At 64.6% G+C, this 56581-nt stretch carries 50 protein-coding genes (2 of these 50 running past the window's edge); 17 read left to right on the plus strand and 33 right to left on the minus strand.

From position 1 onward, the window contains the following. The 3 genes in view from RB2654_RS07205 to RB2654_RS07215 are tightly spaced (at most 54 nt apart) and all read right to left on the minus strand, a layout consistent with a single transcriptional unit that may run on beyond the window. Positions 1–770 carry the 5' portion of a branched-chain amino acid ABC transporter permease gene (locus tag RB2654_RS07205; protein ID WP_008330037.1) on the minus strand. 184 nt of this gene lie to the left of the window's left edge, so the window shows 770 of its 954 coding nt (coding positions 1–770); it begins with the start codon at positions 768–770; the stop codon falls past the left edge of the window. Beyond that, a complete protein-coding gene (locus tag RB2654_RS07210; RefSeq protein WP_008330038.1) occupies positions 767–1630 on the minus strand; it encodes a branched-chain amino acid ABC transporter permease in 864 nt (287 codons plus the stop codon). Before RB2654_RS07210 ends, RB2654_RS07205 begins: the two co-directional genes overlap by 4 nt. Positions 1631–1684: 54 nt before the next feature. Beyond that, a complete protein-coding gene (locus RB2654_RS07215; RefSeq protein ID WP_008330039.1) occupies positions 1685–2854 on the minus strand; it encodes an ABC transporter substrate-binding protein in 1170 nt (389 codons plus the stop codon). Between the two features lie 529 nt (positions 2855–3383). On the opposite strand from RB2654_RS07215, the gene RB2654_RS07220 reads away from it, so the two are divergent. The 5 genes from RB2654_RS07220 to RB2654_RS07240 all read left to right on the plus strand — a co-directional run bounded on the left by RB2654_RS07220 (position 3384) and on the right by RB2654_RS07240 (position 9326). Continuing rightward, the gene (locus tag RB2654_RS07220) at positions 3384–5003 is read left to right on the plus strand and encodes a thiamine pyrophosphate-binding protein (RefSeq protein WP_008330040.1); all 1620 of its coding nucleotides are present in this window, start codon (positions 3384–3386) and stop codon (positions 5001–5003) included. A 298-nt stretch (positions 5004–5301) separates the two neighbouring features. Then, positions 5302–6510 (plus strand): C4-dicarboxylate TRAP transporter substrate-binding protein, encoded by a 1209-nt coding sequence (locus tag RB2654_RS07225; protein WP_083783350.1) that lies wholly within the window; start codon positions 5302–5304, stop codon positions 6508–6510. A gap of 79 nt (positions 6511–6589) precedes the next feature. Continuing rightward, positions 6590–7165 (plus strand): TRAP transporter small permease subunit, encoded by a 576-nt coding sequence (locus RB2654_RS07230; RefSeq protein WP_008330042.1) that lies wholly within the window; start codon positions 6590–6592, stop codon positions 7163–7165. Further along, positions 7162–8634: a TRAP transporter large permease gene (locus RB2654_RS07235; RefSeq protein ID WP_008330044.1), complete on the plus strand. Its 1473-nt coding sequence runs from the start codon at positions 7162–7164 to the stop codon at positions 8632–8634. Before RB2654_RS07230 ends, RB2654_RS07235 begins: the two co-directional genes overlap by 4 nt. Positions 8635–8699: 65 nt before the next feature. Continuing rightward, on the plus strand, positions 8700–9326 hold the full coding sequence (locus RB2654_RS07240; RefSeq protein ID WP_008330046.1) for a TetR/AcrR family transcriptional regulator: 627 nt from the start codon (positions 8700–8702) through the stop codon (positions 9324–9326). On the opposite strand, the gene RB2654_RS07245 is transcribed toward RB2654_RS07240, so the two are convergent. The 5 genes from RB2654_RS07245 to RB2654_RS07265 form a co-directional block, all read right to left on the minus strand. Then, the gene (locus RB2654_RS07245; RefSeq protein WP_008330047.1) at positions 9323–10102 is read right to left on the minus strand and encodes an IclR family transcriptional regulator; all 780 of its coding nucleotides are present in this window, start codon (positions 10100–10102) and stop codon (positions 9323–9325) included. The two genes, RB2654_RS07240 and RB2654_RS07245, sit on opposite strands and share 4 nt — an antisense overlap. A gap of 68 nt (positions 10103–10170) precedes the next feature. After that, a complete protein-coding gene (locus tag RB2654_RS07250; protein ID WP_008330049.1) occupies positions 10171–11727 on the minus strand; it encodes an AMP-binding protein in 1557 nt (518 codons plus the stop codon). Further along, positions 11724–12515 (minus strand): enoyl-CoA hydratase/isomerase family protein, encoded by a 792-nt coding sequence (locus RB2654_RS07255; RefSeq protein WP_040885527.1) that lies wholly within the window; start codon positions 12513–12515, stop codon positions 11724–11726. The genes RB2654_RS07250 and RB2654_RS07255 overlap by 4 nt, the downstream gene beginning before the upstream one ends. Further along, positions 12512–13432, minus strand: a complete 921-nt coding sequence (locus RB2654_RS07260; protein ID WP_008330054.1) for an acyl-CoA dehydrogenase family protein — start codon at positions 13430–13432, stop codon at positions 12512–12514. Before RB2654_RS07260 ends, RB2654_RS07255 begins: the two co-directional genes overlap by 4 nt. 2 nt (positions 13433–13434) lie before the next feature. Beyond that, positions 13435–14586: an acyl-CoA dehydrogenase family protein gene (locus RB2654_RS07265; protein WP_040884537.1), complete on the minus strand. Its 1152-nt coding sequence runs from the start codon at positions 14584–14586 to the stop codon at positions 13435–13437. A gap of 209 nt (positions 14587–14795) precedes the next feature. Here RB2654_RS07265 and RB2654_RS07270 point away from each other — a divergent pair, with 209 nt between their 5' ends. From RB2654_RS07270 to RB2654_RS07280, 3 genes are read left to right on the plus strand one after another with little or no spacing between them, the layout of a single operon-like run. Further along, positions 14796–15926, plus strand: coding sequence for an acyl-CoA dehydrogenase family protein (locus RB2654_RS07270; RefSeq protein ID WP_040884540.1), 1131 nt, complete (start codon positions 14796–14798; stop codon positions 15924–15926). After that, positions 15923–16840, plus strand: a complete 918-nt coding sequence (locus RB2654_RS22330) for an acyl-CoA dehydrogenase family protein (protein ID WP_008330057.1) — start codon at positions 15923–15925, stop codon at positions 16838–16840. The genes RB2654_RS07270 and RB2654_RS22330 overlap by 4 nt, the downstream gene beginning before the upstream one ends. Further along, positions 16837–17673 carry an SDR family NAD(P)-dependent oxidoreductase gene (locus RB2654_RS07280; protein ID WP_008330058.1) on the plus strand — a complete coding sequence of 279 codons (837 nt, stop codon included), beginning with the start codon at positions 16837–16839 and terminating at the stop codon, positions 17671–17673. The genes RB2654_RS22330 and RB2654_RS07280 overlap by 4 nt, the downstream gene beginning before the upstream one ends. Positions 17674–18073: 400 nt before the next feature. Here the strand turns inward: RB2654_RS07280 and RB2654_RS07285 are convergent, their stop codons facing one another. The 5 genes from RB2654_RS07285 to RB2654_RS07305 all read right to left on the minus strand — a co-directional run bounded on the left by RB2654_RS07285 (position 18074) and on the right by RB2654_RS07305 (position 22615). Then, the gene (locus tag RB2654_RS07285; protein WP_008330059.1) at positions 18074–18898 is read right to left on the minus strand and encodes an SDR family NAD(P)-dependent oxidoreductase; all 825 of its coding nucleotides are present in this window, start codon (positions 18896–18898) and stop codon (positions 18074–18076) included. Positions 18899–18944: 46 nt separating this feature from the next. Next, positions 18945–19772 (minus strand): ABC transporter permease, encoded by an 828-nt coding sequence (locus tag RB2654_RS07290; RefSeq protein ID WP_040884542.1) that lies wholly within the window; start codon positions 19770–19772, stop codon positions 18945–18947. Continuing rightward, positions 19772–20599 carry an ABC transporter permease gene (locus tag RB2654_RS07295; protein ID WP_008330061.1) on the minus strand — a complete coding sequence of 276 codons (828 nt, stop codon included), beginning with the start codon at positions 20597–20599 and terminating at the stop codon, positions 19772–19774. Before RB2654_RS07295 ends, RB2654_RS07290 begins: the two co-directional genes overlap by 1 nt. A gap of 9 nt (positions 20600–20608) precedes the next feature. After that, positions 20609–21676 carry a quaternary amine ABC transporter ATP-binding protein gene (locus tag RB2654_RS07300; protein ID WP_008330063.1) on the minus strand — a complete coding sequence of 356 codons (1068 nt, stop codon included), beginning with the start codon at positions 21674–21676 and terminating at the stop codon, positions 20609–20611. 84 nt (positions 21677–21760) lie between these two features. After that, positions 21761–22615, minus strand: a complete 855-nt coding sequence (locus RB2654_RS07305; RefSeq protein ID WP_008330065.1) for a glycine betaine ABC transporter substrate-binding protein — start codon at positions 22613–22615, stop codon at positions 21761–21763. Between the two features lie 216 nt (positions 22616–22831). On the opposite strand from RB2654_RS07305, the gene RB2654_RS07310 reads away from it, so the two are divergent. After that, a complete protein-coding gene (locus tag RB2654_RS07310) occupies positions 22832–23776 on the plus strand; it encodes a LysR substrate-binding domain-containing protein (protein WP_161600683.1) in 945 nt (314 codons plus the stop codon). Here the strand turns inward: RB2654_RS07310 and RB2654_RS07315 are convergent. From RB2654_RS07315 to RB2654_RS07335, 5 genes are all read right to left on the minus strand, one after another. After that, complete coding sequence (locus RB2654_RS07315; protein ID WP_008330068.1) at positions 23773–24795, minus strand: MDR/zinc-dependent alcohol dehydrogenase-like family protein; 1023 nt, start codon at positions 24793–24795, stop codon at positions 23773–23775. The genes RB2654_RS07310 and RB2654_RS07315 overlap by 4 nt on opposite strands. Beyond that, positions 24792–26264, minus strand: a complete 1473-nt coding sequence (locus RB2654_RS07320; protein WP_008330070.1) for an aldehyde dehydrogenase — start codon at positions 26262–26264, stop codon at positions 24792–24794. The genes RB2654_RS07315 and RB2654_RS07320 overlap by 4 nt, the downstream gene beginning before the upstream one ends. Before the next feature lie 8 nt (positions 26265–26272). Further along, positions 26273–27142, minus strand: coding sequence for a dihydrodipicolinate synthase family protein (locus RB2654_RS07325; protein WP_040884546.1), 870 nt, complete (start codon positions 27140–27142; stop codon positions 26273–26275). 11 nt (positions 27143–27153) lie between these two features. Next, the gene (locus RB2654_RS07330) at positions 27154–28473 is read right to left on the minus strand and encodes an NAD(P)/FAD-dependent oxidoreductase (RefSeq protein WP_008330074.1); all 1320 of its coding nucleotides are present in this window, start codon (positions 28471–28473) and stop codon (positions 27154–27156) included. 164 nt (positions 28474–28637) lie between these two features. Next, complete coding sequence (locus RB2654_RS07335) at positions 28638–29192, minus strand: helix-turn-helix domain-containing protein (protein WP_040885530.1); 555 nt, start codon at positions 29190–29192, stop codon at positions 28638–28640. Between the two features lie 208 nt (positions 29193–29400). Between RB2654_RS07335 and RB2654_RS07340 the strand changes: the two genes are divergently transcribed. The 3 genes from RB2654_RS07340 (at position 29401) to RB2654_RS07350 (ending at position 34739) form a co-directional block, all read left to right on the plus strand. Next, positions 29401–31848 carry a GcvT family protein gene (locus tag RB2654_RS07340; protein WP_008330078.1) on the plus strand — a complete coding sequence of 816 codons (2448 nt, stop codon included), beginning with the start codon at positions 29401–29403 and terminating at the stop codon, positions 31846–31848. Between the two features lie 37 nt (positions 31849–31885). After that, positions 31886–33265, plus strand: coding sequence for a hypotaurine--pyruvate aminotransferase Tpa (tpa, locus tag RB2654_RS07345; RefSeq protein ID WP_040884548.1), 1380 nt, complete (start codon positions 31886–31888; stop codon positions 33263–33265). A 277-nt stretch (positions 33266–33542) separates the two neighbouring features. Next, positions 33543–34739 carry a thiolase family protein gene (locus RB2654_RS07350; protein WP_008330082.1) on the plus strand — a complete coding sequence of 399 codons (1197 nt, stop codon included), beginning with the start codon at positions 33543–33545 and terminating at the stop codon, positions 34737–34739. A 223-nt stretch (positions 34740–34962) separates the two neighbouring features. Here RB2654_RS07350 and RB2654_RS07355 read toward each other — a convergent pair whose 3' ends face one another. The 3 genes from RB2654_RS07355 to ribB form a co-directional block, all read right to left on the minus strand. After that, positions 34963–35340 carry a glutathione S-transferase N-terminal domain-containing protein gene (locus tag RB2654_RS07355; RefSeq protein WP_008330084.1) on the minus strand — a complete coding sequence of 126 codons (378 nt, stop codon included), beginning with the start codon at positions 35338–35340 and terminating at the stop codon, positions 34963–34965. 184 nt (positions 35341–35524) lie between these two features. After that, on the minus strand, positions 35525–37360 hold the full coding sequence (locus tag RB2654_RS07360; protein WP_008330086.1) for a feruloyl-CoA synthase: 1836 nt from the start codon (positions 37358–37360) through the stop codon (positions 35525–35527). Then, entirely contained in the window at positions 37357–38508 is a 1152-nt protein-coding gene (gene ribB, locus RB2654_RS07365; protein WP_008330087.1) for a 3,4-dihydroxy-2-butanone-4-phosphate synthase, read from the minus strand. Before ribB ends, RB2654_RS07360 begins: the two co-directional genes overlap by 4 nt. 544 nt (positions 38509–39052) lie before the next feature. Here ribB and RB2654_RS07370 point away from each other — a divergent pair. The 4 genes from RB2654_RS07370 to RB2654_RS22335 all read left to right on the plus strand — a co-directional run bounded on the left by RB2654_RS07370 (position 39053) and on the right by RB2654_RS22335 (position 42448). Next, positions 39053–40306: an acyl-CoA dehydrogenase family protein gene (locus RB2654_RS07370; protein WP_008330089.1), complete on the plus strand. Its 1254-nt coding sequence runs from the start codon at positions 39053–39055 to the stop codon at positions 40304–40306. Positions 40307–40329: 23 nt separating this feature from the next. After that, the gene (locus RB2654_RS07375) at positions 40330–41121 is read left to right on the plus strand and encodes an alpha/beta fold hydrolase (protein WP_008330090.1); all 792 of its coding nucleotides are present in this window, start codon (positions 40330–40332) and stop codon (positions 41119–41121) included. Positions 41122–41212: 91 nt separating this feature from the next. Further along, positions 41213–41707: a flavin reductase gene (locus tag RB2654_RS07380; protein WP_008330092.1), complete on the plus strand. Its 495-nt coding sequence runs from the start codon at positions 41213–41215 to the stop codon at positions 41705–41707. Between the two features lie 69 nt (positions 41708–41776). Beyond that, the gene (locus RB2654_RS22335; RefSeq protein WP_008330093.1) at positions 41777–42448 is read left to right on the plus strand and encodes a GntR family transcriptional regulator; all 672 of its coding nucleotides are present in this window, start codon (positions 41777–41779) and stop codon (positions 42446–42448) included. A gap of 10 nt (positions 42449–42458) precedes the next feature. Here RB2654_RS22335 and RB2654_RS07390 read toward each other — a convergent pair whose 3' ends face one another. From RB2654_RS07390 to RB2654_RS07435, 10 genes are all read right to left on the minus strand, one after another. Next, positions 42459–43163, minus strand: a complete 705-nt coding sequence (locus RB2654_RS07390) for an ABC transporter ATP-binding protein (RefSeq protein ID WP_008330094.1) — start codon at positions 43161–43163, stop codon at positions 42459–42461. After that, complete coding sequence (locus RB2654_RS07395; RefSeq protein ID WP_008330096.1) at positions 43160–43909, minus strand: ABC transporter ATP-binding protein; 750 nt, start codon at positions 43907–43909, stop codon at positions 43160–43162. The genes RB2654_RS07390 and RB2654_RS07395 overlap by 4 nt, the downstream gene beginning before the upstream one ends. After that, a complete protein-coding gene (locus tag RB2654_RS07400) occupies positions 43906–44865 on the minus strand; it encodes a branched-chain amino acid ABC transporter permease (protein ID WP_008330098.1) in 960 nt (319 codons plus the stop codon). Before RB2654_RS07400 ends, RB2654_RS07395 begins: the two co-directional genes overlap by 4 nt. Positions 44866–44872: 7 nt before the next feature. Beyond that, positions 44873–45745, minus strand: coding sequence for a branched-chain amino acid ABC transporter permease (locus RB2654_RS07405; RefSeq protein WP_008330099.1), 873 nt, complete (start codon positions 45743–45745; stop codon positions 44873–44875). Positions 45746–45759: 14 nt separating this feature from the next. Next, entirely contained in the window at positions 45760–46929 is a 1170-nt protein-coding gene (locus RB2654_RS07410; protein ID WP_040884551.1) for an ABC transporter substrate-binding protein, read from the minus strand. An 88-nt stretch (positions 46930–47017) separates the two neighbouring features. Further along, positions 47018–48286, minus strand: coding sequence for an aminomethyltransferase family protein (locus RB2654_RS07415; RefSeq protein WP_008330104.1), 1269 nt, complete (start codon positions 48284–48286; stop codon positions 47018–47020). An 88-nt stretch (positions 48287–48374) separates the two neighbouring features. Beyond that, entirely contained in the window at positions 48375–49118 is a 744-nt protein-coding gene (locus RB2654_RS07420) for a GntR family transcriptional regulator (protein ID WP_008330105.1), read from the minus strand. Between the two features lie 583 nt (positions 49119–49701). After that, on the minus strand, positions 49702–50703 hold the full coding sequence (locus RB2654_RS07425) for an ABC transporter permease (RefSeq protein WP_008330106.1): 1002 nt from the start codon (positions 50701–50703) through the stop codon (positions 49702–49704). Then, on the minus strand, positions 50700–52298 hold the full coding sequence (locus RB2654_RS07430; RefSeq protein WP_246146523.1) for a sugar ABC transporter ATP-binding protein: 1599 nt from the start codon (positions 52296–52298) through the stop codon (positions 50700–50702). Before RB2654_RS07430 ends, RB2654_RS07425 begins: the two co-directional genes overlap by 4 nt. Positions 52299–52339: 41 nt before the next feature. Beyond that, positions 52340–53458 (minus strand): sugar ABC transporter substrate-binding protein, encoded by a 1119-nt coding sequence (locus tag RB2654_RS07435; RefSeq protein WP_148912477.1) that lies wholly within the window; start codon positions 53456–53458, stop codon positions 52340–52342. 281 nt (positions 53459–53739) lie between these two features. Here RB2654_RS07435 and RB2654_RS07440 point away from each other — a divergent pair, with 281 nt between their 5' ends. Further along, positions 53740–54774, plus strand: coding sequence for a LacI family DNA-binding transcriptional regulator (locus RB2654_RS07440; RefSeq protein WP_008330109.1), 1035 nt, complete (start codon positions 53740–53742; stop codon positions 54772–54774). 21 nt (positions 54775–54795) lie between these two features. Here RB2654_RS07440 and RB2654_RS07445 read toward each other — a convergent pair whose 3' ends face one another. Then, positions 54796–56574: a hydantoinase B/oxoprolinase family protein gene (locus tag RB2654_RS07445; protein WP_008330110.1), complete on the minus strand. Its 1779-nt coding sequence runs from the start codon at positions 56572–56574 to the stop codon at positions 54796–54798. A 4-nt stretch (positions 56575–56578) separates the two neighbouring features. Beyond that, positions 56579–56581: the end of a hydantoinase/oxoprolinase family protein gene (locus RB2654_RS07450; RefSeq protein ID WP_008330111.1), read on the minus strand. The gene runs 2055 nt beyond the window's last position; only the last 3 of its 2058 coding nucleotides appear in the window; its start codon lies off the right edge, out of view; it ends in the stop codon at positions 56579–56581.

Genomic DNA, 56581 nt, shown 5'->3' on the forward strand with positions numbered 1-56581 from the left:
CCGGTCCCCCCGAGGATCAGCATGATGAGCGCCTCGGCGGACAGCGTGAAGGAATAGACTTCGAGACTGACGAGTTGGGTGACCTGCGCCGCCAGCGCCCCGGCGATTCCGGCAATCCCGCCACCCAGGGTGTAGGCGAGCACCTGACGGCGGTAGACCGGCGCGCCGATGGCGGTCATGCGTTCGGGGCTTTCGTGAATGCCGCGCAGCGACAGGCCAAGCGGCGCGGCGGCCAGCCTGCGCAGTGCGAGAAAGACCACGAACACCACGACCGCCACATACCAATATGCCGTGCGGCCGATGAAATCGAACTCGAACAGGCCCAGCACCGGCTCCATCCGGATACCGCGCAGGCCATCCGCCCCGCCCGTCACGTCGCGCGCCTTGTTCGCGATTTCATGGCAGATCTGCGCGACCGCGATGGTGAGCATGATAAGCGTCAGGCCCTTGGTCCGCATGAGCACCAGACCCGACACGACCGCGAGGATCGCACCTGCCACCATCCCGACCACCAGACCGGGAAGCGGCGCGGCCGTCACGTGCACCGCGAACAGCCCCGCCGCATATGCCCCGGTGCCGTACATCGCCGCCTGACCCAGTGTCGCGATCCCCGCGAACCCGAGCACGAGGTCGATCGACAGCACGAAGAGCACCATGATGAGGATGCGCGTCACGAACGCGAGGTTGTAGGGGAAGGCGAAGAAGGCCGCGATCACGACGAGGACCAGAAGCGCCTCGGCGGCGAAGGGGATACGGGCGAGACGTGTCATGCGAGCCGCCCCCACAAACCCTTGGGCCTGACCGCGAGGAACACGATGATGCAGGCGAAATAGAAGATCGTCCCGTATTCAGGCACGAGGTAGCGCGATGCGGTCTCGATCAGTCCAAGGCCCAGCGCGGCCGCGAAGCTTCCCGCGAAGGACCCCATGCCGCCGACGGCGACCACGACCAGAAAGAGCACCATGTAGCGCAGCGGATAATAGGCCTCGATGGGCAGCATCTCGGCCCCGAGGATACCGCCGAGGGCTGCGAGACCCGCACCAAGGCAGAAGGTCGCGGAATAGATCAGGCCGGTGTTGATCCCGATGGCCCCGGCCGTCGCACGGTTGTCCACGGCGGCGCGCAGTCGGATTCCGAACCGGGTCCGGTCGATCAGCAGCCACAGCCCGATGATGACCGCGACGCCGACCCCGATCACGACGATGCGGTGCAGTGGCAGCGTGCGAAACCCAAGGTCCACCGACTGCGCAAGCCCGCCGGGCAACGGCAGCGCAAGCAGCGTGGAGCCTTGGAGGCGGTTCACGGTCGCAATCATCAGGAACGTAAGTCCGATGGTCGCCAGCACCTGCTGCAAGTCGCCGAATCCATAGATGCGGCGATAGATCAGCCGCTCCAGCGGCCAGGCGAGCGCGACGGTGGCCGCGATGCCCAGAAGCGCGGCGGGAACGTATCCGACGCCCGCCTCGCTCATCAGAACGTGGGCGACGACACCGCCCAGCATGGCGAACCCGCCGTGGGCAAGGTTGATGACCCGCATCAGCCCCATCGTCACCGACAGGCCGACCGAGATCATGAACAGGATCATGCCATAGGCGACCCCGTCGATCAGGATGTTGAGAATGAGCGACATCGCCTGCCCTGCTGCCGGTCAGGCAAGGCGCCCGAAGGCGCCCTGCCCCGTCCTTTACTTGCCCCAGCCGAGATCGCCCACGGTGGCGATCACGCCCTTTTCGCGGTTGACCAGAAGGCCGCTTTCCGCGTCTCGCTCGACTTCGCGGATATAGACGTTCTGCACGACGGTCCGCGTTTCCGGGTCCATGACCAGCGGGCCACGCGGGCTTTCCCATTCCAGCCCCTTCGCCGCTTCGATCGCTGCGGGCCCGTCGGATCCTGCCGCCTCGACCATTTCATAGATCAGGTGCGTGCCGTCATAGGCCCCGATGGTCGCCCAGTTGGTCACCGAGTCCGGGTGCAACTCGAGATTCTTTGCGATGAAGGCCCGGTTCATGTCGCTGTCGTGGTCGGCGGAGTAGTGGTAGGCGGTGGTGAGGCCGATGGCGGCATCCCCGAACGCCTGAAGGTTCGATTCCTCCGTCTCGGCCGTGCCCAAGAACATGATCCCCTCGTCGCGCAGACCGTTCTCGTTATAGGTCTTGGTGAACCCGAAGGTGGGCGGGCCGCCGGGCAGGAAGGTGAACAGCGCATCCGGCGACTGGTCGCGGATCGACTGGATGAACGGCGTGAAGTCGGTGGTCGACAGCGGCATCCGGATCGAATCCAGCACCTCGCCCCCGGCCTCGGTGAAGGCCGCGACGAAGGCATTCTCGGCGTCGATCCCGGGGCCGTAATCCGTCACCGTCGTCACGACCGAGCGGATGCCCTGTTCATAGGCCCATTCCGCCAGCGGCATCGAAACCTGCCAGAGCGTGTAGCTGGTGCGCAGATAGAATTCGGACTGCGCGTTGATCGCACTGGTGGCGGCGTTGAAGATCACCAGCGGCGTCTCGGACTGGTCGAGAAGCGGGGCGACGGCCATCGCGTTCGGCGTGAACACGTAGCCTGCAAGGTAATCCACCTGCTCCTTGATCAGAAGCTCTTGGGTCAGGCTGCGGGCCTGATCCGGGTTCGGGCCACCTGAGTCCTTGTAGATGAACTCGATCTCGTGCTCGCCGGCGGTGGTGCCGTGCTCGGCCTGATAGACTTCGATCGCTTCCTGAAACTGTTTGCCGTAGAGCGCGAACGGCCCCGAAAACGGCGCGACGACGCCGACCTTGATCGTGTCGGCCTGCGCACCGAGGCTGGTTCCGAGCAACAGAAGAGCGGCGGCCGAAAGGCCGGTAAAACTGACTTTCATGATGTCCTCCCTTGGCCGGTTTCCCTCTCCGGCACGTTCATCACGTTCGTCAGGATTTGTTGCGATGTCAACAGGAATTTCGAAACGGACCTTGTGGGGTGCCGGTGGCGGGGCTTCTCGAATGGGTCCGGGCAAGAGCAGGTTCACCCGCTTTCGTCGCGCCGAAGTTGTGTCCCTCACCGGACGTTTTGCGGGGGCAGCGCGTCGAGGTTGCGCCTTGGCTGGCTCGCCCTCGCATCTGAGAAACTTCGCTTTCACGGCTCGGCGGTGAGATACCCGTCCGAACCTGTGGCAACGGTTTCAAGGCGCTACAACTGTAGCGGATAAGCCTTTGATCTTACATCACGTTACGGCTGGCAAAGTAAGCGTCGCGGATGGTTCAAACCGAAGAGACAACCGCTACGCCCTCTCTCGTTCCACCAAGATCGGACAGACCTCCCGAACGTCTCCATTGCCCGACCCTGCGAATTTCGCTAATCCGTGAGTTAGCGAAATCAAGACGCCAGCTCAGCCGGCCACGGGAGTCGACATGCCCAATCACCTGTTCGCGGGTCTCGCCCGCAGTCTCGCGGCACATGGCGTGACACATCTTTTCGGCGTCGTGGGCGATGCCAACGCCTATTTCGTCGATGCCTACGCGCGGCTGGACGGCACGCATTACGTCACCGCCGCGAACGAAAACGGTGCCGTGCTCATGGCCATCGGCGCTGCGATGCTGACAGGCGACGTCGGCTTTTGCACCGTCACCCACGGCCCGGCTTTGACCAATTGCGTCACGGCGCTTGCCGAGGGGGCGCGGTCGAATACGCCGATCGTGCTCCTGTGTGGCGACACGCCGGTGCACGACCGCGAGAACCTTCAGAACATCGACCAGAAGGCGGTGGTCCTGTCGTCGGGCGCGGGGTTCGAGCAAATGCGCAGCCCGCAAACGGCCCTCGACGATCTGGCGCGCGCCGTGCGACGTGCCAAGGCCGAGCGGCGGCCCATCGCCTTCAACATGCCCGCCGATTTCCAATGGTCCGATGTCGACGACCATGACGTAAGCTGGGACGTGCCCGCCCTGCCCAAGACCGAGATCGAGGGCGACGCGCTGGACAACGCGGTCGGCATGATCGCCGCCGCGCGCAGGCCCGTTGTGCTGGCCGGGCGTGGTGCTATCGACGCGCGCGACGCATTGCTCGCGCTCGCCCGCCGTATCGAGGCGCCGGTGGCCACGACGATGCGCGCCAAGAATCTGTTTCGGGGCGAGGCCCACGCGCTTGGCGTTTGCGGCACCGTCAGCACGCCGCAGGCGACCGATGCAATCATGGGCGCGGACTGCATCATCGCGTTCGGCGCATCGCTCAATTTCCACACGACGGCGCAGGGCGCATTCGTCAAGGACAAGCGCGTGATCCAGATTGCGGACCGGGCCTGCGACCTCGGCACCGGCGCGGTTGCGGACGTGTCGATTCTGGGCGACCCGGCGAGCGTGGCCGACACCTTTCGGTATTGGATCGACGAGGCGGACATCCCCGGCTCGGGCTTCACCAACGATCTGCCCGCTCAGGGGTTGGACATGCCCCCGCCCGCGACCGCAACGACCCCGCGCGACGGCTCGGTGGATTTCCTGACCACGCTGGCGCGGCTGAACGACATTCTGCCCTCGGATCGCACATTGGTCACGGACGCGGGCCGCTGGATGGTCAAAAGCTATGGCCTGCTGACGGCCCCCGGCCCCCGCGACCACGTGACCTCGGCAAGTTTCGGGGCCATCGGGCTTGGCCTTGCCACCGCCGTCGGCGCTGGCGTGATGCGGCCGGACCGCCCGACCGTGCTGTTCTGCGGTGACGGCGGCTTCATGCTCGGCAATCTGGCCGAGTTCCATTCGGCGGTGCGCGCGGGCCTCGACCTGATCGTGGTGCTGTTCAATGACGGGAGCTACGGGGCCGAGCATATCCAGTTTCGCGACAAGCAGCTCGACCCCTCAATCACCTTGTTCGACTGGCCGGAGTTCACGACCGTCGCCCGCGCATTGGGCGGCGACGGGGTGGCGATCCGCTGCGCGGGTGATCTGGATGCTCTCCCGGAGGCTCTTGAAAACAGGCCCCGCACGGCGCCGTTTCTGATCGACGTCCACCTCGACCCCGACTTCGTCGCGATGTGGTGACCCGTCCCGTATTTTGCGACGGCGCAGGCCTCCGTCTCATAAAGCGGGACAAAATCGGCGTCATCTCACTTTTCGGGACACGAGTTGTCACAGGATGGAGTGAATTTTCCCGCACGAATAAGCCATGAAATCATAGGGATATGTCGCGTCACCCCACCTTCACGCAAAATTTTTCGCTTACCAGCGAATTAGCCAAGCATGAAATCTTGTCCCACAAAGTAGGAGGTGCTAGCGTTCCTGACATCGCGGCCCACGCCGCGACAAGGACAAGCGCCGGAGACGGCACAGGGAGGAACTGATGACATTCAAGACTTGGACAAGTGTGTCCGCCGTCGCGCTGATCGCGATGTCGGTCACGTCGCAGGCCACAGCGCAGGAATGGCTCGACAATCTCGAGCCCATGACCCTGAAACTCGCCGATTTCTCGGGCGACCAGAACGCCAACTTCGGCAAGGCAATGGTCGCGTGGGAGGAGTCGATCACCGAATTCACCGACGGCAAGATCACGTTCGAGAACTACTGGTCCTCGTCCCTGCTGGGTGCGCTCGACACGCTGTCGGGCGTGGGCGACGGGGTGGCCGACATCGGCCTTATCATCCCGTCCTACATGCCGCAGGAACTGCCCGTGGGATCGTGGCTTTTCGGCATGGGTGCCGCCCTGTCCGGCTCGACCGTGCACGACGTGGCGGCGGGCGGTGCAGCCGCGCTGGAAACCGTGCTGACCTTCGAGCCGCTGACGCAGGAATATGCCAGCCACAACGTGAAGGTGCTGCAAGCCACGGCGACGCCCGCTTACAACTTGCTGTGCAACACGCCGATCTCGACCCCCGAAGACGCGCAGGGCAAACGCGCCCGCGCCATCGGTGCCGTCTGGTCGCAGACCGCCGAGGCGCTCGGCATGACGCCCGTGTCGATCGCTTGGGGCGAGGCCTATGAGGGCCTGCAACGCGGCGTGTTCGACTGCATGGTCATCAACCCGAACCAATATGCGGACGGGCTGGTGCTGAAAGACGTCGCGCCGGAATACGTGCCGGTGACGATGGCGCAGCTTCAGGCCTCGACCTGGGTGATGAATCTCGACGTCTGGAACGACTTTCCGAAAGAGCTTCAGGACTTCATCACGCAGGCCAACGTGAAGGCCGCCTATGACATCTGGGAAGGCTACATGGACATCGAGGCCAAGGCGGGCGAGTTGATCGCCGCTGGCGACGTGATCCACACGAACGACGTCTCGGCACTGGAGCCCATCGCCAAGGAACAGCGCGCGGCCTATGTCGCGGGTCTGGCCGACACGGCACCGGACAGCGTGAGCGATCCGCAGGCCTTCGTCGACGACTATCAAGCGCGCATCGCCTACTGGACCGAGGCGCTGGTCGCCGATGGTTACGAAGTGGCCGAGCGCACGCCTGAGGCCATCGTGGACGCCTTCGCCGGACTGTCCGAGGTGGACCTGTCGAACTTCTACGAGAAGTTCAATTCCGAGGTCACGCCCGGCCTTATGAACTGAACCTCTCCGGCCCGCCCCCCAAAGCCGGGGCGGGCCGCCCTTGCTTCGCCGCCGTTTCGGGTGAAGGATTTCAAACATCATGACCGACGTGAACCGACCCGCTGACCCGACCGGCCCCGGGCCGACCGACCCCGCGCTGTTGCGGCTTGTCGACGGCTTGGCATTGGCCCTCGCCCTGATCGCAGGTGTCGCGCTGGTACTTCTCGCCGTGAACGTGCTGGTCGACGTGACGGGGCGCGCGGCGATGAACCGGCCCTTCCCCGGCACGCTGGAATACACCCAGAACTGGTGGATGCCGACGCTCACGCTGATGGCCTTCGCCTTCACCGAATGGAAGCAGGAACATATCAAGGTGACGATCCTGCTCGACACGCTTCCGGCAACGATGCGCCGGATGGTCGAAGGGGTCTTCGGTCTGATCGCCACCGTTCTGCTTCTGGTGCTGGCGTATCATGCGTTCAACGAGGCGATGGATGCGGCCGCTTTCGGCAAGACCACGTCGTCCAGCCCGCCGGTCGCCGTCTGGCCCACCATGTTCATGGCCCCCGCGGGGGTTCTGGCCCTTGCCCTGCAAACCGCGGCCACCAGCTTTCGCTATTTCTCGGGGCGCTATCCGCTGCCCGACACGGTCCATGCCGAAGGGGAAGCCGTATGAGCGCCGAGGCCGCCACCCTGTCCCGCCCCGCCTCGCGCGTCGGCGTCGTGATCTTCGTCATCGCGCTCATCGTCGCGGGCGGGTCGCTTTACCTGATGCTCGCAGGCGATCTTCCGAAACAGATCGTGGGGCTTCTGATCGTGCTTCTGTCCATCGTGCTTCTGCTCATGGGCATCCCTGTCGGGGTCGCGATGCTGGGCGCTGCCGTGATCGGGCTTTACAGCCTGTCGGGCGCGCGGGTTGTGCGCTCGACCATGGAGAGCGTGGCCTTCGACGCGACCGCGTCGTGGTCCCTGTCCGTCATTCCGATGTTCATCCTGATGGGCATGATCCTGTGGAAATCCGGCCTCACGACCTCGGCCTTCGGCGCGGCGCGCGTGTGGCTGGGCTGGATGCCTGGCGGGCTGGCGGTCGCCACGAATTTCGCGGGCGCGGCGCTGGCAGCCAGTTCCGGCAGCACCATCGGCATCACCTATGCGCTGGGGCGCGTGTCGATCCCCGAAATGCTGAAATCCGGCTACAGCCCGCAACTGGCGGTGGGCAGCGTCGCCGCAGCGGGCACGCTGGGGCAGATCATCCCGCCCAGTCTTTTGCTCGTCGTCTATGCCGGGGCCGCGTCCTTGCCGGTCGGACAACAGCTTCTGGCCGGCGTCATTCCGGGCCTGCTCCTCGCCTTTGCCTTCGCCGCGATGATCGTGGTCAGCGCCAAGCTGCGCCCCGGCCTTGCCCCGCGTGTCGATATGTCGGACGTGACATGGGGGATGCGCTGGCGCTCGGCGCTCGACGTCATCCCCATCGCCATCGTCATCACCATCGTGATCGGCGGGCTGTTCGCGGGCATCTTCACCGCGACCGAGGCCGGGGTCTGCGGCATGTTCGCCGCCTTGATCCTTGGCGCCATCCATCTGTTTCGCACCGGAGGCGGGTTTCGCGCGGTGGTCCGAATGCTGCGCGAGTCCCTGATCGGCACGCTGACCGGCACCGCCTCGGTCTTTCTGCTGATCGTCGGCGTCGCCGTCCTGACCCGCGCCATGGCGCTCAGTCAGGTGCCCAACTTCATCGCGACCGAAATCGCGGAACTCGGGCTCGGACGCATTGAGCTTCTGTTCATCCTGATCGTCGCCTACCTGATCCTCGGCATGTTCATGGACACGCTGGCGATGATGCTACTCACCATCCCCGTTCTGCTCTCGCCGCTTATCTCGGTCGGCGTCGATCCGCTCTGGTTCGGCGTGTTTCTTGTCGTGATGGCCGAAGTCGGGCTGCTGACCCCGCCCCTTGGTATCCTGACGTTCATCGTCCACCGGATCGCGTCGGACCCCGAGGCGAACCTCGGCAAGCCCATTTCCCTCGGCACCGTGTTTCTGGGCGTACTGCCCTTCGCCCTCACCGCCATCGCGGTGGTGATCCTTCTGATCCTCGTGCCGGGCATCGTGACGTGGTTGCCCGGCGCCAGCACGATGCGATGAGCGGCGCGGCTTGCGAACCCTGCGCGCCCGGTGGCAAAAGGCGCGACGCGTGAAAGGACACTTCGATGAACGCGAGCGTTGAACTGGGCCCCAAGAAAGAGCGGCGCGAGGAATCCGACCGCCGGATGCTGCGCGCGGCCATGGCGCTTATCCGCAAAAAGGGCATCTCCGGCGCGAACCTCGCACAGATCGGACTCGATGCGGGTTACAGCAAGGGCCTCCCGGTGCAGCGGTTCGGCACCAAGCTCGCCCTCCTGATCGCCGTGCTCGACGCGATCGAGGACCGCTTCCTGCGCCATGTCGAAAAGCGTGTGGGCGACCGCCGGGGCTGCGCGGCGCTGGCCGAACGCATCCGCCTGCAACTCGACGCCGTGCGCGACATGCCCGACAGCGCCATCGCCCTGTATCACCTGATCGTCGAATCCATGGGCGCGAGCCCGGACCTGCAACCACGTGTCGCGTCGCTTCAGGCGGCCTATCACGCCAACCTGCGCAGCTACCTGAAACAGGCGCAGGACATGGGCGAGTTGCTTCCCGATATCGACATCGACCAGAGCGCGCGCATGATCTCAGGTACGATCAGCGGTATGAGCATTCAGGCCATCGTGGACGGTCATACGGACAGGCTGGCCGACGATGCCACATACCTTGCCGAAATGTTCATTCGGCACGTCGCACGCGGCCCGACCTAACCGACGGGCCCGATCCGGTCCTCGGTCGCGTCGATCTCTTCCGAAATGATCCGCTTCCAGTCCTCGATACGGGTGTCGTTCACATCCTGTGCGTGGACGGCAATGGAAATGGCAAGGTCCGGCTGGTCCGAGAAGGCCCTGATGCCCCGCCCCAACCCGAAGATCGAGCGATAGGCCCGCCCCCGGCTTTCCGCAAATCCGGTGCGGCGGGCGCGTTCCATCGCGTCGCGCACGCTGTCGGCGCTCAGGCTTTCGAAGGCGTCGAACTCCGGCGCGATGGCCGCGATCACCCGTTCGGCGGTCGCGTCCGGCAGCCCGGCGAGAAGTGCGGTGGCCCCCGCCCCGACGCCCAGATAGCGCCGCTGGCCGACTTCGACCGGGATCACGCGGATCACGGTGCGGCCTTCGGCCTTGTGAATGCACACCGCCTCGAACCCCGAGCGGCGCATCAGGTAGGTGGTCACGTTCGCGCGTTCGGCCACCCGGTCGACGCAGGCCGTCCACGGGGCGAGGCCCAGCACGCGGTCGCTGACGGCGAGGCCGAGCTCGTAGCTGAGCATCCCCACCTCGTAACGGCGGGTGTCGGCGTTGTAGGCGGCCAGCCCGGTATCGGTGAGGCTCTTCAGGATGCGGTGGGTGGTCGAGCGCGGCAGACCCACGGCTTCGGAAATCGTGCGCAGGGTCTTGGGCGCGTCGCCAGACACATGCGCGATCTGCTTCAGGATCGCCGCCGCGCGCCGGATCGCCTGGGTTCCGTCCTGATTGCCGTCTTTCATTCTGGTCTTGCCTTCCGTTCGCCCAGCGCGATCGGCACCGAACATCGCCTGCACGCGCCGAACCGCACCTACGCCTTCGCGACCAGCGCCGCCGCCTTGGCCCGCAGGTCAGGTTTCTGCACCTTTCCCACCGCGTTCATCGGCAGCGCCTCGAGCCGTTCGAGACGTTCGGGAAACTTCTGCCGTGCAAATCCGGCGGCCAAAAGGTGATCGGTCATTGCCGCGAAATCGAAGCCGTCGCGCGCCACGACGAAGGCCACGACCATTTCACCGCGTTCCGGGTCCGGTGCGCCGACGATGGCGACCTGATCGACCAGAGGATGCGCGAGCAGCGCGTTCTCGATTTCCAGCGGGCTGATGTTTTCGCCCTTGCGGATGATGATGTCTTTCTTGCGCCCGGTGATGACGATGAAACGGTCGTCCACGAACCGGCCCAGATCGCCCATGCGGAAAAAGCCGTCTTGGGTAAAGGCGCCCGCGTCATCTTCGGGGTCGAGGTAGCCCACGAACATCTGCGGTCCGCGCACGCAGATCTCGCCCTCGTCCAGCATGATGTCGAGGGCCATTTCGCCGTCGGTTTCGGCATGAGCCTCGGCGGAGGCCCGGTCGCGGATGCCGGGGCACGCCAGCGGCACTTCGGTCGAGCCATAGGCGCGCGAGACGACGGATCGCGGCCATGCGGCAAGAGCGCGGCGCACCAGTTCGGGCGGCACGCTGGCCCCCCCGCAGACGAAGCGGCGCAGGCTTGGCAGGTCGGACCCCGCCTGCCCCGCCGCATCCAGAAGCCCGGTCAGGAACGGCGTCGCCCCGGCCATGAACGTGGCACCCTCGGCGTCGATCCGGGCCACGGCGCGCGCAGGCTCCCACCGATCCTCAAGCACCGTGCGGCAGCCGGTGATCCAAGGGAACTCGAAGGCATAGATCGACCCGCCGATATGGCCGATGGGCGATGGGACATACATGACGTCCTCGGCCCCGAGCGACCAGAACCCGGCGGTGTTACGAACCACGGCGTCGAGGCTGTCATGGGTGTGGATCACGCCCTTGGGCCGCCCGGTGCTGCCCGACGTGAAAATGACGATCTTGGCGTCCCGGCTGTCCGGCAGACGCGACTTGGCTGGCGGACCTGCGATCAGATTGTCGAACCGGGCCGCGCCGGGCGCGTCGCCGCGCACGTTCACGACATGGGCGGGCGGCGTATCGAGCGCGGCCACGATGGCCGGGTGATCGACCTTGTCCGAGGCGGGCGGCAGAAAGATCGCCTCGACCCCGCAGGCGGGCAAGATCACCTGCAACTCGGCCTTTCGGTAGATCGGCAAGAGCGGCACGATCCGATAGCCGAACAGTGCGCAGGCGAGGTTGATGACCGCCGCCTCCCACCAATTCGGAAGCTGGAACGCGATGGGCGCGCCGGGGGTCAGGCCCATTCGCTCGAAGGCCCCGCCGAGGCGCAGCGCCATGTCCAGCATGTCGCCACGTGTGAGGCGGCGTTCGCCGTCGCGGATCACTTCGCGGTCGGGGTCTTGTGCCGTGAGGTCCAGCGCGATCTCGCCCAGACCGGGACGACGCGGTGCGCGGTGACGGCCGGGGGAGAGCCCCGCCATCCGCTCGTCGATCTTGCTCATTTCCGTTTCTCGCGGGCTTTGGCGAGGAAGGCATCGACGCGGGCCTTGTGTTCCTCGGTACGCACGGAGAGGGATTCATAAGCGATGCCGGGGTCCATCAACGCATGGGCCACCCGCTTCAGCTCCATATTCATGACGGTCTTGGTCCAGCGGATCGCAGGCTGCGCCCCGGCGATCAGCCTGTCGCAGAACGCGTCCACGGCGGCGTCGAGCGCTTCGTCGGCGACCACGTGATTGACCAGCCCGATCTCGCCCGCCTTGGCCGCAGTCAGGGTTTCGCCGGTCAGCAGAAATTCCTTTGCGCGGTGAAGGCCGATGAGCGCGGGCCAGATGATCGCGCCACCGTCGCCCGCCACCAGACCGATGGCCACATGCGGGTCGCCGATCTTGGCGCTTTCACCGGCAAAGGTCACATCGCAAAACAACGCGATGGTCGCGCCCAGCCCGATGGCCGCGCCGTTGACCCGCGCCACCACGGGCTTGTCGATGTCGAGCAGCGTGAAGATGAGCGCCTTGGCCTCGGCGGCTTCCTTGTCGAAGAGGGTCGGCTCGTCGATGACGCGGCGCATCCCCTCGATGTCGCCGCCTGCCGAGAAGGCACGACCCGCTCCGGTGATGACCACAACGTCGCTGCCGGTGTCGTCGCGGGCGAAGGCCAGAGCGTCGATGATCTCGGCATGCATCGGGCCACCGAAGGCGTTGAGCACCTCGGGCCGGTTCATCGTGATCGTCAGCCGCCGCCCGGTGCGGGTCAGCAGCAGGGTTTCGAACTTTGGCAGGTCGCTCATGCCGCCCTCCATCTCGCTTCAGCATAGTCGAGGAAGGCCATCGGCGCGCCACCCATTTCGGCCCGCAGCGCGCGGGCGCGGTAGGTCCAGCGGTGCAGCGGGTGTTCCAGTGTCAGGCCCATCGCCCCCATGAACTGGTGCAGGTCATAACCGATCCGCGTGGCGTGGTTCTGGACATGAGCAAGCGCGAGGCTCGCATCCTGGGGTGCGCGGCTGGACGCGGCCTTGAGCATGAGGAGCCGCGCGCCTTCGAGCCAGACCGCATCGGTCGCGAGGCGATGCTGCACACCTTGAAAACTGCCAAGGGCTTGGCCGAACTGGGTCCGCTCGCGCACGTGGGCGAGGACCGAGGACAGGCCTCCGGCCAGGACACCGGACAGCTCGGCGGCCAGCGCGATCTGCCAGAGTGTGCGGATTGTGGCCGGGTCGACGTCGAGCGTCTGCCAGTCCAGCTTGTCCCGCGCCATCTCGCCCATCGGATAAGCAAAAAGGCTATCCACCTCGCGCGCCTGACCGTCGAGCCTCGCCAGCCGCACCGCCCCGTCGGTGATCGACAGGAGCGCCCCCGCCTGCGGCAGGAACCGGATCGCGCCGGGGGCTTCATCGTCCACGACGGCCAGCGGGCGCGGCACGTCATCGCCGAGGAAGGGGCGCAGCAGCGCCGAGGCCGCGCATTCGACCGTCACCGGGACTTGCGCCACCTCGTGCACCATCGCTGCGGCGGCCACGGTGCCGAGGTCCGGCTCTGCGGCGGCGTCATAGAACCCGGCCTCTTCGAGCCGCGCATCCAGCGCCGTGCCATAATCGAACCGCCCCCAATCCGCGACGGTGTGAAAGCCGGTCTCGGCCTCATCCCCCAACATCTGGGCGAGCACGGTGACGAAAGTCGCCTGATCTTCGTTGAACGCAAGGTGCATGGTCAGGCCCCTTTCGGCAGGTCGAGGTGGCGGCGGGCCACGAGGTTCAGCTGGATCTCCGCCGCCCCCGCCGCGATGCCGGTGACGATGGCGCGTTCGTGGTGGGCGAGCATGCCCGCGTGGCCGTCGCCCGAGAAACAGTCGGGCAGGAAATCCATCCCGAAATCCGTCACCGCATGGTCGGCTTCGACCACCGCGACGCGGGCGAGGTTTGCGGCGGTGCCCGGCGGCACGCCCCGCGCGCGCTCGTCCACCACACGGTAGACCAGAAGCCGCGCGGCTTCGCAGGCCGCCGCCGCCTCGGCCGCCTTGGCGCGCACGATTGCATTGCCGAACGCACCCCGCGCCTTGAGTTCGCCGACCATCAGGTCCAGCACCTGAGACGACATTTCATAGCGCGGGATGCCGACGCGTTCGTTGGCCAGCGCGTAGGAGATGATCGTCCACCCCTCGCCCTCTTCGCCAAGACGGCAGGAGGCGGGAACGCGCACGTCCGTGAAAAAGACCTCGTGAATGTCGCCGTGGCCGATGAGGCTGGGGATCGCGCGGACCTCGATGCCGGGCGTGTCCATCGGGACGAGGAAGATCGCGATGGCCGAGCGCCCTTGATCGGCCCCACCGGTGCGCGCGAGCAAAAAACAGGTGTCGGCCATGCCCGCATAGGAAGTCCAGATTTTCTGACCATTGATGACGTAGTCGTCCCCATCGCGGATTGCCTTGGTCCTGAGCGAGGCGAGGTCTGACCCCGCACCGGGCTCGGAAAACCCCTGACACCAGATCGCGCGGCCCGCCGCCATTTCGGGAAGGTACTGCGCCTTCTGCGCGTCCGAGCCGTAGCGCATCAGGACCGGGCCGATCCAGTTGACGTTCATGTATTGCCCGCCGCGCGGCTCGCCCACCGCCCACATCTCTTCCCCCATGATGAAATGTTCCCACGTCGGGCGGTCCGCGCCGCCCCATTCGGCGGGCCAGTGGGGGACGAGCAATCCGGCCTCGGCGAGTTTGGGGCAGAATTCGAGCGAGAACTCGGTCTGTTCCCGCGAACCCGGCCCGTGCCGCGCGATTTCGTCCCAGTTCGTGGGCAACTCACGGTCGAGGAAGTCACGCACCCGCGCGCGGAAGGCGTCGTTTTCCTCTGTCCATGTGAAGTCCATCGAAAGCCCTCCCATTATGCGGGACAGTTTCTGGCCCGCGCGGCGGAATTGAAAATGCCGCCCGACCCGCCCCATGTCAACAGTCCCCGGCTTGACCAAGATGTTTTCAGGCGTATAGCCTATGGCCGAGCCGGGAAGCCGGGCAGAGGGAGGAAACAGCCACATGCAATTCTTCGATCCCATGATATGGAATTTTGTGGATGAATGCGATGCAGCTTGACATGACGGCCGAGGACGAGGCGTTTCGCGCGCAAGCGCGGGACTGGCTCATCCACAACCGCCCGACCGCACCTGCGCCGCGCGAAGGGCAGGCCTCGCGCACATACGCGACCGACTGGTTGGCGAAATGCGCCGCTGCGGGGTGGTCCGGGCTGGCGTGGCCCAAGGAATACGGGGGGCACGGTCTGTCGCCTGCGCGGCTTTTGATCTGGTACGAGGAATACGCCCGTGCCCGCGCGCCCTCACCGCTCGACTGCACCTTCGTCGCGCTGAACCACGCCGGGCCGACCGTGTTCGCACGTGGCACCGAAGCCCAGAAGGCATTTCACCTGCCCCGCATCCTCGATGGTCGTTCGATCTGGTGTCAGGGGTTTTCGGAACCCGGCGCGGGTTCGGACCTCGCCTCACTCAAGACGACGGGGCGGATCGAGGGCGACCATCTTGTCGTCAACGGCCAAAAGATCTGGTCAAGCTACGCCGACATCGCGGATTATCAGGAGCTTCTGATCCGCACCGATCCGGGATCGAAGCGCCACAAGGGGCTGAGTTGGGTGATCTGCGACATGACGCTCCCCGGCATCACGGTGCGTCCGATCCGCAACATGGCGGGCGTGACGCATTTCGCCGAGGTGTTCTATGACGACGTGCGCATCCCTTTGGACGCCGTGGTGGGCGAGGTGAACGACGGCTGGTCGGTCGCCATGACGACGCTCGCCTTCGAACGGCGCACGGCAGCGATGGCCCTGCAACTCGACCTGTCGGTCAAGGTCGAAGAGCTGATCGCACTTGCCCGACCCACTCCCGGCACCGCGACCGCAGAACGCCTTGCCGACCTGCGGGCCGAGGCGGCGGGGGTGCGGGCCATGACCTACCGCACGGCGCTGCGTGACCCGGACACGCCCTTCGACGGCTCGCTCGTGCGGCTGACCTTCGCGGAACTCGCCCAGCGGATCGAGCGTGCGGCGATGGACGTGCTCGGCCCCGACGGTCTGACCGACAGCCATTGGACGCATGGCTACCTTGAAAGCTATTCCGAGACGATCGCGGGCGGCACCGCGGAAATTCAGCGCAACATCATCGCCGAGCGCATCCTCGGCCTGCCGCGGGAGGCCCGGTTATGAGTTTCGATCTGACCCCCGGCGAAGACCTGCGCCAGATCCTCGACGCCGCGCAGGCGATGCTCGACAGCCACTATCCGGTGGCGCGTCTGCAAGAGGGCATGGGCGGCGATGACCTTGACCCGCTGGAGGACTTCGGGGCCTTCGCCCTTGCCCTGCCTGAGGATGCGGGGGGCGCGGGCTTCAGCATCGTGGAAGAGGCGCATCTGCACGTGGCTTTGGGCCGTCACCTCGTCGGCCCCGGCGCGCTCGCCTCCGCCATCGCACGGCGGCTGGACGCGGGCGTGACCGCCTGTATCGGCGTCGCGAGCAACGGAACATGGACACTCGTCGACCCGGAGGGCGCGGATCACGCGGTGATACGGGTGGACGGCGGTTTCGGCCTTTCGCCCGTCACCGACCCGAAGACGACCGCCCCGCTCGGCGCGGGTCTGCCCGTCGCCAAGATGGCGCGCACCGGCACCAATCGGCCCGTGGACGCGGACCTCGCCCGCCTGCTTGCCGCCGCGCAACTGCTGGGCGTCGCCACCGGCGCGCGGGATCTGGCGGTCGACTATGCCAAGATCCGCGAGCAGTTCGGTCAACCCATCGGCACGTTTCAGGCGATCAAGCACCATACCGCCAACATGACGCTGGGGATCGAGATGGTGTCGGCCCTGCTCGACATGGCGGCGATTGCGCTCTGCGACGGTCACCCGGACGCGGGCTTTCAGGTCGCCGCCCTTACCCGCCTCGCCCCGCGCGTCGCGCTCGACAACGCGCGCACCGGCATCCAGATTCACGGCGGCATCGGCTTTTCCGCCGAGGCGAACGCCCATCTCTTTCTCAAACAGGCCCATGTGCTTGCTCAGTTCATCGGACCAGCCGATCTTCTGAGCCTGCCCGCACCGCTCGCGCCCTATGGAGACAACGCATGAAATCAGCCATCGTCACCGGCGCCTCGAGCGGTATCGGCCTCGCCACCGCGCGCGCATTCCTCGAAAACGGCGTCGCCGTGGTCGGCGTGGGCCGGGACGCGACGAAACTCGATGCCGCGCGGGCCAGTCTGGCCGACCTCCCCGCCCCGATGGTGACGCTCGCCGCCGACATCACCGACGACGACGCGCCGAAACGGGCCGTGGCGCTGGCGATGGACGAATTCGGGCGCCTCGACCACCTCGTCAACAACGCGGGCGTCGGCAGCCCGGAGCCGGTGCATTCCACCGATGACGCCACGCTCGACCGGTTTCTCGACCTCATGCTGCGCGCACCGTTCCGCCTGTGTCGGGAGGCGCTCACGGCGTTCGGCGACACGGCGACCATCGTCAATGTGTCTTCGACCTATTCCCTTGTCGGCGGATTGCGCGGTGGGGCCTATTCGGCGGCCAAGGGCGGGCTGAACGCGCTTACGCTGCATATGGCGGCGCAATACGGGTCGTCCGGCGTGCGCTCGAACGCGGTCGCGCCGGGGGTGATCCCGACCCCGATGACCGAGGCGCGGCTGGAGGTCGAAGCCTTTCGGCGCATGAACACCGACATGACCCCCGCCGCCGGATGGGGCACGGTCGAGGACATCGCGAACGCGATCTGGTTTCTGTCCTCACCGCAGTCGGCCTGGATCAATGGTCAGATCTTAGCGGTCGACGGCGGCTGGTCTTCGACCAAATACCTGAGCGAAACCGCGCTTTCGGCACCCCGCGAGGCGGTCGAACCCGACTGGACGCATTCGGGGCGCAAGCGGGCTGAGGGGACGCCCGACAGGGAATCCTGATGGATTTGCCTCGAAAGAGGAGTGAGCACCAATCGAGGGGTCATGGATTCGGAAGACGTACTCGCACGGCTTTCAGGTAGGGCGACTTCGGTATCCCCGTTTTCCACAGAGGCCGAGTTACGCCTCATAGGGTCAGCGCAATGGACCCGGAGTTCATGGCTGCATGATTGGCCGCAACGCTCAAGCGGCGGAACCGGAGCATGACTTGCTCGCACCGTCGAAATGGCGGAAGCGCGATCCCTCAGGATAATCGCCACACGGGACGCGGGCATCGTTTCGCCGTGCCGACAAGGGTTCGGTTCGGGATTGCTCGAATGGCGGACGAACGCCGCCCTTTTTCGTGCCCTGATCCCGACGATCTCTTGGGTTTCCATGTCATGTATTCCGCCCCAAGAGCGGTTCAGTCGTCGAAGTCTGTGCTGCGCGTCTGCGCCTCCCACGCCGTCATCTCGGCGTCCATCTGATCGCGCTTTTGCCGCACACGGGTCAGCGCGTCGGTGCCCAAAAGCAAATGTGTGGGCGGATGCGCAGCCTGCGCTAGCTCGACGATCACCGCTGCGGCGCGGGCGGGGTCGCCCAGTTGCCGTTGGTTGACTTGGCGCAGGGACGACAGCGCCTTGGCCGCGGCGCCCCCGTTCTGTGCACTTGTCTGTCCATCCTTGGGCATCGTCGCGTTTTCCAGAAAATCGGTGCGGAATTGGCCGGGCGCGATGGCGGTCACGTGGATGTCCGTGCCGGTAAGCTCGGCGGCAAGGGCGGCGGAAAACCCCTCGACCGCGGCTTTCGCGGCGGCGTAGGCGGCGGTGGCGGCACCGGGTGCGCGGCCCGCGACGGATGTGATGTTCAGAATGCGGCCAGCCCCCTGCACACGTATGTGAGGCAAAAGCGTGCGGCAGATCCGGATGCCCGCGAACACGTCGACCTCGAAAAGCGTTTCAAGCTGGTCGTCGGTCAGATCATCCAGCGCACCGATGACGCCGAACCCGGCGTTGTTCACGACGATGTCGATCCGGCCATGGACCGACAGCGCCTGACGGGCCGCCGCTTCGGCCGCCCCCGGCTTGGCAAGATCGACGGTCAGAAGATGCAGCCGATCCCCGGCATTCTCGACGTGTGCGGTGCCGTTGCGCACGGTGCCGATCACCCGGTCGCCAGCGGCCAGCGCGGCGGCCGCGATGGCTTGGCCCAGACCGCGCGAGACACCCGTGATGAACCAGACTTTCATGTGCGCCCTTTCGCGTCGTGTCGTTGGCCCGAGCGGCGACGTGGCCTTACGCCTTGCGCCGGCCCTGAAGCGCGCCGCGCGACAGGCGGTCGAGCAGAAGGGCAACCGCGACGATAGCCAGTCCGGCGCGCAGGCCAAGGCCCATCTCCATTCGGGTCAGGCCCCGCGTCACCTCGGCGCCCAGCCCCCCTGCCCCGACCAGACCGGCCAGAACGACCATGGCCAGCGACAGAAGGATGCACTGGTTCAGCCCGACGACAAGCGTGGGGGTCGCGGCGGGAAGTTCGATCTTGAACAGGATCGTGCGCGGCTTGGCCCCGATCGCCTGCCCCAGTTCCTTCAGATCCGTCGGCACGCCGCGAAACGCGAGTGTCGTCAGGCGCAGCATCGGCGGCACCCCATAGACGATGGTCGCGATGACGGCGGGCACGGTTCCGAGACTGAAGATGATCACAGCCGGGATCAGATAGACCCAGGGCGGCACGGTCTGCATCGCGTCGAGTATGGGGCGAACCACCGCCTCGAGCCGGCGGTGACGCGCCGCGTAAATTCCAAGCGGAAACGCGATGCCGACGGCGATGGTCACGGCCACCAGCACCAGCGCGATGGTCTGCATCGAGGCGTCCCACAGGTCCATGACCCAGCAATAGGCAAGGCAGAGCGCCGCCAGAATGGCCGTTTTCACGCCGCCCAGGGCATAGCCCGCGACCGCGACCAGCGCGATCAGAACGAAGGGCGGCGGCAGCAGGAACAGCCATTCGATCCCGCCCAGCACTGCCTCGATCACATCGGTAATGACAGCGAAAAGCGGGTGGAAGTTGGCGTTCAGCCAGTCGACGGCGGGGGCGAGAAAGGCACCGGGATCGAGACGCATCATCTTTTCCTCGCGGCCGATTGCGTTATGCGGTCCAGCACCATGGTCAGCACGACGATGGCGATTGAGGCGTTGATCGAAGTCGCGATGTCCAGCGTGCGGATCGCGCCATAGATCGTTTCGCCCAAGCCGCCCGATCCGACGATCCCGGCGATCACGACCATGCCGAAGGCCATCATCAGGCTCTGGTTGATCCCCGCCATGATCGACGGAACCGCGAAGGGAAGCCGGATCTTGAAGAACATCTGGCGCGTGGTGACGCCGGACGCCTGCCCCAGCTCGATGAACTCGTGCGGCGTCTCGCGAATGCCCAGCGATGTCAGCCGGATCGCCGGAGGCATCGCGACGATGACGGTTGCGGCCAGCGCGGTCGCGGGGCCGTAGCCCAGAAGCGCAATCGCGGGAAGAAGGTAGATATAGGGCGGCATCGTCTGGATCAGGTCCAGCGTCGGCATGAGCGCCCGGTCGAGCCGCGGAAAGAGACCCGCGAGGATCCCCACCGGAAGGCTGATGGCCAGCGCGATCACGCTTGCGGCGAAGACGAGTGCCAGCGTCTCCATCGTTTCGGCCCAAAGCCCCATGGCATAGCAGGCCGCAAGGGCAAGTGCGGTGACGATCCCCGGCACAAGGCCGATCATCCGCCACGCGGCAAGGCCAAGAACCACCGCGACCGCATAGAACGGCGCGGAGATCAAAGCCCAGAGCACACCGTCATAAAGACCCTCGAGCGCGTAGCGGGCCGCGTCGAACAGAAATGCCGCGTTGTCGGTAAGCCAGTACAGGATGTCGTCCACCTGCCTGTCGAAGCTATCAACGAAATCTTCCATGATGGCCGCTCAAGCCTCCGCGCCGATGGGGTCCGTGCCCGCCTCGCCGCGCACACCCAAAAGCAGGTTGCGCACCGACACCACGCCGACCACGCGCCCGTCCTCTTGGACGGCAAGCGCGTCGGCGGACGTTTCGGTGATCTGGGCGATCAGGGCGTCGATGTCGGCTTCGGGGTCGCAGCGCGGCAGATCGTCGACGGGTCCGTCCCAATCGACCACCGGCACCATCACCGAATGGGCCTTGATCAGATGCAGGCGGGAAATGCCGGCGACGAAATCAGCGACGTACTGATCCGCCGGGTTCATCACGATGTCCTCGGCGGTGCCGACCTGAATAAGCGCGCCGTCCTTCATGATCGCGATCCGGTCACCGATGCGGATGGCTTCGTCCAGATCGTGGGTGATGAAGACGGCGGATTTACCAAGCTCTTTGGTCAGCTGGCGGAACTCGTCCTGCAACTGCCGCCGGATCAGCGGATCGAGCGCCGAGAAGGGTTCGTCCATCAGAATGATCTCGGGGTCGGCGGCCAGCGCACGGGCCAGCCCGACGCGCTGCTGCATCCCGCCCGAAAGCTCGGACGGATAGTGCTTGGTCCAGTCCGACAGCCCGACCTTGGCAAGGGCGGCGGCGGCGGCGCGGTTGCGCTCGTTGCGGGGGATGCCCTGCACCTCAAGCCCGAACGCCGCGTTCTCAAGCACATTGCGCTGGGGCAGCAGGGCGACGCTTTGGAACACCATGCCGATATGCTCGGCGCGGGTCCGGCGCAGCGCGGCGGCGTCCATCTTGGAGATGTCCTGCCCCTTGACCAGAACCGTGCCGAGGCTGGGTTCGATCAGGCGGTTGAGAAGCCGGATCAGGGTCGATTTGCCGCTTCCCGACAAGCCCATGATGCAGAAAATCTCGCCCCGGTGAACCTGAAGGCTCGCGTCCGAAACCCCGACCACACAGCCGAAATCACGCAGGATGTCACGCTTGGACAGACCTTGCGCGGTGATCGCCTCGATCGCTTCGGCGTTGCGTTCACCGAACACTTTCCACACCGATTGGCAATCGATCAGAACTTCCGCATTTTCCATGTGTGCCCCTGTCATGTCTTGTCGCCCGAACGCAGGCCCGATTGGAAAAAGGGCCGCAGACACGCGGCCCTTTTCATGTGTCGATCAGTCGTGCGACTTGATGTTTTCCCAGCGCGACAGAAGGTCGGCGTGGGCGTCAAGCCAGTCGGACACGGCCTGATCCATGGTCTGCCCATCCTTGACGGCGGCGTTCATGGCGGTGATGTCCTGAAGCGGCAGATAGACCGAGGCGATGGCTTCACGCGCGCCGGGCTTGGCGGCCGAGAACACGTCCTGCGCGATCCAGTAGTAGGTCTGGGGCGGGGCGAAGATGCCTTTGGGGTCGGCCAGGAACTTGGTGTTATACTTCTGCACCATCCAAGACGGCTCCCACAGCGTGACGGCGATCCATTCTTCGCGGTCCACGGCGGCCTTGAGCGCAGCGGTCATGCCCGCGGTGCTGCCCTCGATCAGTTTCAGGTCGAGCTCGTACGCGTCGACCACCTCGGCGGCTTCGCGCATCAGGCCCGAACCCGGCTCGAGCCCCACGATCTTGCCGTCGAATTTGTCGGCGTTCTCGTTCAGCTCTTCGATTGAGTCGATGGTCACGTATTTCGGCACGGCGATCGCCTGATACAGCCCGTGCGACACCGGCGAGATCTTTTCGAGCCGGTTCTTGTTGCGGCTCCAGTAGTCGTGCGCGACGTAGTCTACGTGCGAGGTCAGAACCTCGATGTCGCCCTTGGCGAGCGCGGCATAGGCGATGCCCCATTCCGAGAACTCGGTCACTTCGACCGTATATCCGTGATCTTCCAGAACACGTTTGGTGACCCCGGTGATCGGCGTCAGGTCTTCCCACGCCAGAGTGCCCATCTTGATGACATCGTCTTGGGCGACCAGCGGCGTCGCCAGTCCCAAAGCCATCGCGCTGGCCGTCAGGGTTTTCAACAATCCACGCATTTTCAACCTCCATGCTGTTTGCGGCGCTTTTGTTCTTGGCCTGCAAGGTATCACGCGGGGGCGTTTGACCGGCGTCGAAAAAAGGCGGCAATTCATAAATTGAGCTTATGGGTATTGTGCGGATCGTTCTGATCTGTATCGTTTTGAATGAGAAAAATGGGCAGAACGCCGTTTCGCTTCATTGATGAAATCTATGTAAAGACCAAGGGGGACCGCATGTCCGAAACACTGAGGCGTCAGATTTCGTCACCCGGCGCCCTGATCGCCTTCGAGGCTGCGGCGAGGCTGGGAAGCTTCGGAAATGCGGCGACGGAACTGAACGTCACGCAGCCGTCGATTTCCTATCAGGTCAAGAACCTTGAAAAGCACATCGGCACCCAGCTGTTCGAGCGGCGGGGGCGCGCCGTGGCCCTGACCGAGGAGGGCAAGATCCTGTTCCGCGCGGTCGAGCGCGGGTTTGCCGAAATACAGGTGGGGCTTGCCCAGATCGCGCAGCGCGCGAACGAGCATCTGGTGACGCTGTGCGTTTCGTCCTCGGCGGCCGCGCATTTCCTTTTGCCGCGTCACCCCGTGCTTTCGGCGGCGCTGCCGGACGTGGACCTCAGCCTCAAGATCATGAGCCGGGACATCAACCCCGCCGCCGAGAATGCCGACTTCGCGATCCGGCTGGGTCACGGGGACTGGGAGGATCTGACGGCGTGGCGGCTGTTCGACGAAGTGTATTTTCCGCTCTGCGCGCCAGACTTTTTTGAGGGCCGCACGTCGGGCGTGTCGCTGGACGAGCTGAAGGGGCGCAACCTTCTGTTCCTGCGCGAACGGTTCCGGTCGCGCGACGACTGGAAAACCTTTTTTGCCGAGGCCGGGGCGCCTGCACTGAACGTCCATGCGCGGATGACCTTCTCGGACCAGCAGACGCTGCTTCAGGCGGCGGTGGCCGGACAGGGGATCGGTCTGGGGTGGATGGGGATGACCGACGGGTTTCTGAACGATGGCTCGCTCATCAACCCGACGGGCATTCAGATCAGAACCGACCGCGCGTTCTACCTTGTCACGCCCAAGTCGACCACGCTCACCGCGACGGCGGAGCGGTTCCGCGATTGGATCGTGGCGCAGGGGGCCGAGATTCAGGCGCGGATGGCCGAGGGGGACGGCCCGGCCTAGGGGACGAGCGCGGTGTGCACGAGGCCCCCGGCCTGTGTGGCGGCGTGGTCGATGGCCTGCGCCACGTCGCCGAGCGCGAAGCACCGCGCGGTAAAGACCGACATGTCCAGAACCCCGCTGTCGATCATGGCGATCACCTGTTCCAGATCCGCCTTCGTGAACCAGTAAGATCCGATCACCGCGTTGCTGTTGCGCATGAGCGCCCCGGCGTCGAGCATGAGCGGCGACGACAACCCCCCGACGAAGGCCGCTTTCGCGAACCGGCGCAGGCGACCGATCAGGGCCGCGCTGATGGCCCCGGCCTCCCCCGAGGCGCAGTCGAGAACAAGGTCGAGAGCCGGGCCGTTGCCATCGGTGCTGGACGCGATCCGCGCAGGGTCCAGCGCCACGAGCGCGCCAAGCCGGTCAGTGCTTCGACCGACCACTTCGATGCGCGCGGCCCCCATCGCAAGGGCGAGGACCGCAGCGCTCGCCCCGACCACGCCGCTGGCGCCATTGATCGCGATCCGCATCCCGGGCCGGAAGCCCGCTTCGCGCAGACCCCGCAGCGCGGTGCCGAGCCAGCCGATCCGGCACAAAAGCGTAGGCGCGATGGACCAATTCGGCAGGGGCGTGAAACAGGTGGCGGGGGCGTGGATGAATTCAGCAAAGCTGCCGTTGGGCCAGTCGGCCATCGGCCCCTTTGCCCCCTCGCCCAGCCCGAAACACCCGAGAAAACCGTGGTCCGGCGAGGGATCGTCCGCCGAGCGGCTTCCGGTGAAGGCGTCGAAATACACGCGCTGGCCCGGTTCAAGATCGCCCTGCGCCGCATCGACGATGCCGATGGCGCATTGACCGGGCGTGAAGGGGCGCGGGGGCGTGGTCCAGGCGCCCCAAGGCAGCGCCCCCATGTAAGAAGCGACCATGGCCGCCTCCATCCGCACGACGGCAGCCCCCGGCGCACAGTCGGGTTTCGCAACCTCGCAGACGGCGAAATCGGCGTCGCCTTCGCGGATCTGAACGGCGGTCATCCGGGTCATGCGAGATCGAACCAGATCGTCTTGAGCTCGGTATACTGTTCATGCGCGTGGATGCCGTTGTCACGGCCTCCGAACCCGGATTCCTTCATCCCGCCGAACGGCGTCGAAATCTCGCCCTCGCTGTAGCTGTTCACCGAGACCGTTCCCGCGTGAAGGCGGCGTGCGACCCGGTGCGCGGTCCGCACGTCCGAGGAGTAAAGCGTCGCCGCCAGCCCATAGGCGCTGTCGTTCGCAAGCTCGACCGCGTGATCGTCGCTGTCGGCGCGGGTGACGGTCACCACGGGTCCGAAAATCTCTTCGCGGAAGATGGTCATGTCCGGCGTCACCTCGGCAAAGATCGTTGGCTGGAACGACAGCCCCTCGCCCGGCTCGCCCCCGGTGACCAGCCGCGCGCCTTGCGCCTTTCCGGTCTCGACCAGCCCGGACACCTTGGCGAAATGGGCGTCGCTGACCAGCGGGCCGTTCTGGGTTTTCGGGTCGAGCGGATCCCCGATCACCCACGTCTTCGCCTGTTTCGCAAGCTCGTCGATCAGCGCGTCATAGACCGAATGATGCGCGATGATCCGGCTGTTCGCGGTGCAGTTTTCGCCCATGTTCCAGAAAATCGCGCCCGCCTGAATTTCCGCGATCTTGGGAATGTCGCGGGCATCTTCCAGCACGACCGCCGCGCTTTTCCCGCCCATCTCAAGGCAGACTTCCTTCATGTTCGACTGGGCCGCGTAGGTCAGGAAGCGCCGCCCCGTTTCGGTCGATCCGGTGAAGGTCAGCGCATCGACATCGGGATGACGGCCCAAGGGCTCGCCCACGTCCGGGCCTATCCCGGTCACGATGTTCAGAACGCCGGGCGGCACCCCGGCCTGAAGCGCAAGCTCGCCCAGCCGCAGCGCGGTCAGGCTGGTTTCTTCGGCGGGCTTCACGATCACGCTGTTGCCGGTGGCCAGCGCGGGGCCGATCTTCCACGCCATCATCATCAGCGGGAAGTTCCACGGCAGAACGGCGGCGACCACCCCGATCGGTTCACGCACGATCAGGCCAAGCGCGTCGGGCGCGCTGGGGGCGATCTGGTCGTAAAGCTTGTCCTGCGCTTCGCCGTGCCAGCGGATGCAGTTCGCGGTTTCCGGCACGTCGATTGTGAGGCAGTCGGTGATCGGCTTGCCGGCGTCCAGCGCCTCCATCACGGCGAGTTCGGTCACGTTGTCTTCGATCAGGTCGGCAAGCCGGGCGAGCACGGCCTTGCGCGCGCTCGGATGCAGGTCCGACCACACGCCCGCGCGAAACGCCGCGCGGGCCGAGGCGACCGCCGCATCCACGTCTTCGGCGGCGCAGGCGGGCAGTTGGGCCAGCGTGCGCCCGGTGGCCGGGTCGAGGGTGGCGAAGGTCGCGCCCGAGGCGGCACCGCGCCACTCCCCGCCGATCAGGATCTTGGACGGCAGGGACAGCTTTTCGGCAATCTTGTGATACTCGGACATGGCGCGGCTCACGACAGCGGGGCGAGCGTGGCCAGCATCTCGGCGCGCATCTCGTCGCTGATCTGTTGCAGCGGCGCGCGCACGTAACCGTGGCCGAACCCCCGATGTTGGGCGGCGGCCAGCACGCATTGCACATAGCGATGCGACCAGACGTACAGAAGCGAGGGCAGCATCTTGCCCCACAGCTCGAGCGCGGCGTCGTACTCCTTGGCGGTCACGAGGTCGTAAAGGCGCACCGCTTCGTGCGGCATATAGTTCGCGGCGCCCCAGATCGTGCCGACGGTGCCCGCCATCATGGCGTAGACCGTCGTGGGATCGGCGCCGTTCAGAACCTTGCAGTCGGTTTGCAGGTAGGCCTGATGAACGGAAAGATCCCCGCCGCTGTCCTTGATGTAATTGTAGTTTTCAAGCTGCGACAGACGCTTGAGCAGTTCGGGCGATACCGAAAGGCCGGTGGCCTGCGGGATGTTGTAGCCCACGATATCAACCCCGACCGCCGCATCGATGGTGCGGTAGAATTCGAAGATGCCGTCGTCGTCGTCCGGCCCTTCGAGGTAGGGCGGCAGGATCATGAGCGCATCGGCCCCGATGCTTTCGGCATGGCGCGAGCGGCGCACGACCTCGTCCATGTTCAGCGCCGAAGTCTGGCAGATCACGTTGCACCGGCCACCCACGCGCTTGATCCCCTTTTCGTAAAGCTCGTTGGCTTCCGCTTCCGTCAGATACGGATGCTGCCCGGTGCCCGCGCCCAGCACCAGCCCGTGGATACCGGCGTCGATGTAGGCGTCGATCAGGCGATCCCATTCCGCGAAATCAATCGAGCCGTCCGCGCGGAACGGGGTCTGCATCGCAAGGTTGATGCCAGCGAGATTAGCCATGTGAAGCTCCTTCAGGTTTCTTTGCCGGCCCGCAAGAACCGCCATTTGGTTGTGGCCCGCACGCCGATTTCGGTCAGCCACGCGGGGTAGCCACGGTTGGGTTTGGTACGGGCATTCAGAATGTCGATGGAGCGCGAGCTTTGGCCCAGCCCTAGCTCGGCCAGCGCCTTGCCGAAGCCCGTGCCGCGCGCGACCCCGGTGCCGTTGCAGAAGGCGGCGCCATAGACCCGGTCGGCCAACTGGCCGAACACCATCCCGCCGTTCTCGGCCATGGTCAGAAGCCCGCCCCAGCTGTTCTCGTAGCCAATTGGGGCAAGGTCGGGATACCGGCGGCGGAACGCCTCTTCGTGATGCGTCTTGGCGTAATCCACGTCGCTCTGGCGCGAGCGGAACCCGCGGGCATAGGAATAGACGTTGCGCAGGAAAAGCCGGTTGTCGTTCGTCAGCCGCATCGTCGTGCCGAAGCTTTCCGCCGGGATCACGCCGAACGGGCCGCTCGCCCCGACCTGCGCCAGTTCCGAGGGCGTCAGCTGCCGGGTCATCGAGGCATAGGTGTATACCGGGATCGCCGTCTTGTCGTAAAAGCCGCTCTTGGTCAGGTACGCCGCGTTGCAAAGGAACACTTTGCGCGCCCGAATCTCGCCGCCGGAGGTCTGGCAGACGTGCTGCTGTGGGCGGTAGTCGATGTCGGTCACTTGCGTCTTTTCGTAAACGGTGACGTTCTCGGGCAGCGCCGCGACCATGTTGACCAGATACTTCGCGGGTTGCATCAGCACGGTGCCGGGGGTGTGGATCGCCGCAAAGTAATGCTTGGACCCGGTGCGCGCCTGAATCTCATCGCGGTCCAGCCAGGTGTGCGGCTTTCCGATCTGGGTCAGCGCGGTCGACATTTCCTTGAGGCAGTCGTTGCCGCGCGGCGTGGCGGCGGCGTGGTATTTCCCCGACGGATCCCAGTCGCAGTCCACGCCCAGACGTTCGACCGCGTCGCGCAAATAGTCGATGCCTTCGACGTTGACGTGATACTCTTCCTCGTTGCCCTTCTGGTCCTCCGCGAAGTGCTTGTTGCGGGGGTTGTGGGCAAGGTCGATGGCGAACCCGGCGCAGCGTCCGGCCGCTCCGTCCCCGATGCGGCCCGCGTCCACCAGCACCACCCGCGCCTCGGGGTCGAGTTCGCCAAGCCGGCGCGCGCAGTGCAGGCCCATCCAGCCGCCACCGATGACAAGGTGATCGCAGTCAAGATCGGCGCGAAGGGTGTTTGCGGGCGGGCGTGGACCAAGGGCGGCGAACCATCCCGATTTGGTCGGCTCCATATGGACAGGCATGATTTTCATGGGCGCACCAGGCTTTCGTTACGCCGCTGACACTACATCGGCCCGGCCCGTCGCCCCATGCTGGAAAAATCACCTCACCCATAAATACAGCTTATGGATATTCCGCCTATTAAGGCGTTTTGGCCGCCAAAAGATCAGGTTTATCTATGAAATGTTCCGGCAGGTCAGTAGATCGGCGGTGATACGACCCAGATCACCACGGCAGGCTCGGACCCGTCGTTGCGCCAGGCATAGGGTGCGCCCGCGAACTGGAAACTGTCGCCGGGGTACAGGTGAACTTCGGTCCCCCCGATCCACATCGTCAGCGCGCCCGAGATCAGCACGCCGCCGTCCTCGGTTGGCCGGGCCTTGCGCGGATCGCCGCTGGACGCGCCCGGCGCGAACACCGAGCGGATCATCTCGAAACTTCCGGAGAGGGTCGGAGACAACAGCTCCTCGACCAGCCCGCTTTCGTCCGAACCGATGGTGGGCCGATCCGCCGCCCTCAGGACAAGGCCCTGTTCCTCGGGGGCGCGCCGGGACGAGCGGAAGAAGAAGCTGATGTTGACGCCCAACAGGTCGGCAAGCTGTTCCAGATCGCGCACCGAAGGCGTCGTTCGCCCGCGCTCGACCTGACTGAGCCAGCCGACCGACCGCCCCGCCGCGCCCGCAAGCTGGGCCAGCGTCATCGCGCGGGTCTTGCGCAACGACCGGATGTCTTCGCCAACGTGATGTGCCACGGCGTTACCCCATTTTTCGCCCAAGCTGCCGATCTTGCCGGAAAAATTCAACGTGGAATGACGACTCAAGACATAAATTAGCTGCGCGGTTCATTCAAAAATGAAAAAATCATTAGATTTTTCATTTTCGTATAGCTAGCACTGTGAAAGTTGCGCGAGTCGCCCTGCGCTTGCCAGCCTGACCACACCTGCCCGAGAGGACGTGACCATGACCGAAGTTCCCAGCAAAGCCCGCGTCGTCATTATCGGCGGTGGTATCTCGGGCTGTTCCGTTGCCTATCACCTTGCCAAGCTTGGCTGGACGGACATCGTTCTGTTGGAACGCAAACAGTTGACCTCCGGCACCACATGGCACGCCGCCGGGCTTGTCGGCCAGTTGCGGGCGAGCCAGAACATGACGCGGCTCGCCAAGTATTCGACCGATCTTTACGGCAAGCTGGAAGAGGAAACCGGGCTGGCCACCGGGTTTCGTCAGTGCGGCTCGATCACTGTCGCCTTGACTGAAGAGCGGCGTGAAGAGATTTTCCGGCAGGCCGCACTGGCCCGCGCCTTCGGCATCGACGTGAACGAAATGTCGCCCGCCGAGGTGCTTGAGCGGTTTCCGCATCTTGAGATTTCCGATGTCGTTGCCGGGGTGCACCTGCCCAACGACGGTCAGGCCGACCCCGGCAACATCGCCCTGGCGCTGGCCAAGGGTGCGCGGATGCTGGGCGCGAAGATCATCGAGAACGTCAAGGTGTCCAAGGTCGTCACCAAGGATGGCCGTGTCACCGGCGTGGAATGGGAAGCAGGCGACGACACGGGCCAGATCGCGACCGAGAACGTCGTGAACTGCGGCGGCATGTGGGGCCGCGACTTCGCCGCCCAGAACGGCGTGACCCTGCCGCTTCATGCCTGCGAGCATTTCTATATCGTGACGGAAAACATCCCCGGCCTCGCCCAGCTTCCGGTTCTGCGCGTGCCGGACGAGTGTGCCTATTACAAAGAGGACGCGGGCAAGCTGCTGCTTGGCGCGTTTGAGCCCAAGGCGAAGCCGTGGGGCATGAACGGGATTCCCGAGGATTTCTGCTTCGACCAGCTTCCCGAAGATTTCGACCACTTCGAGCCGATCCTTGAAAAGGCCGTGTCGCGGATGCCGCTTTTGGGCGAGGTCGGTATTCACACCTTCTTCAACGGACCCGAAAGCTTCACGCCGGACGACCGTTATTATCTGGGCGAAGCGCCCAATATTGCCGGGTATTGGATGGCCGCCGGGTACAACTCGATCGGGATCGTCTCGTCGGGGGGTGCCGGCATGGCGCTGGCGCAGTGGATGCACGACGGCGAACCGCCCTTCGATTTGTGGGAGGTCGATATTCGCCGGGCGCAGCCGTTCCAGATGAACCGCCGCTATCTGAAGGAACGGGTCAGCGAGACGCTGGGCCTGCTTTATGCCGACCATTTCCCCTATCGTCAGATGGCCACCTCGCGCGGGATCCGGCGCTCGCCGCTGCATAACCACCTCAAGGCACGGGGCGCGGTCTTCGGTGAGGTCGCGGGATGGGAGCGGGCGAACTGGTTCGCAAACGAGGGCCAGACGCCAGAGTACGAATACAGTTGGAAGCGGCAGAACTGGTTCGACAACCAGCGGGCCGAGCACATGGCCATGCGCGAAGGTGTCGGGCTGCTCGACATGACCAGTTTCGGCAAGATCCGGGTCGAGGGGCGCGATGCGCTCGCCTTCCTGCAACGGCTTTGCGCCAACGATATGGACGTCGCGGTGGGGCGGATCGTCTATACCCAGATGCTCAATGGCCGGGGCGGGATCGAGTGCGACCTGACCGTCACGCGTCTGTCGGAAACCGTGTTCTTCCTTGTCGTGCCCGGTGCCACGCTGCAACGCGATCTGGTCTGGTTGCGGCGTCATCTGGGCGATGAATGGGTGACGATCACGGACGTCACCGCGAGCGAAGCGGTGATCCCGATCATGGGGCCGCGGGCGCGCGACCTGCTCGCGCGGGTGTCCCCGAACGATCTGTCGAACGACGCGCATCCTTTTGGCATGGCCCGCGAGATCGAGATCGGCATGGGTCTGGCCCGTGCCCACCGCGTGACCTACGTGGGCGAACTGGGGTGGGAGCTTTACGTTTCGACCGATCAGGCCGCGCATGTGTTCGAAGCGATCGCGGAGGCGGGGGCCGATGTCGGCCTGAAACTGTGCGGGCTTCATGCCATGGACAGCTGCCGGATCGAAAAGGGCTTTCGTCACTTCGGCCACGACATCACCGATGAGGATCACGTGCTCGAAGCCGGGCTTGGGTTCGCGGTCAAGACGGACAAGGGCGATTTTATCGGCCGGGACGCGGTTCTGAGCAAACGCGAGGCGGGGCTGGACCGCCGGATGCTGCAATTCAAGCTGACCGATCCCGAACCGCTTCTGTTCCATAACGAGCCGATCCTGCGCGACGGCAAGATCGTGAGCTTCCTGACCTCGGGCAACTACGGTCACGCGCTTGGCGGGGCGATCGGGCTGGGCTACGTGCCCTGCGCGCCGGGAGAGACGGGGGCCGACATGCTCGCCTCGTCCTACAGCATCGACGTGGCGGGGCGCACCGTTGCCGCCGAGGTCAGCCTTGCGCCCATGTATGACCCGAAATCAACCCGCGTGCGGGCCTGACGCCCGCCCCTCGCCCCTTTCAGACGTGGAGACGACCATGACACAGACCGACACACGCAACGATCTTTCCGCCGTCGTCGCCGCCGACCGCGCGCATGTCTGGCACCACCTGAGCCAGCACAAGCCGTTTGAGACGACCGATCCCCGCGTTTATGTCGAGGGCAAGGGGCTGACCCTGTGGGACGCGACGGGGCGCGAATTTCTGGATGCCGTTTCGGGCGGGGTCTGGACCGTGAACGTGGGCTACGGGCGCGAAAGCATCGCGGATGCGGTGCGCGATCAGCTGGTGAAGCTGAACTATTTCGCAGGCGCCGCCGGGACCGTGCCGGGCGCGCTTTTCGCCGAGCGGCTGATCGAAAAGATGCCGGGTCTCAGCCGGGTCTACTATTCCAACTCCGGGTCCGAGGCGAACGAGAAGGTCTATAAGATGGTGCGCCAGATCTCGCACCGTCATCACGGGGGCAAGAAGTCCAAGATCCTCTACCGCGAACGCGACTATCACGGCACCACCATCGGCACGCTGGCCACATCGGGCCAGAAGCAACGTGCCGAGCAGTACGGCCCGTTCCCCGAAGGCTTCGTCGAGGTGCCGCATTGCCTTGAATACCGCGCCCAGTGGGATACGGCAGGGTACGGACGCCGCGCGGCGGATGCCATCGAAGAGGTCATCCTGCGCGAAGGGCCCGAGACGGTCGGGTGCCTCGTGCTCGAACCCGTCACCGCAGGCGGCGGCGTGATCGTGCCGCCCGAAGGTTACTGGCCGCGCGTGCAGGAGATTTGCCGCACGTATGACATTCTTCTGCATATCGACGAGGTGGTCTGCGGCCTTGGCCGGACCGGAACCTGGTTCGGGTATCAGAACTTCGGGATCGAGCCGGATTTCGTGACCATGGCGAAAGGCGTGGCCTCCGGGTACGCCGCCATCGCCTGTACGGTCACGACGGAAGCCGTGTTCGATCTGTTCAAGGACGACGCCGCCGATCCGCTTGGGCATTTCCGCGATATTTCAACCTTCGGCGGCTGCACGTCCGGCCCTGTCGCCGCGCTGGAAAACATGCGGATCATCGAAGACGAAGGTCTGCTTGAGAACACGAAAGCGATGGGCGCGCGGTGTCTGGCCAACCTTCGCGATCTTATGGACCGCCATCCGGTCATAGGCGACGTGCGCGGCATGGGTCTGTTCTGCGGGGCCGAGCTTGTGGTGGATCGCGCAACGAAAGAGCCGATGGACGAAGCGCGGGTTCAGGCCGTCGTGGCGCATTGCCTGTCGCAGGGCGTCATCATCGGGGCGACCAACCGTTCGCTTCCGGGCTACAACAACACGCTGTGCCTGTCTCCGGCCCTGACCGTGACCGCCGCCGAGATCGACCGCATCACCGGCGCGATCGACGCGGCCCTGACGGCTGTCTTTGGGTAATGTGCGCCGTTGGCCTCGCCAGAAAGATCGCCCTACGAGAAAACCAAACATGCGCCATCGACCTGCCCTCGGTCACAAATTATTGCAAGATATTGCATAAATGGCATTATAGCGCAGGAATCGATTCTCTCCACATTGCGACGATTGAGCTTCGTTGTCGGCGGGAAAAGATGACTGACGCGCCCGGCCCTTGAGTCCGGCGCTTTCTTCGTCCTGTCGAGCCGAGCGTCATGCGCGCTCGATTTGCGGGACGGCCGAGGACGCAAAGGAAACGCTCATGACCGCTTTCATCCCCTACGGTGCCTATTGGTCCACCCCCTTCGCCCGTTGGCAGGGCTCTTTCGCCCATCTCCATTCCATCGAGTTCGCGGCTCATGTAACCAAGTCGGCGCTTGCAGAACGTGACATCGGCGTCGAAGCGTTCGATTTCGCAGCCTATGGCCTTACGGTGCCGCAATACCGCAGTTTCTACGGCACGCCGTGGTTCACGGCGATGATCGGGGCGACCCACCTTGCAGGACCGACGGTGAACCAGGCCTGTGCGACCGGCGCCCGCCTTCTATCGACAGCGATGGGTGAAATGGCGACATCTGGGGTTCAGACCGCTTTGATCGCCAGTGGTGATCGGACATCGAACGGACCCCATGCCTATTACCCGGCCCCGGACAAGCCGGGCGGCACCGGCATCGGCGAAAACATCGTGATGGAAAGCTTCAATCGCGATCCCTTTGCCAAATGCGCGATGGTGGACACGGCCGACAACGTCGCACGGAAGGTCGGGATCACAACCGAGGAACAGCATGAGGTGGCCGCCTATCGGGCGGCCCAATACGAAGATGCGCTCAAGGACGACCGCGCGTTCCAGAAACGCTACATGGCGGCCGCGTTCGCCGTGCCCGACGCCGGGTTTCGTAAGACGATCAAGACTTTGAACGGTGACGAAGGCATATATCCCTCGTCGCCCGAAAAGATGGCTTCGCTCAAGCCGGTGATGCCTGACGGGTCGGTGACGTTCGCCGGACAAACGCATCCGGCCGACGGCTCGGCGGCCCTCGTCGTCTGCGCGACCGAGGACCGTGCGCGCGCTCTGGGCAAGCCGGGCGGGCCGATCATCGAAGTGCTGGCGGTGGCGCAAGGTCGCGACGACGTGGCCCATATGCCAGCAGCCCCGATCCGCGCCGCGCATCGGGCATTGGATCTGGCTGCACTCACCATCGACGACATCGACGTAATCAAGTCGCACAATCCGTTTGCCGTGAACGACATCGCCTTCGCACGTGCCTTCGACCTCGACTGGAAGAAGATGAACAACTTCGGTTCGTCCCTCGTCTGGGGCCATCCGCAGGGCCCGACCGGCCTGCGCGCCCTGATCGAAATGATAGAAGAGCTTGAGATCCGCGGCGGAGGATCCGGGTTGTTCCAAGGCTGCGCTGCCGGAGACAGCGCAATGGCCGTGATCCTGAAGGTTCGCTGATGCAAGTGTGGTCCGCCGGTTCCTGAGGGATCCGGCGGCAAAAAAGACGACGGGAAAGGCCGTCCGGTCGCGCCGCTTCGGTGCCAGAGAGAGCGTCGGACGCGAATTTTGCGTTTATTTGTTCAGGGCAATTTCGGACCTCACATTTCGGGATGCTCGACAGCGTGAGCCGCTGTTCGCGGCCCGTCTGAGGCCGCGTCCCTGCTGACGCACAGGCGCCGGGTCAGGCCGAAGCGGCGGCCTGTTTCAGCGCGGCGTTCTCGCGCCACAGGGTCATGGCCAGACTGAAGGCCCCGTTCACGTAGTTCTGGTAAACCGCCATCTGGCCAGCCTGCTTGCCCGAAAGCGTCTCGAGCTTGGCGATGATGTCGTCCGATTCATTGATGAAGCTGCCCGGGGCCATCTGCGCGGCGGGGAAGGACACCTTATCGAGGTGGCCGGACAACTCGGATTTGACCTGCGTCTCGCCCTCGGTGCCTTCGCTGAAATCCCGAACCGTCACCTGATCCGCGCTGCCCGATTCCAGCACGAAGATGCGGACCTTCAGGCAGAAGGGGCAGTCTTCTTTCAGATAAAGAACAGGTTTGAAATCGTCGCTCATCTTTTCGTTTCCTTTTAGGGCGCAGCCGCACGAGGCCACGGTCAGGGCTATGCGGTGCGCGGTGCGGCCTTGTGGGGCGCGCACCGCGCGGGGAACGGGCGACGCGAGGAAGGACGGCGGCCCGCTCGTTCGGTGCCGCACCATCGGGTGCGGCGGTGTTTCGGTGATGATCCAGCGCGGCAGGTCAGGCCGCCGGGTAGATATTCCCCTCGTCCTCGCCAAACAAATGCTCGACCTCGCCCTCGCGGTTCTCAAGGATCTGCCGCTGGTTGAGATAGGCTTTGTCCGTGATCTCGCCCGTGTCCGGGTTGGGCGGCGCGACAAGGAACCGGGCGCGTTTGGCGTGCATCGAAGACCCGGATTGCGCCGCTTTCAGCGCCTTCAGCCCCTCGCGCACCTGCGCGCGCACGGCATCCGTGGCAAGCACATCGGCCAGCGGCGCGCCCTCGGCCAGACCGGCGATGCGGCGGCAGGCAGGTTCGTTCGGGATCAGAAGAAACCCGACCTCGTCGCGGTTGTGACCGGCCACCACGATGTCCTGCACGCAGGGGCTGAGATGGTCGATCGCCGTCACCCGCAGACTGCCAACCGACACCCATGTTCCCGTCGTCAGCTTGAAATCCTCGACGACGCGGCCATCGAAGAACAGACCCTTGGACGGATCATCCGGGTCGGCCAGCCGCAGCGCGTCGCCCATCATGTAAAAGCCTTCCTCGTCGAACGCCTCGCGCGTCTTTTCCGGGTTCTTGAAATACCCCGGCGTGATGTTCGGCCCCTTGACCCGCACTTCGAGCTTGGTGCCGTTCGGCACCAGTTTCAGTGTCACGCCCGGCACCGGCAGGCCGATGTTGGCAACGCTGTCCACGGGGAAATGGCAGTGCGTCGCAAGCGGCGCAGTTTCGGTCGATCCCCAGGCGGTTGCGACCGGCAATTCGCGCCCCGTCGTCTCGGCCGATTGGCGGCGCAGCTTGGTCCAGGTCGACGCCGGCAGAGCCGCCGCCGCGCACAGGCACACGTCCATCGCATAAAAGGCTTCGCGCAGTTCGGCATCTTCGTCCATCGCTTCGGTCAGGATCTCAAATCCGCGCGGCACGTTCAGCGCCATGTTGGGGCGCACGTCTTTGATGTTCGCGATGGTGCGCGCGATGATCCCCGGCGCGGGCTTGCCGTCGTCGATGTAAAGCGAGCCGCCGTTGCGCAGCACCATGTTGAAGGCGAAGTTTGCGCCGAAGGTATGGCTCCACGGCAGCCAGTCGACGATCACGGGCGGTTTGTCGCGCTGGTAGACCCAGATTTCCCGGTGCGCTTCCTGGTTCGAGGTCAGCATCCCATGCGTATTGATCACCGCCTTGGGCGTCCCGGTCGAGCCTGACGTGAACAGCAGCCGGGCAAGCGTATCCGGCCCGATCGCCGCGTTCGCACGGGCCACCGCGTCCTCGTCGTCGCGGCTGGCATTCTCGAACAGCGTGGCGTCCAGATCAACGTCGGTGTTTGAGGCAAGAAGAACGCCGGAATGGTGCGGTGCGATGGCGGCAAGCGCTTTGGCGTAAGCGGCGGTCGAGGATACGAACACCACCGCCGGGTCCAATAGCGTGACCATCGCTTTCAGCTTCGCGTGGTCGGACGAGATCAGCGAATAAGCGGTCGAAATGGTGGCGATGGGGATGCCGACGTGAAAGCTGGCCAGGGTCAGAAGCCCCAGATCGACCGCGTTTTCGGACAGGGCCAGAACCGGGCCAGCTTTGCCCTTGGTCTGTTCCAGCAGCCACGCGCCAAGCGTTTCGGCACGGGCGAGCGCCTGCGCATAGGTCAAGCTGCGCCAGCCGTCGCCCATGCGCTCGGCCAGAAACACGCGGTCGGGGTACGCTTCGGCCCCATCGACGAGCCAGTCGGTCACCCTCCCCGATGCGACCGGAAGCGAATAGCCGCTGCTCAGGTAGATCGTGCCGTCCTCGGCGGTGTGCGAGACCACGTTCGGCCCGGCAAACAGGCCGCCCTCGGCCGCTGTCATGTCGTTCATTGCTCTCTCCCCCAAATGCGCGGTCGCGCCGAAGCGCCGTGACCCGCTGTGAGTTTCACGTCTTCAAGGATTGTAAGTCCATAGCCCTGGATACCCGGCACGTCGTGATGCGTGTTGGTCAGAAGCCGCATGTCCCGCACCCCGAGCGCCGCCAGAATCTGCGCGCCGGTGCCATAGGCCCGCGCGTCCATCGCGACCGGGTGACCCAGCCGAACCTCGGCTTCGACCTCGTCCGGCCCGCCGGGGACAAGCAGGACCACGACGCCGGACCCGGCCTGTGAAATCTGCTCCATCGCGCGGCGCAGAACCGCCGAACCGGTGTCGCCCTGTCCGAGCAGATCCCTGACGATGGACAGGTGGTGCATCCGCACCAGCGTCGGCACACTATCGCGCACATGCCCCTTCTGAAGCGCAACGTGCGTCAGCCCCGATGCCGCGTCGCGGAAGCTCTTGACGGCCCATGTGCCGCCCACCTCAAGCTGCATCTCGGTCTCGGCGGTGCAGGTCACAAGGTGATCGTTCCGAAGCCGGTATTCGATCAGGTCGCGAATTGTGCCGATCTTCAGCCCGTGTTTGCGGGCGAACGGGATCAGGTCGTCCAGCCGCGCCATCGTTCCGTCGTCGTTCATGATCTCGCAGATCACGCCCGACGGCTCCAGCCCGGCAAGCTTCGCGATGTCGACAGAGGCTTCGGTATGCCCGGCCCGCACCAGAACGCCGCCGTCGCGCGCGCGCAGCGGAAAGACGTGACCGGGCGACGATATGGCCTCGGCCCCGTTCTGCGGGTCGATGGCGGCCCGAATGGTGCAGGCACGGTCGGCGGCGGAAATGCCCGTGGTCACGCCATGCCGAGCCTCGATCGACACGGTGAACGCGGTTTCGAACGGCGAGGCGTGGGTTTGCGGCATCGGAGCCAGCCCCAGCGCGTCGCACCGCGCCGCCGTCATGGCGAGGCAGATGAGGCCCCGGCCATGGGTGGCCATGAAATTGATCGCCTCCGGGGTCGCTTTCGCAGCCGGGATGACAAGGTCGCCCTCGTTTTCGCGGTCCTCGTCATCGACAAGAATGAACATCCGGCCATTGCGCGCCTCTTCGATGATGTCCTCAGCCGAGGCGAGCGGGGAAAAGGTGTCGGTGCCCATATACATGTCAGGCGCCCAGAGTCACGGGGCGGCCCGGCTTACCGGCCACGGATATGGGCCGCGCCGCGCGACCTTTTTCACACGTTGTCTGTTGGTGGTTCATCGCAATCCGCCCCTCCCCGAGCACAATTCGATCAGCGTCCTCCGGAGTCACTGATATATCTTTTGCTGCATTTCGTCCAGAATGAACTTCGCCCTCGCCGCACCGGAGGGCCTTGGCGTGATCTGTCACTTGCCAGCCTTCAGCCCTCAGCTCGACCCCGCTCGCGATGTGGGGCCCAGCCTGAAGCTGGGGCGAAACTTCTTAATTTCACCAATATTATATGGCTTTAAGGCCACCATTGCACCCGTCGACAAAACAGTCATCCGGCTCAACCCCGCCAAATCCGCCCAACACATTTCGCCGCCCTCAGAGGCGCGGCCCGCGCATCCCAGATGATCCTCACAAAAATTCCCTTTGCCGGAATCACCTTTATGATATATCAGTTTCGAAGTCCGGCACCGATGAGGAGTTCGCGCCGCCGGACAGAACAACTGGGAGGAATACCAAATGAATATTTCCGTTAGCGCAGACGCGCTGTCGGCCGATCTCGCACGCGAAAAGCAGGACCATCAGAAGATCGTCGATGACATCCTTGCGAAGGTCGAAGAGATCAGCGGCGCTCTGGAAGAAGAAGCCGCACCCTCGGAAGAACTTGGGAAACTGACGGACAAAGCCGTCGATCTTCTGTTCTCGACCGGGATGCCGCAGGCCTACATCCCCAAGGAACTGGGCGGCAAAGGACTTTTCCCCGGCGAAGCGCAATCGTTCCTGAGCCGCGTCGCCTATTACGACGGCTCGCTCGCCTGGGTGAACACGATCTTCGCCTGCGCCGGTCTGATGGTGTCCTACCTGCCCGAAGACGTGTCCGAAGAGCTGTTCTCGGGCGGCAAGCGGATTTCCTTCAGCGCCGTCAGCAACGGTCAGGGCACGGCGGTCAAGACGGATGACGGCTGGGTCGTGTCGGGTCGCTACCGCTATGCCAGTGCGATCAAGCACGCGACGCACGTCTTCATGCCCGCGATGAAGATCATCGACGGCAACCCGGTCCCGCCGCCCTTCGGCATGGGCTTTTTCCTGATCCCGATCGAGGCGGTCACGGATCGCGGCAACTGGGACACCATCGGTCTGCAAGCGACCGGCAGCGTGGACATCGAGGTCAAGGATCACCTGATCCCGCTCACCCATGAGGTCGACGTGATGTCGCCGCCAAAACGCGGTGGCCGCGCCGTGTCGGGCGGTATGAACGTTCTGATCCCGACCATGCATCTGGGCTTCGCCATCGGCACCGCCGAGCGTCTGCTGGACGAAATGAAGACCGTGGGCAACAAGAAGCCGCCGGTGCCGGGCGCGAAATCCATCGGCGAGAAAGACCCGTTCCGCATCGAATACGCCCACCATGCGATGAAAGCGGCAGCGGCCCGTGCGCTGGTCGACGACGTGATGGAAAGCGTGGACAACACCCTGCGCAAGGGCGAGCAGCTTTCGACCCGTCAAAGCACCATGCTGCGCGCGGTCAACATCCACGCCCACGACGTGGCCCGTGACATCGCCGAATGGGCGTTCCAGCGCGGCGGCGGCGATGCTCTGCGTGAAGGCCGGCTTCAGCGGATCATCCGCGACACGCTTGCCGGGTGTCAGCATTTCTTTGCGAACGACCAGAACTACGTGAACGTCGGCTTCGAACTGATGGGCGCGCCGGACGACCACATGTGGCTTGGCCTGTTCGACTTCGGTCCCATGCCGTCGGCGCCCGCAGCCTGATCGCCCACGAAAGGATACATGACATGAGTTTGGGTGAAAATTTCACGCGCGGCGTGGTCGAAGCTTTCGGCTACAAGATCCCCTATATCGAAGCTGGCGAAGGCGAGGTTCTGATCAGCCTTCCGGGCTCAGCGGGGCTTGAGCTGTCGACAGCCAAGGACGAGCTTGCCAAGTCCTATCGCGTCATCGAACTGGACCCGCCGGGCTGGGGCGAAACGACCCCGCTGGAGGGCCGGATGCGCCAACGCGACGTGGCCATCGTTCTGGCAACAGCCATTCAGGAGATGGGTATCGACAGTTACCACCTTTTGGGGACGTCGATGGGGGGCGCCAATGCCTATTGGCTCGCCTCGCAATATCCCGACCGGGTCAAGTCGATCATCCTCGAGGCGCCGATGCTGTTCACCGGCCCGGACGAGTTGATCGACCCCAGTGCGCTTCAGATGATTGAGGCGCTGGTGGGCGGGATGCCCATTCCAGATATGTCCGGCTACCCGGCCCCGCCGCCCCATCCCAACAAGCCGTGGGCGGACGAGGCGTTCTTTCGCGAACAGATGCGGCGGCGCTTTGTGATGATGGCCAAGTCGGACCATTCCTACGACGCGCTCGAGCTTCGGGCCTTCGCGCAGACGTCCGAGATCCCGACCCTGCTTCTGTTCGGAACCGAGGAAGAGATCCTGAACCAAGGCTACCCCGAGCATTTCAAATCGCTCGTGCGCGGCGGCAAGGTCAGTATTCTGGAGGGCGGGATTCACGACCTTCAGAACTCGGTCCCCGATGCGTTCGTGGCCGAAGTGAAAGCCCATATCGACTAAGCCAAAGGCCGGGGTGCGCGCGCTGCGCCCCGGCCACCCTGCCCCGCCTATCCAAGTGCCGGGCAGACCACTCCGATCAAAGGACTGTGCCGTGACCACGCCCGACATCGACCCCGCTCTGTTTCGTGACGCGATGAGCCGTCTGGCCGCGTCCGTGAACATCATCACGACCGAACATGACGGCACACGGCGCGGCTGCACGGCCACCGCCGTCTGTTCCCTGTCCGACACGCCCGCATCGCTTATCGTCTGCCTGAACCGGGGCAGCAGCACCGGGCAGCTTATTCAGGCCTCCGGCATCGTCGGCGTGAACCTGTGCGACAGCGCCGACAACGACACCGCCGCCCTGTTCGCAAGCAAGGCGGACGACAAGTTTCGCCCGGGCATGTGGGACGAGGGCGTGGTCACCGGCGCACCGCTCCTGCGCTCGGCAGTTGCCGGGTTCGAAGGCCGGGTGGTCGAGGCCAAGGCTTTTGGCTCCCACATCATCTTCATCGTCGAAATCGTCGCCGTGACGGTGGCCGATCAGGCGCGCGCGCCGCTTTTGTACCTGAACCGGGCCTTCGGGGCCTTTGCCGCGCACTGACCACCCGGCCCCCATCGGGCTCATCCCTTGAAGTCTTGCGCAATGTCGCGGATTTTGGGGCCGGACCCTATGGAAGGCTTCGCCCAGATGAACCTTGAGACCACCAAAATCAGCCTTGCCGAGCAATGCTACGAGCATATCCGCAAACTGATCCTTGACGGCGAAATCGAGGCGGGGTCGCGGTTCAACGAAAAGGAACTGATCGAACGGGTGGGTTTCGGGCGCACCCCGGTCCGCGAGGCACTGGCGCGGCTCGACATGGAAGGCATCATCCAGACGATGCCTCGCGCCGGTTACGTGCTGTCCAAGATAGACCTTGCCGCGATCGAGGATCATTTCCTCGTCTGGCGTTTCGTCGGCCCGAAAATCGTGCGCAAGGCGGCCGAGAATATCACCGAGGATGAGAAGAGCCTGCTCGAGAGATACTCGCGGGACATGTATGCCGGCACGGAGCTTGACGAATGGCTCCGCGTGTCAGCGATCATCTTCGACATCCTGACGGAAGCGACCCAGAGCCCCAACCTGACCTATATCAACCGCCGGTTGTCGTGCCAGATGCACCGCATTTACGGGCTGTATTTCCGTTCGGAACACGGTGAGCGGTGGCTGCGGGACCAGTCCGATTTTTTTCTGCGTGGCGACTGGACGGCCGACCCGGAACTGGCCGAGTTGCAGATGAAAGCCGCTATCCGCCACGCCTATATCGAGATTCGCGAGATGATCGCGGCCGCCGAAGACTAGCCCGCGCGACCTAGTGCGCCGCGATCCCCACGGCGCGCGACAGGATCGTGCCTTCGGCTTCCAGCGCGTCCGGTGTGCCGAGGAACGCGCAGCGCCCGCGTTCGATGACCATGACGCGGTCGCAGAACTCCAGCACGGTGCGGACATGCTGCTCGACCAGCACGCAGCCCAGCCCCTCGTCCGTCACCATGCGGCGCACCGCATCCATCACCGCGTGGGCAACGGTGGGCGACAGACCTTCGAGCGGCTCGTCCAGCATCAAAAAGCGCGGTGCGGTCATGATGGCGCGCGCGATCGACAGCATCTGCTGCTCGCCGCCCGACAGATCGGCGCCAAGGTTGCGCATCCGCTCGCCCAGTCGCGGGAACACCGCGACGGCATGATCCAGCCGCTCCGCATCCGCGCTGGCCGAAAGCAGGTTCTCGCGGACCGTGAGCGAACGGAACACATCGCGGGTCTGCGGCACCACGGCGACGCCAAGCTTGTTGCGCTGGAAGGCGGGGCGCTGGGTCACATCGGCCCCGCCCACCTCGACCGTGCCGCGATGCACCTTGGCGTCCCCCATCATCGCGCGCAGGATCGTGGTCTTGCCCGCCCCGTTGCGCCCAAGGATGCCCAGCTTTTCACCGGGGGCGACCCGGACCGAGATATCCTCGACCGCGACGGTGCGACCATAGCCTGCGTGAACGGCGTTCCATGCGATACTGTCCGTCATTCGTCCGCCTCTCCCAGATAGATGGCCCGCACATCGTCGTTCGCCGCGATCTCGTCCGTGGTGCCGGTGGCGAAGACGCCGCCGTTCACCAGAACGACGATACGCTCGGCGAAGCGGAACACGAGGTCCATGTCATGTTCGATGAACACCACGCCCAGATCGCTGGGCAGCCGTTCGATCGCGTCCATGATGATGTGGCTTTCGCTTTGCGGCACGCCCGCAGCGGGTTCGTCCAGAAGCAGAACGCGCGGCTGCATGACAAGGGCGACCCCCAGTTCGACCAACCGCTGCTCGCCGTAAGCCAGAAGCGTCACGGGACTATCGCGCCGATCCTGCATCTTGATGTCCGCGAGCACCCGCTCGACGTCGCGCTCGACCAGATCGGTGCGCGCGCGGCCCCAGCGCAGCTTCAGCCCGGCTTTGTGCTTTTGCACCGCCGCGACACGCAGAATATCGGCCACGGTCATGCTTTCGAACAGCCGGGTGATCTGGAACGTGCGGATCAGGCCGCGATGGGCGCGGTCCTGCTGCGACATGTGCGTGACGGTGTCGCCCCCGATCAGAACCTCGCCCGAGGACACGGGCAACGCGCCGCTCATCAGGTTGACGAGCGTTGTCTTGCCCGCCCCGTTCGGCCCGATCAGCGCCACGCGGTCGCCGGACGAGATCGCCAGATCGACGTTGTTGGTGACGTTCAGACCACCGAAGGATTTGGACAGGCTCCGGGTTTCAAGAAGCGCGCTCATGCCGGGGCCCTCCCACGCAGGCGGTTCACCAGCGCCTCGAGCCCGCCGAACAGGCCCTTGGGCAGGAAGAGGACGATGGCGACGAGGATCGCGCCGACGAACAGCATCCAGCGGACCGGGTCGATCTCGGCGGCATAGTGGTGGATCATCATAAAGACGAGCGCACCAAGCAGGCCGCCCCAAAGCCGTCCGGCCCCGCCCATCACCAGCATGACAAGAATGTCGGCCGAGAACGTGACGCTGAGCGAATGAAGGCCCACGACCTGCACCGTCTGCGCCGACAGCGCCCCGGCCAGACCGGCGATTGCGCCCGACAGCGTGTAAAGCGCGACCCGGTGGCCAAAGATGTTGCCGCCGAGCGTGGCGACCCGGTCGCCGTCATCGCGCACCGCCCGCACGGTCAGCCCGAAAGGCGAGGCGACGATGTGGCGCAAAAGGAGGAACACGAGCCACAGGACGACGGCGGCATACCAGAACGCGAGCCGTCCGTAGAAATCGAACTCGAACACCCCCAAAAGCGGCTTCATCACGATGCCATAGAGCCCGTCATCCCCCCCGGTCACGGCGCGGGACTTGTTCACGATCTCATACAGGATCTGCGTGATCGCGACGGTCATCATCAGGAAGGTCAGGCCATGCGACCGCATCAGCATCAGCGCCGAGAGGAACGCGATGGTCGCGCCCGCCAGCCCGCCGACGATCAGCCCGGTCAGCGGTTCGGCCCAGACATGCAACGCGTAAAGCGCAGCGCCATAGGCCCCCGCCCCGTACATCGCCGCATGACCCAGCGTGGCAAGCCCCGCGAAGCCCACGACAAGGTCGAGCGACAGAACGACCAGCGCGGTGATCGCGATCTGCGCCAGAAACGCCTGCTGGTTGGGAAAGATCAGGGCCAAAGCGACGGCGGCAAGCGGGATCACCGCCGCGGCGCCGATGGATCGGTGAAGGTTCGTCATGACAGCCTCAGGTCTTGGACGTGCGCCGGAACAGACCCTCGGGCCGCCAGCTGAGTACGAGAAGCATGAGCGCGTAAAGCGCGATGGTGGCGAAGTCGGGGGCAAGGTACTTGCCGGCCGTTTCGACGGTGCCCAGCAAAAGCGCGGCCACGAAGCTGCCCAGCATGTTACCCGGCCCGCCCACCGCCACGACGGCGAGGAACAGCACGAGGTATTTCAGCGGGTAGTATGGCTCGACCGGCAAAAGCTCGGCCCCGGCCACACCGCCCAGCCCGGCCAGCGCGGCCCCGATGGCAAAGGCGGCGGCATAGATGTGCCGGGTGTTGATCCCCAACTCGCCCGCCGCGCGCGGGTTGTCGACCGTGGCGCGCAGGCGAATGCCGAACCGGGTCCGCTCGAACAACAGCCAGATGCCGATCAGGGTCGCCAGACCCAGCACCAGCGGCACGAAGCGTTGGGTCGGCACCTGCCGGAAACCAAGGTCGGTGGCGCCCCTCAGAAATTCGGGCAGCCGGACGGGCACCAGAGAGTTGCCGAACATCATGCCCGACAAGGCGATGCCCATGAACACCAGCCCGATGGTCAGAAGAACCTGATCCAGTTCGGGCCGGTGATACAGCCGCCGGATCAGCGCGATCTCAAGCCCGTAGGCAATCGCGCCTGCCGCAAGCGCGGCGCAGATCAGCGCCAGACCATAAGGCAGACCCAGCGCCGTGATGGCGGTTGCGGCCGCATATCCCCCGATCATCGCGAATGTCCCGTGAGCAAGGTTCACGAAGCGCATCAGGCCAAGCGTGACCGTCAGACCGACTGACACCATGAACAGAACCAACCCATAAGCGATTCCGTCGATCAGGATGCTTGCGATAAGGGAAAACATGCGGCCGCCCCCTCTTACTGCGCCGCGCCGTAGTCGGGCTGCGCTTCGAAGGTCTTGATCTCGCGGTTTACGAGACGACCGTTCTCTTCCTGCTCGACGACGCGGATATAGACGTTCTGAACGATGTCGCGCGTCTTGGGGTCGATGCTGATCGGGCCACGCGGGCTTTCCCAGCTTGCCCCGGCGATGGCCGCGATGGCCCCGTCAGGATCGGCTTCGCCCCCGGTCGCGCGGATCATTTCATAAAGCGCATGGGTGCCGTCGAAGGCCGACACGGTGGCCGGGTTCGGTTCGGCATCGGGATAAAGCTCGGCCAGCTTCGCCTTGAACGCGTCGTTTTCAGCGGACTCGTGCGCGGCGGAATAGAAATACCCGGTCTCAAGCCCGATCGCGGCCTCGCCCAGCGACTGAAGGTCCACTTCCTGCGTCTCGGAGGTGCCGACAAACGCGATGCCCGCATCGTCCAGACCGTTGTCGCGGTAGGCGTTCACGAAGCTGAAGGTGGGCGGGCCGTAAGGCAGGAACACAAAGAGCGCGTCGGGCTTTTTCAGCTGGATCGACTGAAGGTAGGGGCCGAAGTCGGTGGTCGACAGCGGCATCCGGATCGATTCCAGCACCTCGCCGCCGCCCTCGGTGAAGGCTTTGACAAAGCTGGTTTCCGCATCGACGCCGGGGCCATAATCGCTCACCGCCGTCACGACGGTCGTGTAGCCTTTGTCCAGCGCGTTCTGCGCGGTCGGGACCGACACCTGCGGCAGCGTGTTCGACGTGCGCACATAGTACGGCGACTGCGACACGACCGCCGAGGCGGAGGCGTTGAAGATCACCGTGGGGATCTTGGCCTGCGCCGAAATCCCGGCGGCGGCGATGGCGTTCGGCGTGAACACGAAGCCTGCAAGGTATTGCACCCCGTCACGCGCCACCAGTTCCTGCGCCAGCGCACGGGCGCGGCCCGGATCGGGCGATTGCAGGTCGCGGTAGATGAACTCCACCTCGATCCCGTCGGCGGGTTGGCCGTTCATCGCGACATAGGTTTCGATCCCCTGCCGGAACGGTTCCCCGAACGAGCCGGAGAAGGGCCCCGAGAACGGGCCGACCACGCCGACCTTCACGGTCTCGGCAAGGGCCGGCAGGCATGTCAAAGCAGCAACGAGCGTGGCTGCCAATAGTCGTTTGGTCGTCATTGGTTCCTCCCAGTTTCATGAGGTTGGACAGACCGCGAAGGGCCTGCCCCGTTGATCCGGCCCGGTGACATCACCGGGCCGGAGAAACTCAGTAAGACGCGCGGCGGTTGTCCTGCTTGTAGGGCGCAGGCTGCACGGTCGCGCGGATCTCGATCTGCGGGTTGCCGGGGGCACCCCACAGCACCGAGACTTCGTTCCCGATCTCGGCCTCGGCCACGTCGACGGTGGCCAGCGACAGCATTTCGCGGAAGAAGTAAGAGTAGCCGCGCGAGGTGGTCGTCCCGATGTCCCGCCCGTTCTTCAGCACGCGGTCGCAGTACATGAAGCCACGCTGATCGCGGGGGATCTCCATCCAGTCGTAGGGCTGATCCTTGCCGAAGAGCGAGGCAAAGACCTTGCCGATGTCGTCGGCGTTCCAGACCAGCGTGCGGATCACACGGCGCGGGTTCGCCTTTTCCTCGGCCAGCGCGTCGCGCCCGATGAAGTCGTGGCCCAGATGGATGCGGTTGGCCCAGCCCAGTTCGACGGGCGAGCGGTACCAATCGGACACCTTCTTGCCTTCAAAGCTGCCCGCGACGTTGAAGGTCGAGGCGAAGGCGGGCATGGCCGACCGGAACTCGTCCAGATACCCGGCCATGTCCGGTTCGAAGATCGCGGGCAGATAGTCGGTGACGATGGTCGGGAAGCACGCCTCGAGGTGGTTGATGAACGCCGCACGCCCGCCCAGCTTGCGAATGCCGAACTCTTTCCCGGCTTCGACGATGGCGTCGTATACGTCCTGACTTTTCCTGATGTCGCCCTGAAGCTCGAACCCAAGCTCGCCCGCCATGCCCTGACGCAGCGCGACCACGTCGCACCCGGCGATCTTGATGTGGCCGTTGTACATGAACTTCACGTCGCGCAGCTTCTGCCCGCAGGCTTTTTCGACGACGTGGATCGCGTCCGGCCCTTGCACCTGAAAGTTGAACCAGTCGTCGCCTTCAGATGTGGCGTTGTAGTCGCCATGGCGCATCTTGTAGTCGACCCAGAAGGTGCCGCGCCCGAAGTGCATGAACTCGTCTTCGCCCAGACGGGTCAGCACGCCCTCGGCAATCAGCTTGCCGTTCTCGTCGGTGTGAATGACGTGCTTGGACTGGTTCAGCTCGAACTTCTCGAAATTGTTGACGGACGTGTCCGCGAACAATTTCAGCGCATCCGGCCCCCGGAACCGCCGCTCCCACAGGAACGACCAGTCACCGATGTAGCAGCCTTCCTTCCACGACATGCTTTCGTCCTGCCAGTCGGTGTATTCCGGCTGGCCCCAGCGCGTGGTGAAGTAGCCTTCCGGCGTTCTGCGCAGTTCCTCGATGGTTTGCATTGCTGTCCTCCGTTCTTCAGCAGACACAGCTTCCCCGGCCGTTGCCGACAGTGTCGCAGCGGTGGTCGAAGTCTGTGATTTCAGGTGTTTATTTCCGGCTTGCTCTTTTCGCTTTCTCGGCAATCCAGGGAATGGGTTCGTCCTTTGCGCGCAGGAGCTGCAAGTAGCGTGCCGCGCAGAAGGAATGTTCGTGGGCAAGGCGCTCGGCGCGGGTGGCGTTGCCCGCGCGGATGCATTCGACGATGGCGCGGTGCTGTTCCTGCGCCATGATCAGCACCTTCTTGACCGCCCCGTGGTTCAGCGTCAGGGACTCGACGAACGCGTTGGGCGAGCCGAACGGCAGCGCCTTGATCCGGTCCAGCGACATCGCAAGCATCTCGCTGTCTGACGCGTCGAGCAGGAGCCGGTGGAATTCGTTGTTGAGGTGAACGTATTCGGTCTGCTCACTGTCGGTGGTGAGCCGCCCGACCACGTCGTCAAGCTCGAGCACGACACTGTCCATCTTCTGAAGGGTCGCCGCAGGCACGTCCCGGTCGGCGGCCAGCCGCGCCGCCATCCCCTCAAGAATCCCGCGGATCTCGATCGCCTGAAAAACATCCTTTTCCGTATACGATTTGACCTCGTAGCCGCTTTTCTCGCGTTTCGCGAGAAGACCCTCTTCGGCTAATTGTGCCAGCGCGGCACGGGCCGGCGTGCGCGAGACACCAAAGCGTTCGACGATCAGCGGTTCCGACACCCGCGCACCCGGCGCTAGCGTTCCATCGACGATCAGCCCGCGCAGCCCAAGGAAGGCCGCGAGTGTCTGGGATTTTGTGGTGTCCGACTCGGTCATGCTGGGTCTCCTCCGTCTGCCTATAAAACATTACACGGCGGCCCGGACAAGAAAAAACGTATACGAAATGACCTTTTTTTCGCAAACTACGCCCTCTTTAACGAAAAAACGTATACGTTTTTCCAAGTACCGTCGCGCAAAGCGAGCGCTCTTCGCCCGCAAACCTTCGAAGGCTGGTCGGAAACTTCTCGGCCAAGGCGTGAAGGGGCTGCGCCAAGCCTTTGACTTTCACGGAGATCACGTTGAAGTGCGGGCAACATCACCCGGATCGCAGACCTCATACCCGGCGAAAACGCGCCGCCGTCACCGGATCGTTTCGTGACGGACGTCGAGGCCTCACTCGCGCCCTAGGTCCACCGCATTGAGAGCTAAACGGCTGAAACGACCATGGGGCACAATGGCCAACCATATGGACTTGGGATCGGTCTGGAAACGGTGGCAACAGGCCCTGCGGGTCTTGGGACGAAGCTGCGAAAGCCCCCTGCCCGACCATCAGACGGCACCCTCAGCAGGCGCGGGCCCTCGGCAGAGCCCGAACCCGCCTCAGAAACCCGCCCGCTGACAGCTGTCCTGCGCTCGCGTTTTAGCCGATGTCGGACGCCTCGCGCCCGCGGGTCAGCTGCGAAATCGTCACGGCGAGGATCAGTGCGCCACCGTTGAAGACGTTCGTGACCCACAGCGGAATCCCGAACATGGTCAAGCCGGTGATCCCGGTGCCGAGGAAATAGACCGCGACGATGGTGCCCCACGGATTGAACCGTCCCGGCATGATCGTCGTCGAGCCAAGGAAGGCCGCGGCGAAAGCGGGAAGCAGGTAGTTCAGCCCCGAATACGGGTCGGCGGACCCGAGGACGCCCGCATAGAGCACCCCGGCGAGCGCGGCGACGACGGACGAGGCGACGAGCGCGCCTACGCGCATCTTTTCCACCGGGATGCCGTTCAGCCGCGCCACTTCGCGCCCACGCCCGACGAACAGAAGCCGCCGGCCAAGAGGTGTGAAGTCGAAGACATACCAGAGAACGATTGCCGCCGCGAACGCGTAGTAGAAGGCGTAAGGCACGCCGAACAGCCGTCCGCCGACCACCCACATGATCAACGCGTTGTCGATGCCGCCGATGGTCGAGGAATTAGTGAACCACTGCACGACGCCCGAGATGAGCGAGGTGCTGCCCAGTGTCACGACCAGAGAGTGAATGCGGAAATAGACGATGAACAGCGCATGAAAGAGGCCGACCGCGAGCCCGCCCAAAAGGGCGAGAAGGATCGAAAGCTCGATCGACACATCCATCCACGAATTCAGGACCGCGATCATACAGGACGACAATGTCATCGTCGCCCCGACGGCGAGGTCATAGTCCCCCGATGTGAGGGGAATGATGATCGCCAGCGCCAGAAGCGCGGCGGGCGCATAGGAGGCGAACAGGATCGAGAAGTTGCCCCAGCGCAGGAAGGACTCCGGCATGGCGATGGAAAACCCCGCGATCAGCAGAAACCACACGAGGATCAGCGCGTAGCGTTCGAACAGCCGCATGGCGTTCACATTGGACTTCTTGCGTGGCGTTGCGGATTCCGTGGACGTGCTCATGGTGTCCCCTTGTCTTGGCCCGCTGCGTCTTGTGCACGACCCTCGGCCGTGCCCAGCGACGAATAGCAGGCTTGCGTGATGTTGTCCTTGTCGACCTGCGAGCCGGCCAGCTCATCGACGATACGACCGCGCGCGAAGACGAGCACGCGGTCACACAGCTCGGCGAGCTGTTCGGCATCGGAGCTGGCGCAGATCACGGACATACCCTTGGCGGCGGCCTCTTTCACCGCCTTGAAGATGTTGGCGCGCGTGCCGACGTCGACGCCCTGCGTCGGTTCGTCCAGCAACAAAAGCCTCGGCTCGCGTTTCAGCCACCGCGCGATAAGAACCTTCTGGGCGTTCCCGCCGGACAAGTTGCCCAGGTTCAGTTCCGGGTCGTTCGGGCGCACCTCGAAGCGTTCCCCGAGCGCCTTCGCCTCGCGCCGCATCTGGCCGTTGCGCAGGAACCCGCCCTGCACGTACCCGCCGATGTCGGGCAGGAGCATGTTCTCGAACACCTTCATGTTGCCGACGCCGCTCTTGGTGTCCCGGTCACCGGGCAGGAGCGCGATGTTTTCGGCGATGGAGGCCGCCGGTGTCATCGTGCGCAGGTCGAAGTGCTTGCCGTCGTCGAGCGTCATTTCGCCCGAATGCGCGGGATCCGCGCCGAAGACGAGGTAGGGGATCTTGTCGTAGCCCGAGCCGATCAACCCGGTCAGCCCGAGGATTTCACCCTTCCCGACCGTGATGTCGCAGGTCGGGATACCTGCGCCCGACAGACCCTTCAGCCGGGCCATCGGTTCGAACTTACGGGCGACGTGAACGGGGGGTGCGGCGCTGGCGAGGGAGCGGCCGATAATCATCTCGATCATCTGGTCCCGGCTCGCATCGCGTGTTTCGATTTCGCCCGACACCTTGCCGTCGCGCAGGATGGTCACGCGGTCGGTGATCTCCATCACCTCGTCGATGTCGTGCGAGATGAAGGTGACGGCGGAGCCATGATCGGCGATCTGGCGCATGAGCTGGAACAGCCGGTCCACGCCTTCCTTGGGCAGGAACGGCGTGGGTTCGTCCAGCAGGACGAGGCCGGGTTCACCCGTGCGCTCGCATTCCTCGCGGATTTCCTCGAAGGCCCGGATGATCGCGATGAGCGCGCGGTTCACAGCACTGAGTTCGTCGATCCGGCGCCATTGTTCGACGTCCACATCGTAGCGGTCCAGCGTCTCTTGCGCCGCCGCGCGTTCCTTGCGCCAGTTGATCCGGCGACCCTTGCCGAGCGCGATCTGCGATAGGCGAAGGTTTTCGAGCACCGTAAGCGACGGCACGAGGCCGAGGTTCTGGTGCACGAAACTCATCCCGAGACGGCGGAAGGTCGAAGGGTCCAGCGGCAGCGGAACGTCGCGCCCGTTGAACTGCATCGAACCGCCCGGATCGGGGGCGTGAAACCCTGCCAGAACCTTGATAAGGGTGGACTTGCCGGAGCCGTTGGTTCCCAGAAGCCCATGCACCTCGCCCGGCTCGATGGTCAGCGAGACGCTGTCCAGCGCCCGGGTCGCACGGAATGTCTTGGATATGTTCTCCAGGCGAAGCGTGGGTGGCGTCTGTGTCGACGCCACCCGATCGTTCCGCGCAGAGATCTGCTCGGTTGTCATGGGGATCAGTTCAGGCCCCAGAGCTCACGGAAACCCGACACGTAGGCGTCGCCATAACCCGTGTCGAACTGCGCGGGCGTGCCTGCCATCTCGGCGTTGCTTTCGTCGAAGATGTAGAACGGCACGTTCAGCTTCTCCGGCACCGGCAGACCGCACAGGTCACGCATGTTGGCATCGACCGTGGCATATGCGATCCAGTCGAGGCTTTCGCCGATGTCCATCGAAACCGAGCCTTCCTGGATGTAGTCGAGCACGAAGGGCGTGCCGTTGAAGGTCGCGACCTTCACCGAGCCGAGGTTGCCGGTCAGGCGAAGCGCCGGAACGACGAACTGCGACATGGAATCGTAGATCGGCACGATCACGTCGATCTCGGGGTTGGCCTGAAGCGCCGACTGAACCGACGACTGGATCTTGGTGCCCCATTCGGCCACGCCGACGTTGACCTCCTGCACGATTTCGCAATCCGGGCAGTTCTCGGCGAGCACGCTTTCGAACCCGTCGACGAGCGGAATGGTGGGCGGCACTTCACGCGACACGACGAGAAGGACTTTGCCCGCACCGTCCGTGTTCACCGTGACCCAGTTGGCGAGGATCTTGCCGATCTCGTTGAAACCGACCGGAAGCGTCGAGGACAGCAGTTCGTTCGGCGTGTCCGAGGGGTCGTAGAAGTGCGACGTGGTCACTTTCACGCCCGCCTCGTTGGCGGCGGTGATCTGCGGCACGACGGTATCGGGCGAGATGCCCGAAATCAGGTTGATGACGTCGAAACCATCGCGGATCGCGAAGTCGAAGCCCTGCACCCACTGGCTGGGTTGGCCCTGGTTTTCCCATTCGGCCACTTCGAGCCCGATGTCCTCACCCACCGCTTTCATGCGGTCGATGATCCCCTTGAGGAAGGGGTTGGCGCTGCTGTTCGGGATCGCCAGCATCTTGCGGTCCGCGGCGCATTCGCGAATGTCGAAGGGGTCGCCCGGTGCCGTGAAGACCGGCTGTTCGAGGTAAGGCGCGAGGGCCTCCTGAGCGCGTGCGATGCCTTCCGAGGCGTCCTGCGCACTTGCCGCCGTACCGGCGACCGAAAGCGCCAGCGCCGATACCAGGCCCTTGATTGTGTTGGAGTGTGTCATGTGTATCTCCCTGTTGCCGTTGATGTGCGTCGCGGTCGTTTTGGTCGACTCGTCGTTGACTTGAATACGCATTCACATCTTTCTCAGAATTCGATTCATTGTCAATCATGCATTCTTGGGTTTCTCCCCGAGCCTTGAATTCGGATGCAGGGATTGCCGCCTGCCAAGGGCCCGTGGCATGGGTGCAGAATATGATCGCCTCGGGGCGTGCAATCCATTAGAGAGTGATCCGCGCTGGCCCCGGTCGGCGCGGTGGTGGACGGAAAAGGTATTTTGTAGCGATGGCACGTCTCAAATCACGGGTGACTTCCTTCGACGTGGCCAAACTCGCGGGCGTGTCACAGCCTGCCGTGTCGCGCGCCTTCACGCCCGGTGCGAGCATCACGAAGGAAAAGCGCGACCGCATTCTGGCCGCCGCGAAAGAGCTGAACTACGTGCCGAACGTGTTCGCGTCGAGCCTGTCGTCGAAGCGCAGCAACATGGTCGCGGTCATCAGCGGAAACCTGAACAATCCCTTTTATTCCGAGACGTTGCAGGTGTTCGTGGAATCCATCCAGCGCACCCATCGCCAAGTCCTCGCTTTCTCGGTGCAGGACGGGCGCGACAGCGACGACGTGATGATGCAGGCGATGCGCTATCCCATCGACGGGCTGGTCGTCACCTCGGCCCAGATGTCGTCCGAACTCGTGAAACTCAGCGAAGGTCTGGGCATCCCGGTGGTCATGTTCAACCGCCGCGTTGTCGGATCCGAACTGTCCGGGGTCCAGTGCGACAACTTCGAGGGGAGCGCGGTTCTGGGTCGGCTGATGGCGGCTGCGGGCGCGCGGCGCATCCTTATCGTGCGGGGCGATCCGCAGGGATCGACGAGCATCGACCGGGTTCAGGGGTTCCGGTCCGCCGTGGACGGGGTCGCCGGGGTCGAAATCGAAGAGGTCGACGGTGAATCGAGCTATTCCGGCGCGCGAAACGCCATGATCCGCCGCTTCAACGGGCCGGGTCCGCGCTTCCCCGACGCGATCTTCGCGGTGAACGACATCATGGCGATCGGCTGCGCCGACGCGCTGAACGAGAACTTCGGCCTGAAGATACCCGATGACATCATGCTCGCCGGGTTCGACGGGATCCGGGAGGGGCAGCGCGCGCCCTACAGCCTGACGACGGTGCGTCAGCCGGTCGAACGGATGGTCGCGGAAACGCTCGAGCTTTTGAAGGCCGCGCCGGAAGACCTGAAAGGGGCCGAAGCACAACGCCGGGTGATCCCCGGCGATCTGATCCCGGGCCACACCGTGCCCGGAATGGGAAGGTGGGCGCGCTAGGCACGCCCACCGCAAAGGGCCTTATTCAGCCGCTTCGTGAACGCCGGGGATGAAGCCGAAATCGAACGGTGCCGGTTCGCCCCGCTCTTTGCGCTGCGACTTGCGCAAAGCCTCGGTCCCGTTTTCGTCCACGGTCAGATCCTCGCCGATGAGAACGCCGTAGTCGCACTCGGCCTTCTGGCGTGACACCAGCCCGTCGCGCACGTCCTTCAGCACCTTCTCGACGGGCCGTTCCAGCGGATCGCCCCAGCCACCGGACCCGGCGGTGATGAAGATGATGCGGTCACCCGGCTCGACCTTGACGCTGTCGGTCTTGGACGGAATGCGCTCGGGCTCGTCCTTGCCCGCGCGCACGACCCATTTGCTCGACGTGCCGCCGTGCAGGCCGCCGTTGATGCCCCAGGGCGGCACCACCTCGCGGTCGTCGTGGATCGAGATCGAACCGGAGGCGAGCACGCGATACACCTTCTCGATCCCGGCACCGCCACGGTGCAGACCGGCCCCACCGGCATCCTGCACCGGGCGGTAACGCTCCACGATCACCGGGTAGTAGTTCTCGATGTATTCGATGGGCGTCGCGCTGAAGAGCGGCCACCACGCGTGGCCGTCCAGACCGTCGTCACGCGGACGGCCCGGCACACCGCCGAACAGAAGCTCCATCAACTGGAAATACTTCCCGTTCTCGTCGGTCCCGGTGAAGATAAAGTGCGGGCTAGTGCCGTAGCCCGCCGCCATCGAAAGGTGCGGGGCCTGCTGGCCCAGCGCGCCCGCCTGACAGTCGAAAAACCGCGTGTGCGTGTTCAGGCGGTTCGACAGAGCGGCCGGGAACTTGGGATTGAGAAGGCTGCCTTCGGGAAGGATGATCTCGAACAGGTCGTAGAACCCTTCGTTGAACATGATCTTGGGATCGAACGCCATAATCATGTACACGCCGAAGAACAGTTTGCAGAGACCTTCGTGGATGTGGAAGTTGATCGGCCCCTCGGCCTGATCGTCGGTCCCGGTCCAGTCGATGACCGCGACTTCGCCCTTCTTGTAGATCGAAAGGTGCAGCTTGAACGGGCCGTTGCCCACGCCGTCGTCGTCCACGTAGTCGGTGAAGGTCACCGGCTCTTCGGGGATGTATTTCGAGATCAGCACACGCATCGCTTCGCGCGTGCGCGACATCAGCTCGTCACAGGCGGTCAGGTAGCTGTCGCGCCCGAAACGGTCGCAGATTTCCTGCACCCGCTTGGCCGCCGTCCGGCACCCGGCGATGAGCGCCATGAGGTCGGCGCGGTTCATGTCGGGCGTCCGGCTGTTGTTCAGCATGATCTGGAGAACGCCCTCGTTGAGCTTACCGTCCTCGTAGATCTTCACCGGCGGGACGCGCAGCCCCTCTTCCCAGATCGTGTAGGCATCCGCCGGCATCGAACCGGGCACCTTGCCGCCCGTGTCCACCATGTGCCCGAAAATCGAACTGTATCCGACGTGGTGGCCCTCGTGGAAGATCGGCATCATCACGCACCAGTCGTTGTTGTGCGAGATCGAGCCCTTGCAGGCATAGGGGTCGTTCCAGACGAAGATGTCGCCTTCGTTGATGTTGTTTTTGTACTGCTCCACGATCTCAGGGATGTAGGAGCCGAACTGGCCAACCACCATCTGCCCCGCGGGGTTGCAGATCATCGGGAACTCGTCGTGCTGTTCGCGGATCACCGGAGAAAGCGCAACGCGGGTCACGACGCTGTCCATCTCGAACCGCGCGTTCAGAAGCGCGTTCTCGATCAGGTCGAGTGTAATCGGGTCGAGTTTCTTGGTCATTGGATCA

The sequence above is a fragment of the Maritimibacter alkaliphilus HTCC2654 genome (genome assembly GCF_000152805.1).
In the GTDB taxonomy this organism is placed as follows: domain Bacteria; phylum Pseudomonadota; class Alphaproteobacteria; order Rhodobacterales; family Rhodobacteraceae; genus Maritimibacter; species Maritimibacter alkaliphilus.

What these genes read in the sequence shown, in the direction of transcription:
- RB2654_RS07355 (WP_008330084.1), bottom strand. Translation starts at nt 35,340, where the DNA reads ATGAGCGACGATTTCAAACCTGTTCTTTATCTGAAAGAAGACTGCCCC.
- RB2654_RS07390 (WP_008330094.1), bottom strand. Translation starts at nt 43,163, where the DNA reads ATGACGGACAGTATCGCATGGAACGCCGTTCACGCAGGCTATGGTCGC.
- RB2654_RS07320 (WP_008330070.1), bottom strand. Translation starts at nt 26,264, where the DNA reads ATGTCCGAGTATCACAAGATTGCCGAAAAGCTGTCCCTGCCGTCCAAG.
- RB2654_RS07250 (WP_008330049.1), bottom strand. Translation starts at nt 11,727, where the DNA reads ATGAGCAAGATCGACGAGCGGATGGCGGGGCTCTCCCCCGGCCGTCAC.
- RB2654_RS07425 (WP_008330106.1), bottom strand. Translation starts at nt 50,703, where the DNA reads ATGAGCACGTCCACGGAATCCGCAACGCCACGCAAGAAGTCCAATGTG.
- RB2654_RS22335 (WP_008330093.1), top strand. Translation starts at nt 41,777, where the DNA reads ATGGAAGGCTTCGCCCAGATGAACCTTGAGACCACCAAAATCAGCCTT.
- RB2654_RS07300 (WP_008330063.1), bottom strand. Translation starts at nt 21,676, where the DNA reads ATGGAAAATGCGGAAGTTCTGATCGATTGCCAATCGGTGTGGAAAGTG.
- RB2654_RS07295 (WP_008330061.1), bottom strand. Translation starts at nt 20,599, where the DNA reads ATGGAAGATTTCGTTGATAGCTTCGACAGGCAGGTGGACGACATCCTG.
- RB2654_RS07285 (WP_008330059.1), bottom strand. Translation starts at nt 18,898, where the DNA reads ATGAAAGTCTGGTTCATCACGGGTGTCTCGCGCGGTCTGGGCCAAGCC.
- ribB (WP_008330087.1), bottom strand. Translation starts at nt 38,508, where the DNA reads ATGTATATGGGCACCGACACCTTTTCCCCGCTCGCCTCGGCTGAGGAC.
- RB2654_RS07290 (WP_040884542.1), bottom strand. Translation starts at nt 19,772, where the DNA reads ATGCGTCTCGATCCCGGTGCCTTTCTCGCCCCCGCCGTCGACTGGCTG.
- RB2654_RS07415 (WP_008330104.1), bottom strand. Translation starts at nt 48,286, where the DNA reads ATGCAAACCATCGAGGAACTGCGCAGAACGCCGGAAGGCTACTTCACC.
- RB2654_RS07445 (WP_008330110.1), bottom strand. Translation starts at nt 56,574, where the DNA reads ATGACCAAGAAACTCGACCCGATTACACTCGACCTGATCGAGAACGCG.
- RB2654_RS07370 (WP_008330089.1), top strand. Translation starts at nt 39,053, where the DNA reads ATGAATATTTCCGTTAGCGCAGACGCGCTGTCGGCCGATCTCGCACGC.
- RB2654_RS07395 (WP_008330096.1), bottom strand. Translation starts at nt 43,909, where the DNA reads ATGAGCGCGCTTCTTGAAACCCGGAGCCTGTCCAAATCCTTCGGTGGT.
- RB2654_RS07400 (WP_008330098.1), bottom strand. Translation starts at nt 44,865, where the DNA reads ATGACGAACCTTCACCGATCCATCGGCGCCGCGGCGGTGATCCCGCTT.
- RB2654_RS07310 (WP_161600683.1), top strand. Translation starts at nt 22,832, where the DNA reads ATGTCCGAAACACTGAGGCGTCAGATTTCGTCACCCGGCGCCCTGATC.
- RB2654_RS07405 (WP_008330099.1), bottom strand. Translation starts at nt 45,745, where the DNA reads ATGTTTTCCCTTATCGCAAGCATCCTGATCGACGGAATCGCTTATGGG.
- RB2654_RS07210 (WP_008330038.1), bottom strand. Translation starts at nt 1,630, where the DNA reads ATGTCGCTCATTCTCAACATCCTGATCGACGGGGTCGCCTATGGCATG.
- RB2654_RS07375 (WP_008330090.1), top strand. Translation starts at nt 40,330, where the DNA reads ATGAGTTTGGGTGAAAATTTCACGCGCGGCGTGGTCGAAGCTTTCGGC.
- RB2654_RS07245 (WP_008330047.1), bottom strand. Translation starts at nt 10,102, where the DNA reads ATGAAAGACGGCAATCAGGACGGAACCCAGGCGATCCGGCGCGCGGCG.
- RB2654_RS07350 (WP_008330082.1), top strand. Translation starts at nt 33,543, where the DNA reads ATGACCGCTTTCATCCCCTACGGTGCCTATTGGTCCACCCCCTTCGCC.
- RB2654_RS07230 (WP_008330042.1), top strand. Translation starts at nt 6,590, where the DNA reads ATGACCGACGTGAACCGACCCGCTGACCCGACCGGCCCCGGGCCGACC.
- RB2654_RS07270 (WP_040884540.1), top strand. Translation starts at nt 14,796, where the DNA reads ATGCAGCTTGACATGACGGCCGAGGACGAGGCGTTTCGCGCGCAAGCG.
- RB2654_RS07240 (WP_008330046.1), top strand. Translation starts at nt 8,700, where the DNA reads ATGAACGCGAGCGTTGAACTGGGCCCCAAGAAAGAGCGGCGCGAGGAA.
- RB2654_RS07220 (WP_008330040.1), top strand. Translation starts at nt 3,384, where the DNA reads ATGCCCAATCACCTGTTCGCGGGTCTCGCCCGCAGTCTCGCGGCACAT.
- RB2654_RS07435 (WP_148912477.1), bottom strand. Translation starts at nt 53,458, where the DNA reads ATGACACACTCCAACACAATCAAGGGCCTGGTATCGGCGCTGGCGCTT.
- RB2654_RS07315 (WP_008330068.1), bottom strand. Translation starts at nt 24,795, where the DNA reads ATGACCCGGATGACCGCCGTTCAGATCCGCGAAGGCGACGCCGATTTC.
- RB2654_RS07260 (WP_008330054.1), bottom strand. Translation starts at nt 13,432, where the DNA reads ATGCACCTTGCGTTCAACGAAGATCAGGCGACTTTCGTCACCGTGCTC.
- RB2654_RS07255 (WP_040885527.1), bottom strand. Translation starts at nt 12,515, where the DNA reads ATGAGCGACCTGCCAAAGTTCGAAACCCTGCTGCTGACCCGCACCGGG.
- RB2654_RS07280 (WP_008330058.1), top strand. Translation starts at nt 16,837, where the DNA reads ATGAAATCAGCCATCGTCACCGGCGCCTCGAGCGGTATCGGCCTCGCC.
- RB2654_RS07420 (WP_008330105.1), bottom strand. Translation starts at nt 49,118, where the DNA reads ATGACCGAGTCGGACACCACAAAATCCCAGACACTCGCGGCCTTCCTT.
- RB2654_RS07235 (WP_008330044.1), top strand. Translation starts at nt 7,162, where the DNA reads ATGAGCGCCGAGGCCGCCACCCTGTCCCGCCCCGCCTCGCGCGTCGGC.
- RB2654_RS07360 (WP_008330086.1), bottom strand. Translation starts at nt 37,360, where the DNA reads ATGAACGACATGACAGCGGCCGAGGGCGGCCTGTTTGCCGGGCCGAAC.
- RB2654_RS07340 (WP_008330078.1), top strand. Translation starts at nt 29,401, where the DNA reads ATGACCGAAGTTCCCAGCAAAGCCCGCGTCGTCATTATCGGCGGTGGT.
- RB2654_RS07215 (WP_008330039.1), bottom strand. Translation starts at nt 2,854, where the DNA reads ATGAAAGTCAGTTTTACCGGCCTTTCGGCCGCCGCTCTTCTGTTGCTC.
- RB2654_RS22330 (WP_008330057.1), top strand. Translation starts at nt 15,923, where the DNA reads ATGAGTTTCGATCTGACCCCCGGCGAAGACCTGCGCCAGATCCTCGAC.
- RB2654_RS07265 (WP_040884537.1), bottom strand. Translation starts at nt 14,586, where the DNA reads ATGGACTTCACATGGACAGAGGAAAACGACGCCTTCCGCGCGCGGGTG.
- RB2654_RS07305 (WP_008330065.1), bottom strand. Translation starts at nt 22,615, where the DNA reads ATGCGTGGATTGTTGAAAACCCTGACGGCCAGCGCGATGGCTTTGGGA.
- tpa (WP_040884548.1), top strand. Translation starts at nt 31,886, where the DNA reads ATGACACAGACCGACACACGCAACGATCTTTCCGCCGTCGTCGCCGCC.
- RB2654_RS07325 (WP_040884546.1), bottom strand. Translation starts at nt 27,142, where the DNA reads ATGGCTAATCTCGCTGGCATCAACCTTGCGATGCAGACCCCGTTCCGC.
- RB2654_RS07330 (WP_008330074.1), bottom strand. Translation starts at nt 28,473, where the DNA reads ATGAAAATCATGCCTGTCCATATGGAGCCGACCAAATCGGGATGGTTC.
- RB2654_RS07225 (WP_083783350.1), top strand. Translation starts at nt 5,302, where the DNA reads ATGACATTCAAGACTTGGACAAGTGTGTCCGCCGTCGCGCTGATCGCG.
- RB2654_RS07440 (WP_008330109.1), top strand. Translation starts at nt 53,740, where the DNA reads ATGGCACGTCTCAAATCACGGGTGACTTCCTTCGACGTGGCCAAACTC.
- RB2654_RS07410 (WP_040884551.1), bottom strand. Translation starts at nt 46,929, where the DNA reads ATGACGACCAAACGACTATTGGCAGCCACGCTCGTTGCTGCTTTGACA.